This is a genomic window from Dyadobacter sp. 3J3, assembly GCF_009801115.1.
Taxonomy (GTDB): domain Bacteria; phylum Bacteroidota; class Bacteroidia; order Cytophagales; family Spirosomataceae; genus Dyadobacter.
In genome coordinates this window covers 57,672-115,342 of the sequence record NZ_VTOL01000002.1, presented here as the reverse complement: position 1 = coordinate 115,342, position 57,671 = coordinate 57,672, and the positions used below count along the sequence as shown (strand labels likewise).

41 protein-coding genes (2 of these 41 cut by a window edge) are annotated in these 57,671 nt (G+C 40.6%); 13 read left to right on the top strand and 28 right to left on the bottom strand.

Going from position 1 to position 57,671, the window contains the following annotated elements; all coding sequences use genetic code 11:
- From FZF08_RS04340 to FZF08_RS04320, 5 genes are all read left to right on the top strand, one after another.
- Positions 1-490, top strand: the final stretch of a protein-coding gene (locus FZF08_RS04340; protein WP_159467423.1) for a gluconate:H+ symporter. Its footprint begins 815 nt before the window's first position; 490 of the gene's 1,305 nt are visible here — the last part of the coding sequence; its start codon lies beyond the left edge, outside the window; it ends in the stop codon at positions 488-490.
- Positions 491-560: 70 nt separating this feature from the next.
- Positions 561-1,031 carry a RidA family protein gene (locus tag FZF08_RS04335; RefSeq protein ID WP_159467422.1) on the top strand — a complete coding sequence of 157 codons (471 nt, stop codon included), beginning with the start codon at positions 561-563 and terminating at the stop codon, positions 1,029-1,031.
- A 109-nt stretch (positions 1,032-1,140) separates the two neighbouring features.
- On the top strand, positions 1,141-2,250 hold the full coding sequence (locus FZF08_RS04330) for a D-TA family PLP-dependent enzyme (RefSeq protein WP_159467421.1): 1,110 nt from the start codon (positions 1,141-1,143) through the stop codon (positions 2,248-2,250).
- Positions 2,251-2,324: 74 nt separating this feature from the next.
- On the top strand, positions 2,325-3,395 hold the full coding sequence (locus tag FZF08_RS04325; RefSeq protein WP_159467420.1) for a dipeptidase: 1,071 nt from the start codon (positions 2,325-2,327) through the stop codon (positions 3,393-3,395).
- 325 nt (positions 3,396-3,720) lie between these two features.
- Entirely contained in the window at positions 3,721-3,963 is a 243-nt protein-coding gene (locus FZF08_RS04320) for a hypothetical protein (RefSeq protein WP_159467419.1), read from the top strand.
- Between the two features lie 76 nt (positions 3,964-4,039).
- Here FZF08_RS04320 and FZF08_RS04315 read toward each other — a convergent pair whose 3' ends face one another.
- The gene (locus FZF08_RS04315) at positions 4,040-6,277 is read right to left on the bottom strand and encodes a bifunctional alpha,alpha-trehalose-phosphate synthase (UDP-forming)/trehalose-phosphatase (protein ID WP_159467418.1); all 2,238 of its coding nucleotides are present in this window, start codon (positions 6,275-6,277) and stop codon (positions 4,040-4,042) included.
- A gap of 1,305 nt (positions 6,278-7,582) precedes the next feature.
- Between FZF08_RS04315 and FZF08_RS04310 the strand changes: the two genes are divergently transcribed.
- Positions 7,583-8,026, top strand: coding sequence for a GNAT family N-acetyltransferase (locus FZF08_RS04310; protein ID WP_159467417.1), 444 nt, complete (start codon positions 7,583-7,585; stop codon positions 8,024-8,026).
- A 33-nt stretch (positions 8,027-8,059) separates the two neighbouring features.
- Here FZF08_RS04310 and FZF08_RS04305 read toward each other — a convergent pair whose 3' ends face one another.
- The 13 genes from FZF08_RS04305 to FZF08_RS04245 form a co-directional block, all read right to left on the bottom strand.
- Positions 8,060-8,215, bottom strand: coding sequence for a hypothetical protein (locus tag FZF08_RS04305; RefSeq protein WP_159467416.1), 156 nt, complete (start codon positions 8,213-8,215; stop codon positions 8,060-8,062).
- Between the two features lie 93 nt (positions 8,216-8,308).
- Positions 8,309-8,926, bottom strand: coding sequence for an RNA polymerase sigma factor (locus tag FZF08_RS04300; RefSeq protein ID WP_159467415.1), 618 nt, complete (start codon positions 8,924-8,926; stop codon positions 8,309-8,311).
- 369 nt (positions 8,927-9,295) lie between these two features.
- The gene (locus FZF08_RS04295; RefSeq protein WP_159467414.1) at positions 9,296-10,474 is read right to left on the bottom strand and encodes a serine hydrolase; all 1,179 of its coding nucleotides are present in this window, start codon (positions 10,472-10,474) and stop codon (positions 9,296-9,298) included.
- 27 nt (positions 10,475-10,501) lie between these two features.
- Positions 10,502-11,593 (bottom strand): S9 family peptidase, encoded by a 1,092-nt coding sequence (locus FZF08_RS04290; protein WP_159467413.1) that lies wholly within the window; start codon positions 11,591-11,593, stop codon positions 10,502-10,504.
- Positions 11,594-11,598: 5 nt separating this feature from the next.
- Positions 11,599-14,337 (bottom strand): M14 metallopeptidase family protein, encoded by a 2,739-nt coding sequence (locus tag FZF08_RS04285; RefSeq protein WP_159467412.1) that lies wholly within the window; start codon positions 14,335-14,337, stop codon positions 11,599-11,601.
- A 139-nt stretch (positions 14,338-14,476) separates the two neighbouring features.
- Positions 14,477-15,793 carry a TldD/PmbA family protein gene (locus FZF08_RS04280; RefSeq protein ID WP_159467411.1) on the bottom strand — a complete coding sequence of 439 codons (1,317 nt, stop codon included), beginning with the start codon at positions 15,791-15,793 and terminating at the stop codon, positions 14,477-14,479.
- Between the two features lie 100 nt (positions 15,794-15,893).
- Positions 15,894-17,531 carry a TldD/PmbA family protein gene (locus tag FZF08_RS04275; RefSeq protein WP_159467410.1) on the bottom strand — a complete coding sequence of 546 codons (1,638 nt, stop codon included), beginning with the start codon at positions 17,529-17,531 and terminating at the stop codon, positions 15,894-15,896.
- A 285-nt stretch (positions 17,532-17,816) separates the two neighbouring features.
- Complete coding sequence (locus FZF08_RS04270; protein WP_159467409.1) at positions 17,817-20,003, bottom strand: penicillin acylase family protein; 2,187 nt, start codon at positions 20,001-20,003, stop codon at positions 17,817-17,819.
- Between the two features lie 162 nt (positions 20,004-20,165).
- Positions 20,166-21,461 (bottom strand): M20/M25/M40 family metallo-hydrolase, encoded by a 1,296-nt coding sequence (locus FZF08_RS04265; RefSeq protein WP_159467408.1) that lies wholly within the window; start codon positions 21,459-21,461, stop codon positions 20,166-20,168.
- Between the two features lie 40 nt (positions 21,462-21,501).
- Positions 21,502-22,797, bottom strand: a complete 1,296-nt coding sequence (locus FZF08_RS04260; protein WP_159467407.1) for a M20/M25/M40 family metallo-hydrolase — start codon at positions 22,795-22,797, stop codon at positions 21,502-21,504.
- Positions 22,798-22,819: 22 nt separating this feature from the next.
- Positions 22,820-24,268, bottom strand: a complete 1,449-nt coding sequence (locus tag FZF08_RS04255) for an amidohydrolase (protein WP_159467406.1) — start codon at positions 24,266-24,268, stop codon at positions 22,820-22,822.
- A 17-nt stretch (positions 24,269-24,285) separates the two neighbouring features.
- Positions 24,286-25,731, bottom strand: a complete 1,446-nt coding sequence (locus FZF08_RS04250; RefSeq protein WP_159467405.1) for a SusD/RagB family nutrient-binding outer membrane lipoprotein — start codon at positions 25,729-25,731, stop codon at positions 24,286-24,288.
- An 18-nt stretch (positions 25,732-25,749) separates the two neighbouring features.
- Positions 25,750-29,031, bottom strand: a complete 3,282-nt coding sequence (locus FZF08_RS04245) for a SusC/RagA family TonB-linked outer membrane protein (protein WP_159467404.1) — start codon at positions 29,029-29,031, stop codon at positions 25,750-25,752.
- 610 nt (positions 29,032-29,641) lie between these two features.
- On the opposite strand from FZF08_RS04245, the gene FZF08_RS04240 reads away from it, so the two are divergent.
- The 6 genes from FZF08_RS04240 to FZF08_RS04215 all read left to right on the top strand — a co-directional run bounded on the left by FZF08_RS04240 (position 29,642) and on the right by FZF08_RS04215 (position 36,272).
- Positions 29,642-30,904, top strand: coding sequence for a sialidase family protein (locus tag FZF08_RS04240; protein ID WP_159467403.1), 1,263 nt, complete (start codon positions 29,642-29,644; stop codon positions 30,902-30,904).
- Between the two features lie 76 nt (positions 30,905-30,980).
- Positions 30,981-31,625 carry an START domain-containing protein gene (locus FZF08_RS04235; protein WP_159467402.1) on the top strand — a complete coding sequence of 215 codons (645 nt, stop codon included), beginning with the start codon at positions 30,981-30,983 and terminating at the stop codon, positions 31,623-31,625.
- Positions 31,626-31,764: 139 nt separating this feature from the next.
- Positions 31,765-33,354 (top strand): DUF4394 domain-containing protein, encoded by a 1,590-nt coding sequence (locus FZF08_RS04230; RefSeq protein ID WP_159467401.1) that lies wholly within the window; start codon positions 31,765-31,767, stop codon positions 33,352-33,354.
- A 260-nt stretch (positions 33,355-33,614) separates the two neighbouring features.
- Entirely contained in the window at positions 33,615-34,637 is a 1,023-nt protein-coding gene (locus FZF08_RS04225; RefSeq protein WP_200837026.1) for a LacI family DNA-binding transcriptional regulator, read from the top strand.
- A 198-nt stretch (positions 34,638-34,835) separates the two neighbouring features.
- Positions 34,836-36,023: a sorbosone dehydrogenase family protein gene (locus tag FZF08_RS04220; RefSeq protein WP_159467400.1), complete on the top strand. Its 1,188-nt coding sequence runs from the start codon at positions 34,836-34,838 to the stop codon at positions 36,021-36,023.
- Between the two features lie 99 nt (positions 36,024-36,122).
- Positions 36,123-36,272 carry a hypothetical protein gene (locus tag FZF08_RS04215; protein WP_159467399.1) on the top strand — a complete coding sequence of 50 codons (150 nt, stop codon included), beginning with the start codon at positions 36,123-36,125 and terminating at the stop codon, positions 36,270-36,272.
- A 145-nt stretch (positions 36,273-36,417) separates the two neighbouring features.
- Here FZF08_RS04215 and FZF08_RS04210 read toward each other — a convergent pair whose 3' ends face one another.
- The 5 genes from FZF08_RS04210 to FZF08_RS04195 form a co-directional block, all read right to left on the bottom strand.
- Positions 36,418-36,555, bottom strand: a complete 138-nt coding sequence (locus tag FZF08_RS04210; protein ID WP_159467398.1) for a hypothetical protein — start codon at positions 36,553-36,555, stop codon at positions 36,418-36,420.
- A gap of 57 nt (positions 36,556-36,612) precedes the next feature.
- Positions 36,613-38,121, bottom strand: coding sequence for a sulfatase (locus tag FZF08_RS04205; RefSeq protein WP_159467397.1), 1,509 nt, complete (start codon positions 38,119-38,121; stop codon positions 36,613-36,615).
- A gap of 171 nt (positions 38,122-38,292) precedes the next feature.
- The gene (locus FZF08_RS32265; RefSeq protein WP_409012642.1) at positions 38,293-38,817 is read right to left on the bottom strand and encodes a sulfatase/phosphatase domain-containing protein; all 525 of its coding nucleotides are present in this window, start codon (positions 38,815-38,817) and stop codon (positions 38,293-38,295) included.
- A 126-nt stretch (positions 38,818-38,943) separates the two neighbouring features.
- Positions 38,944-39,951, bottom strand: coding sequence for a sulfatase-like hydrolase/transferase (locus tag FZF08_RS32260; RefSeq protein WP_409012641.1), 1,008 nt, complete (start codon positions 39,949-39,951; stop codon positions 38,944-38,946).
- Between the two features lie 133 nt (positions 39,952-40,084).
- Complete coding sequence (locus tag FZF08_RS04195; protein WP_159467396.1) at positions 40,085-41,017, bottom strand: hypothetical protein; 933 nt, start codon at positions 41,015-41,017, stop codon at positions 40,085-40,087.
- A 421-nt stretch (positions 41,018-41,438) separates the two neighbouring features.
- Here FZF08_RS04195 and FZF08_RS04190 point away from each other — a divergent pair, with 421 nt between their 5' ends.
- Positions 41,439-41,663, top strand: coding sequence for a hypothetical protein (locus FZF08_RS04190; protein WP_159467395.1), 225 nt, complete (start codon positions 41,439-41,441; stop codon positions 41,661-41,663).
- A gap of 1,489 nt (positions 41,664-43,152) precedes the next feature.
- Here FZF08_RS04190 and FZF08_RS04185 read toward each other — a convergent pair.
- The 9 genes from FZF08_RS04185 to FZF08_RS04145 form a co-directional block, all read right to left on the bottom strand.
- Complete coding sequence (locus FZF08_RS04185; protein WP_200837025.1) at positions 43,153-44,859, bottom strand: sulfatase-like hydrolase/transferase; 1,707 nt, start codon at positions 44,857-44,859, stop codon at positions 43,153-43,155.
- A 291-nt stretch (positions 44,860-45,150) separates the two neighbouring features.
- On the bottom strand, positions 45,151-45,873 hold the full coding sequence (locus FZF08_RS04180) for a thioredoxin domain-containing protein (protein WP_159467393.1): 723 nt from the start codon (positions 45,871-45,873) through the stop codon (positions 45,151-45,153).
- A 382-nt stretch (positions 45,874-46,255) separates the two neighbouring features.
- Positions 46,256-48,073 carry a sulfatase gene (locus tag FZF08_RS04175; protein ID WP_159467392.1) on the bottom strand — a complete coding sequence of 606 codons (1,818 nt, stop codon included), beginning with the start codon at positions 48,071-48,073 and terminating at the stop codon, positions 46,256-46,258.
- 253 nt (positions 48,074-48,326) lie between these two features.
- Positions 48,327-49,949, bottom strand: a complete 1,623-nt coding sequence (locus FZF08_RS04170; RefSeq protein ID WP_159467391.1) for an arylsulfatase — start codon at positions 49,947-49,949, stop codon at positions 48,327-48,329.
- Between the two features lie 136 nt (positions 49,950-50,085).
- Complete coding sequence (locus tag FZF08_RS04165) at positions 50,086-51,690, bottom strand: arylsulfatase (protein WP_159467390.1); 1,605 nt, start codon at positions 51,688-51,690, stop codon at positions 50,086-50,088.
- 76 nt (positions 51,691-51,766) lie between these two features.
- Positions 51,767-53,332: a RagB/SusD family nutrient uptake outer membrane protein gene (locus FZF08_RS04160; protein ID WP_159467389.1), complete on the bottom strand. Its 1,566-nt coding sequence runs from the start codon at positions 53,330-53,332 to the stop codon at positions 51,767-51,769.
- Positions 53,333-53,357: 25 nt separating this feature from the next.
- Positions 53,358-56,417 (bottom strand): TonB-dependent receptor, encoded by a 3,060-nt coding sequence (locus FZF08_RS04155; RefSeq protein WP_229216410.1) that lies wholly within the window; start codon positions 56,415-56,417, stop codon positions 53,358-53,360.
- An 810-nt stretch (positions 56,418-57,227) separates the two neighbouring features.
- Positions 57,228-57,383, bottom strand: a complete 156-nt coding sequence (locus tag FZF08_RS04150) for a hypothetical protein (protein WP_159467388.1) — start codon at positions 57,381-57,383, stop codon at positions 57,228-57,230.
- A 45-nt stretch (positions 57,384-57,428) separates the two neighbouring features.
- A protein-coding gene (locus tag FZF08_RS04145) for an arylsulfatase (RefSeq protein ID WP_159467387.1) crosses the window boundary here: on the bottom strand, positions 57,429-57,671 show its final stretch. The gene runs 1,029 nt beyond the window's last position; 243 of the gene's 1,272 nt are visible here — the last part of the coding sequence; its start codon lies off the right edge, out of view — the gene reads right to left on this strand; its stop codon occupies positions 57,429-57,431.

Genomic DNA, 57,671 nt, shown 5'->3' with positions numbered 1-57,671 from the left:
ACTTGGTATACAGCGTGGACTAAATATGAAGGGTATAAGTAAATCCATGGAGGAAGCGTTTAAAGGCGTTTCTGTAATTTTGTTAATTATTGCGGGCGCTGGTGTTTTTAAAGAAATCATGACAGCCAGTGGTGTAAGTACTTACATTGCCGAAGGCTTGGTGGGTATTGATATTTCTCCGATTATCCTGAGCTGGGGAATTGCGGCGATAATCCGCGTTTGTGTTGGATCTGCAACAGTTGCAGGATTAACCACAGTCGGGATACTTTCACCTTTGCTGATTCATTCACCTGTACCTCCGGAACTGATCGTTTTATCCATCGGATCCGGAAGTTTGATGTTCTCGCATTTAAACGACGGGGGTTTCTGGTTATTCAAGGAATACTTTAATCTAAGTATAAAAGATACGCTGTTAACCTGGTCTGTAATGGAAACAATTGTGTCAATAATGGGTTTGTTGGGGGTTTTAGTATTAAATTTGTTTGTGTAAGAGTAAACACAGGACACTTTTGCATCTTTTCAAAAACAATATTTTTTTATCATCCTTATCTTACAATTGCATGACTCCTGAATCCAATTTTGAAGCACTCGGACTTAATTTACCGCCAGCTCCAAAGCCGCTTGGCGTTTATAAACCATATCTTATCGTAGACAATCGCTGGGTGTATGTTTCCGGACACGGAACTGTACAGGAAGATGGAAGCCTGATCATTGGCAGAATCGGCCAGGATCTTGATGTGGAAGAAGGAAAACTGGCAGCTCGCCAGGTAGGACTTGCTATTTTGTCAACTTTGAAAACAAATCTTGGAAGCCTTAACCGTATCAAACGGGTAATCAAGGTTTTGGGTATGGTGAACGGTACAACGGATTTTGAACGTCATCCTTACGTGATCAACGGATGCAGCGAATTGTTTGCAAAGGTTTGGGGCGAAGAAAATGGAATCGGTGTAAGAAGTGCTGTGGGAATGGGCACCTTGCCGGATAATATTCCTGTCGAAATTGAAGCCATGTTTGAACTGGAAGAAAATTAGAATACATGCGATTGCTGATTAAAACATGGCATCGACTTATTCTGAATTTTTACTACGGCCTTTTCGTATCAGCAATCGCCTCTTTTCTTAAACAAAATATCTATCCAAAATGTGGTATCTACTCAACAAACCGGAAGAAGTAATTTCTCCGTCTCTTCTTTTTTATAAAGACAGAATTGAAAATAATATCCGCAGCATGGTTCACATTGCCGGAGATGTCAACAGACTTGTGCCACATGTCAAAACACACAAAACATCCGAAATCGTAAAATTGCAGTTGGACGCCGGTATAACAAAATTTAAGTGTGCAACTATCGCAGAAGCGGAAATGCTGGCAGATTCCGGTGCTAAATGGATCTTACTGGCCTACCAAATGGTTGGACCGAATATTTCCAGATTATTTGCGTTGAGAAAAAAATACCCGGACATAACCTTTTCTTCTTTAATTGATAATGAAAAAACTGCGCAGGTATTAAATGATTTTTCTGAAACGCAGGATTTCATTTCCACAATTTTTATTGATGTCAACAATGGGATGAATCGTTCCGGCCATACCACCGACGGCACCATTCTTTCCCTATATCGTTTTTTAAATACACTGCCCAATATTGAAGTTTCCGGAGTTCATGTGTACGATGGACATATCCGTAACGCCGAGTTTTCGGAACGTAAAGCAAAAAGTGATGAAGCTTTTAAATTGGTATACCCATTATTCGATCTGATTAAGGAAGCGACTGAAAAAGAGCCCATGATCATTGCCGGCGGTTCTCCCTCCTTTACTGTGCACACGTTACGTCCGGATGTTTTTTTAAGTCCGGGTACCAATGTTTTATGGGATTGGGGGTACGGCGACCAATTTGATGATCAGCCATTTTTGCACGCTGCTTTAATTTTGACAAGAGTAGTTTCAAAACCGTCTGTTGGAATTATCACCATTGATTTGGGCCACAAAGCCGTTGCAGCCGAAAATCCGATTGATAAACGCTTCCGACTTTTAAATCTTCATGGATATACCGTTACCGGACAAAGTGAAGAACACGGGGTTTTGGAAATTGGTGAAGAAGCCTGGGAAACAATCCAGATCGGCGATGTTTATTACGCTCTTCCCTATCACATTTGTCCGTCCGTTGCGCTGCACGATTATGCCTCTGTTATCGAAAACGGTGATATCATTGACGAATGGAAAATCGTCGCCAGAAATCGCCGAATAACCATTTAACAAGTTACCATCCTAAACCATGAATGAGCCACAATTCTCTCATTCAAAATTCACTCATTCAATATTAAATAGAGATGTTCTTATTTGATGCTCACCTGGATCTTTCCATGAATGCCGTGGAATGGAACCGGGACTTAACCCAGGATTTAAACGTAATTCGCGATCGCGAAAAAAACCTCAACGATAAACCAGACCGAGGTTTAGGTGTTGTCAGTTTCCCGGAAATGCGTAAAGGAAATATAGGCATGTGCGTTGCCACCCAGATCGCACGTTTTGTAAAACCTGATAGCATAATCCCGGGATGGAATTCTCAGGCTCAGGCATGGGCCATGACGCAGGCGCAAGTTGCCTGGTATAAAGCCATGGAAGATGCCGGGGAAATGGTTCAGATAACTGACTTAACCAGTTTAAGAAAACATCTGGCTCTTTGGGACAACGCGGTATCAACAGAGAATTTACCGATAGGATATATTTTAAGTCTTGAAGGTGCTGATTCTTTTATTACTTTAAAAAATTTGGAAATCGCATACGGGTATGGTCTTCGAGCCGTTGGCCCCGCTCATTACGGTCCTGGCGTTTACGCTTACGGAACAGATTCAGATCAGCCTTTGTCACAAAAAGGGAAAGATTTGCTTACTGAAATGGACCACCTGAATATGATACTGGATGCTACCCATTTGTGTGACAGCGCTTTTTGGGATGCAATGGAAATGTATCAGGGACCGGTCTGGGCAAGTCATAATCTTGTTCGTGAAATTGTTCCGCATAACCGTCAGTTTTCGGATGATATGATCAAGGAATTGCTGAACCGCAAAGCCGTGATCGGCATGGCCTTTGATGCCTGGATGATGATTCCGGGTTGGGAACGCGGAAAATCCACACCGCAAAGTACTGGTTTGAAAATCGAACATGTTGCACAGCATATTGATCATATTTGTCAGATTGCAGGGAATGCATTGCATGTAGGAATTGGCTCTGACCTCGACGGTGCGTATGGAAAAGAACAATCGCCGGGAGATCTGGATTCTATTGCTGATCTGCAAACGATAACGGGAATACTTAAAAACAGAGGATATTCTGATCATGATATTGAACAGATTATGTGGAAAAACTGGGTTGATTTCTTAGAAAGATCCTGGATGTAAGTAGATAGGTGACACAGAGAAAAAAGAGGTATGAAGAGTTACACAGAGTCTATTTTAAAGCGACACATTTCTCCATTTGCGAGATGTGTCGCTTTAAATTTTAAGATTTTCCACTATGGCTTAAATAGTTATTAGGTTTCCACATGGTAACGATTTAATAATAAACCATCCTTGATTATTACCATTAAACAAATTACATTTGTTTGGAAATAATTAATCATGTTTTATTTGGATTGATTATAAATAATAACAATCTTTGTTACTGTTAGGCGATAGCAAATTGCTATAATCATTAACATGTTTGGATTTCTAATATGGGTAGACAATGAGCACAATATATAAAATTTCTTTTCGTGCCAAATTAAAGGATGGGTTGTCCTTTCAGAGATTGCATGACTGCCTGAAAAAATTAAATGTAAAACACTGGGCTTACGATTTCCAAAATCTGCTGCTAAGTCTGCAATCTGAACTTCCTGACTTTCGAAGCATTCAGGCGGCGTTGCGTTCTGCGGGTTTCAGATGTGATTTTGTAAAAATGGAAAACGTAGATAACCTGATAGCAGCTTAAAATAAAATAAGCTTTAAAAACAACAAGCCACACAAAAGGTGGCTTGTTGGTACTTATTATTAAATTAGTCAGGTTGTTATTCTTCGGATGAAGATACCATAAATTTCAGAAAGTGAAACACTTCCTGCTGATTTTTGATATGATTTCTTGCAGCCGACAAATCGTCCCCGATTTTTATAGTATAAGCCGTTTCGGGCAATGCTTCGAACATGTCCTCATCCGTAGTATCATCTCCAATGGCCAGAATAAAGTCATAATCTCCATTTTCAACAAATGCTCTTGCAGCAGTTCCCTTATTAAAGGCCGTCTTTTTAACTTCAATCACTTTATTTCCCTCAATAATCTGAAGATTAAGTTCCGGCTGTATAAAATTTTTGAGCTGCCAGGTTAATTCCTGTGCGCGTCGCAGCGCATACTCTTTATCTTCAGCCGTGCGGTAGTGCCAGGCAAGGGAAGTTTCTTTTTCCTCTACAAACACGCCCGGGCACCGTTTGGCATACATATCCAAAATCGGCCTGATACTTTCTTTCCAGTTTTCCTCATAGCTTTCGTTCAAAACCCATTCTGCACTATCTTTTGTCTTAATTAAAGCACCATGTTCCGCAATAATGTGAACAGGTAAATCCTGGAAAAGGTCATTCAGAAAATATCTGTCCCTGCCACTAATAATGATTACAGTATCCCGTTTCGCCAGGTCCATTATTATTTTCTTCGTATCCACAGATACAATGGCCTTTGCAGGATCCGGAACGATCGGAGCAAGCGTGCCATCATAATCAAAAAACAAAATCCTGTTTGACGAAGCGTCATAAGCCTTCCTGATCGCGTCAATTCCTATATTGGTAAGAAACACCTGTCTCAGGCGTTCATGTTCTTGTTCAAGCATAATCATTTGTGTAAAAAAATCATTTGTCCATGCAAAAATGTCATAATCCCGGATACGGGCCTGCATAGCGTCCATTCGTTTAGTTTGTTCAACTTCCGGCATATCAAAAGCTGTCAGAATTGCATCTGCAATATCCTGGTTATCAAGCGGATTAATAATGAGCGCCTCGCCAAGTTCTGCCGCAGCTCCGGCCATTTCACTGAGAATCAGAACACCTTTTCTATCTTTCCGGCTTGCAACATATTCTTTACACACCAGATTCATACCATCTCTTACGGGCGTGATAAGTGCCACATCACTGGCCGTATACATACCCACAAGCTCATCATAAGCCATGGATCTGTATTGATAAATAATAGGTTGCCAGTTAATATTTCCATAATTGGCATTGATTCGGCCGACAGTTTGATCGATATCGGATTTCATTTGCTGATACTGGTCAATTTTATCCCTTGATGGTACCACAACCATAACGTAAGAAACTTTCTCATGCCAGTTCTGATTCTGTTCCAGAAATCTCTGAAAACCGTGTAACCGATGTAAAATACCTTTTGAGTAATCCAGCCGGTCTACCGAAAAGATAATTTTTTCTTTCAGCGATTCTCTGGCGAGCAACCTTTCTCTTTGCACTTCCGGCTCATCGTAAGCTGCGTTGAATTTTTTATAATCAATGCTGATCGGAAAAGAGTCAACCTTGACAATCCGGTTACTCAGATTTATATAATGAAGCTTATTTCCATATCCTGAAACCATACGTGCGGCTTTGAGGAAATACTCCACATAATCGTTCGTATGAAATCCCACTACATCGGCACCAAGAATCCCTTCAATAATGGCTTTTCGCCATTTTACAGGAAGCATTCTGAAAAGTTCGAAAGATGGAAATGGGATATGGAAGAAAAAACCAATCTTGTTTTCAGGAAAGCGCTCACGGATCATTTCAGGCAGAAGCATAAGCTGATAATCCTGAACCCAGACAACGTCATCGGGCTGTATTATTTCTGCCAGTTTATCAAAAAATAAACGATTGGCTATCTGATAGCTGTCGAAATATTCATCTTCAAATTTGGCAAGAGAAGGAAAGTAATGACATAGCGGCCAAATTAGATTGTTACAAAATCCCTCATAATAATTCTCATTTACATCGGCAGGAATAAATACAGGATGCGCCTGAAAACTATCATTCGCAAGCGATTGGCCTTCAAGCTCTTCGGGTGAGTTTTCTGAAAACCCTACCCACTGTATTTTTTCTGCTGAATTAAAAGGTGATCCCTCCTGCTCATGTACAAGCGAAAGAACCGCCGACACTAATCCACCAGAATTCTGAAAAAGTTGAACCTGATCGTTTTCGTTAATAATTTTAAAGGGTAGTCGATAGGCAACAATAATTAATCGTCCTGTTTTTTCTTTTTTTCTCAAATCATTCATACGGTCGTTGCATTTAATTCACAAATGCACCTCATTAATATAAGTTATGCAGTCTTACATCAATGTGAAAGGCAAATTCTATTACAATAACAGCATAAAGAACAGATGCACTTGTTAAATTTTACTGAATAAGATCAGTCTGATACTATGTTTTAACGCAATTACTGTTCCAGTAAACCTAGTTTGAAAGAAGCTTTATATTTATTCTTGAAAAATTATAGAAATAATCTATTTCATTTGTAGGAACAATTCTATAATTTTGTACCTGCATCACTTCGGTGGTGTATAGTGTGTGTTGTAGTGCACAAATGATCTTGGCATATGCCGGGATTTTTTTGTTTAGTGACCAATGGTAAATTATTTTCAAATCTTCTTCAAATCTTTTGTGTAAATCCGAAATATAACATTTCCGTGATAACAACTAATTCAAAATCTCCAAAATGTCAGTTATACGGACACTAAAAAGTCACTTAGTCATACATTTTATTTTTTACTGGTTTGTTAGACTATCACCCATTCAGCAGAATATAAAAATAAGAATTACTTACAGGATTTAAAAGCTATACATTTCGTTAAAGAGCTATAAATTAGCAAGTTGAAAATATGTCATATATTTCCACTTTTATCCTAGCATGATTTTTATACAGTTTCTGGCAATCAAAGTGGCTTTGCCGCTTTGAGGTGAGAAATATTTAGTAAAAGATCCTAGCACTTGCAAGGATCTTTTCTTGCTTTAAGAAATCGCTAAATTGAACTTTTTCTACAACAAAAATTTAAGTTGTAATATTATTAAGAACTTAATTTTGAATACCTTCTACAAGAATTTTGTTTTATAAAATATTAATTATAATTTTAAACCAGTTACCTAATAATGTAGAGTGCTGGGTTAAATAATTAGCAAAAGGGCCTTGGTTATACCGAGGCCTTTTTATTTTGTCCGATTCTTAAAATAAGGTTGGTTTATTAGATCAGAATATCTCATAAAAAAAACCACTCCAAATAGTAACATAACCACGTCTGAGGAGTTAAAATCTGATTAAATCGATACGGTGTAGATATTTAAATTTTCATCTGCGCGTTATTTATTAGATTTTGAAGATCAGTAAATATTTTGGGCAAAACTTTCTATTCAGATATTTTAGTATAAAAATAAATTGTAAAATTTTAGATTTTTTTTATAAATCCCGGTTGCGAGTAGTTAAAAACCTGCCTTTTTCGGCAGGTTTTTTTATGTTATTTATGATAAAAAAGGTTTTTTAGTTTTTTAGAAATATTTTGCACACGAATTAATTGACATTTGACTCCATGCTTATCCAACAGTGTACCAATCACCACCTTTCGCGACTTGCTGAAATCTTCAATGATTATCGTATTCATTTTGAACAGGAATCCGATTTGATTGGATGTACTGCTTTTTTGGAAGAGCGGCTATTAAAAAACCAGGCAGTAATATTTGTTGCTATTGATGAAGAAAGTAATGAGTTCATGGGTTTCACCTTGCTTTATCCGATGTTTTCATCGCTCAAAGCGAAATCTACCTGGACCTTGAATGATATGTTCATTTCTGAAAAATTCAGAAAATTTGGTGTTGCAAGCGGGTTACTGGAAAAGGTCAAGGAATTTGGAGAAGAAACGGATGCGCAATGGATTACGCTGAAAACGGGGGCCGAAAATGTAAAAGCGCAGGCACTTTATGAAAAATTCGGGTTTAAAAAAGATGAAGGACATTTTTATTATTACCTCCAATAAAAGGTCAGAATACTATTCGATTTCATCTGTTTCCTAGTCTGATGTTATTTGAGCGTCTACGATGCGGCTCAAAGTTTCATCCAGTTTTCCCTCTTTTAGTAATTGTAAAAATACTTCCAGTTCTGCCATTGTGGCATTATTGCTTAAATATCGGCTTACAAGTCTGTCCAGGAAAATTTGTTCTTCCATATTTATCTTTCTTGTAAGACAATAACCGGCATCTTGAGGGTACCCAGGCAATGAATTAAATCCAAAAAATCAAAATAAAGAATAATAATAATTTCAGGCAAACGTCAGCAAAAGATCCACCTCGGCAAAGTCATTAAAAGTGGACAGAAAAAAACCAAACGCAATGCCTAAATCTCTTTCCACAGCCAGGCGCATAATCTTCATTGACCTCACCATATGTTTCTTAATCAGACTTTTGGAAACACCCATATTTTCCGCAGCTTCATCATAAGACAATCCTTGCTGGCGACATAGCTGAAAAACTTTTTTACTCTGAGGTGTTAAGGTTGAAAGAATATTCTGAAGAAAACTCTGGTACTCATCCGACTGGACTTTATCTTCGATTCCATTGTGTGCGTCACTGTAATTTTGTATGAAACCTGATAATCTTTTTTCCTCCGAAGCAACTTTTTTAAGCACATTAAGGCTGTGATTTTTTCCTGCAACAAGAAGGTAATTTCTAAAAGAATGGACTTCTGTAAGATTTTGACGGTCTTCCCAGATTTTGATAAATACTTCCTGACAAGTATCATTTGTAAGATCAGAAGATTTCAGAATTTTATAAACCAGCCGGTAAAGATCAGGTTTAAAGCGGGCATAAATTTCGGAAAACGCTTTTTCGTCGCCCTCGGAAATTTGTTTAAGTATCGAAGATTCGTTTTGGAAATACATTAAGTTTAAAGGCTAAGGATTGCTAAAACAAATTTTTCGTTTTTGCTGCGAAACAATATTTTATAACTAAAAATAATAAAAATGCCAATTATTATTTTACAACAAAACAATTTTACCATTTTTGAATACTAATTACAAATATTATATAAAAGGTGCAGTATTATATTGTTTTGTTTATGGAAGCTATTTTTAACCTCTTTTAAACGCAATGTTTCGAGTCAAAACGGTTACAAAAAATCAAGCTAAATAATAGGAACAGTTATCGATTTTGCACAAAAACAAAAGTCAACCCGGTTGAGGTTGACTTCTTTATTATGAAAAATGAAATGTGAAGTAGAAAAAATGTAATTGGCAAACTGTTGAACCCATTTATTTCTTCTTATCAATTTTCACTTCTTCTTTCAAATACATCTGAGCTAACAACAATGCATACTCATCAATCTTAATACTGCCAATGTTGGCCTGGATCGCAACGACCAAACCTTCTGCGGGGTAATTCATAATAAAACACCGTGTTCCTTTAACAGTTCCACTATGTCCATACCAGTTTCTGCCAGTCTGATCTTTCCCAACAAACCAGATTAGTCCTTGCCAGGACGGAATAATACCCGAAGCTTTTGAAGGATGTATCGCCTTTTCATTTTTCTCAAAATAAGGCGTGTACATTTTAGCAAGCGTAGCGGGTTTTAACAAGATACCATCGTTAAGTGCAATTCCAAGTTTCACCATATCTTCGGAAGAAGCGATGATTCCTCCACCTGCATACTTGTAACTTGTATCCTCATAATCCGGGTTGACAATCAACCCGCTTTTATCACGGACATACCCTTTTCCCCGGTTAGGAATTACCCGTGAAGGAATGTCAAACCAGGTGGCAAGCATACCCGCCGGTTGCCAGATATTTCGTTTCATATATTCTTCGAAACTTATTCCAGATATTTTTTCAACGATTCCATGCATCAGGTTACTGGCATAAGAAGAATACGAAAAATACGCGCCAGGATTGAATAACAGTGAATCGTCGCGAAAGATGGCAGTCGCTTCCTGAAAATCATCATAATGACGCATATGTTTGAAACCAAAATTGTCATTGTCCTTGGCTGCATAATGCCTGATGCCGGAGGTATGGGTCAGGATATGTTTGATGGTGATCGGTTTCTGTTTTTTCGGGAAATAAGGGAGGTATTTCTGAATTTCATCATCCAGACTTAATAGTCCTTTTTCTTCTAATTGCATGATCGCGATGACCGCCACCGCCTTGGATACAGATCCGATATTATGAACGGTTTGTCCATTTTGAAAAACTTTATTGTCAAGATCCGCATAACCCACACCACCGGAAAATACCATTTTACCATTTATCGCAACCGAAGCCGAAACACCGGGCGCACCGCTTTCATCCGCAACGCGCTGCAAATAATTCAGGACATATTTATCGTTTAAGTTCTCATGTGAAAACCTTCCCGGCTGAGCATTGGTGCGCACAGGTGCTGTAAAAACGACGGCAGCAACGGCAGCACCAAAAATTATTCTTTTAAAATCAATCATAAACAACGGTAGTGAATTTGAAATAACTTAACCCTTTTTTGGAGGAAAATAACTTGACTGAATCAGTTCTTTCACATCCTTAAATTTCTTATTTGGTTTAAGATAGCCAGCAAGAAAATTGTAGACTTTAAACCGGATTTCCTTGGCACCATAGTTATCTATGCGATCAAAAGTATGTCCGCCGGGAATATCTTTATAAATCTCATACTCGAATTTTTTGCCTTCTGCTTTCAATGATTTTATCAAATGCTCTACTTCCAGTGAATTAACATCCTCATCATTTGTATTGGTATGAACCAAAAGCGGAGTTTTCAATTTTTCCGCATTCCAGGCCGGAGAACGTTTCCGATATTCCGCAACATTTTCATCAGCCGATTTCCCGATGTGATAATCAGCAGAATAGGCGTCACGATAACTTTGAGATTTGTAACCCATACGCGCTACCAAATCACTCACGGGAACCCCTGCGTAGGCAACGGCATAATCTTCCGGATGATCAAAAATATTCAAAAGCGTGATCATTCCGCCATGGCTCCACCCCAAAATTCCTACGCGGTTTTTTTCAAGAAAGTCATAGTTTTGGATCATATAATCACGGCTGCTTTTAACGTCCTCAACTTCCAGCCCGCCATAATCGATCTGACGGTAAAAACCGGCTCCATAACCGGTACTTCCACGATAATCGGCTGCCACAACAACATATTCTTGCGCGATAAGCTCGCGGATAATATGAGCATACGTTGAAGTAAAATTGCTATGCACGCCTCCGTGCGGAAGTACAAGCAAAGGGTATTTTTTATTTACATCAATTTTTGCTGGGATGAAAACATAAGCTGAAAAACGAACCGGATTTTTTGCACCCTGCCCAGTTAGATTTTTGATAACAGCTGGCGGCGGACCGGTAATAATTACTTTGTCAACAAAGGCAACATCGGAAAGTTTGTTTTGCCAATCCAGATCATCAATACCTTTGGTAACCTGGTCAAAATCATGCTGCATGGCTTCAATCTGCTTTGCCATCTTGCTAACCTGATCTTCCAAAGAAGCCTTTGATTTTTCCTGGGTAAAACCTGCATGACCTATGAAAAAGCCAAGCAGGATTAGAATATATTTTTTCATAATGCTTAATTGGGAGAAGAGTAAAGTTGGTTAAACAAGACCTTGAAAGTACCGTAAGACTGTGCACGAAAAGTAATTTCAGGGCCGAAAGCGATCAGTTTTCCTTTGCCAACATTCGCTTCAAATGCCGCCACGCCATCCTGTAAATACGCTTGTCCCCATGCCCATCCACTGCGTAAAGGTTTGTTGGAATCGAACCACATAAGAGGCTTGATCATACCTTTGGCAACTGCTTCGGATGATAGATTGAAAACCGGACTTGCGTCAAAATAAATATCACTTTTTGAGCCCATACCCCAGGTCGTTTTCTGTGTTGAATCAACAGCAACTTCCAAAACACTTCCCGGAATAAAATATTTATCGTTTGGCAAAGGCCGTTCAATACCTGCGGCAGTCATTTCCATAAGCGCGTTCCGCACAGGAAGTCCGATGTGATAAGCCAGACTTGTACTGGTACCAATTGTAAATACGGAACCACCTTCTTCCATGAATGTTTTCAATGCGGGAACGGATTTCGTTACGGTAAGACTACCCATCTGGCTATGAAATTCAGCCGGAACTTCCTCTTCTTTTGCTTCCTTGCGTACATATTCCTCAGCGCCTGGTCTTGCGTTTCCAACACCTGGAACTGCTCTTGTTACAAATAAAATCAGATCGTATTTTTTACGAAGATTCCCGGCATCAATGTCTTTGGCATAAACAAGCTGAATTGGAAAATGATATTGCTCCATAATCCAGCGAACCCAGCCAGATGGCATTGAACCACCGTAATTATCCCACAAAGCAATACGAGCTGGAACCACTTTTGTCAGATTAACTGGTCGTTTGCCAACAGTTTTAACAGAGGTTCCTAACTGAGCAGAAGATTTCTCCAACGCAGATTTTGCCTTGGCAGAAGCCGGAACAAAAAATGTTCCCTGATCTTTTCCGTTCGATATCCTGAAAACTTCCAGACCAGCCGCCAGCAAATCATTGACATAAATAAAGGAATTGTTAACCGCCGGGCTTAACTCATAACCAGCCACTGAACCGGAGGGAATAACCGTTTTCACCATCTGCAATTCTCCGTAAGGCAACGTTACAAACGGACCGGAAAAATCTGATAAAACTCTATCAAAACTTACACCCATTTGGTATGCCAATGTCCAGCCAGCTCCATCATAAGGACGGATCGGAGGACCGCCTGCATACTGGAAATCATTTGGATGATCCTGTGGCTCAAACATATCCAGGATATGCGGACGGAATGCCTGATTGGATTTTACGATGTAGGAACCTGCCGGATATTTTTTGCCTGCCACTACAAAATCACCCGACGCTTTTTGAACCTGGATTCCTGCTTTAATTAAAGCATTCAGGAAATTGACAGCCGTTGGAAAATCCTTTTGGCTGGCTGGAATAATATAACCCCGCGCATCACGAAGCGTAGAATCTTTCAGGATCAGATCGTAATAATTAATCTTGGGAGCCGGAGCGGCTGTACTTGCCGTCAATGCAGGTTTACCGGCTTTCATCGCCTCATTGATCGCATCAATTCTTTTTGGATAAGGCGTCCAGTAATCCATGTTTCCATGATCAATTGAATTTTTTCCCATATGATAAATATTGAAAAGCAAATCGTCATAATTACGTGCTGCATAATCAAGGACCGAGAAATTCAGGGAAAGTGAATAATCAATGGATTGTTTGAAATGCCAGGTTTGCGGCGTCACAGGGTTTGGTGTAGAACCATTCGGAATCAAACGATTAGGAACCAGCGGAATATCTTCAGGCGTTGGGCCACCGATGATTTCTGTCAATAAACCTACCATATTATGAAACTGCGTCGTAGTGCGCAAACCGCCATTGTACCAGGTTGAAAAAGTAGAACCGGTAAGGCGGGTGTAACCCGGTTTATTCTCGACATTCAGACGATTATACATGGCAGCTCCAAGGGCGTCAATTCCTGTAATCATCAAAGGATCAAATACATAATTAAAAGGATCGCGGTAAGGAGGTCCGGCCAAAACGGAGCCGGCCGGTCCGCGCTGGTGGTGATTGTACATCACCTGCGGCAGCCATTCAACAAAAAGCTGACGACCCATATTCTGGGATTCCTTCATCTGCATCATGTAAAAATCACGGTTATTGTCGTGACCGATATACTTTTGATACAATCTTGGAAGAAATTCCAGAGTCCGTTTTTTAGGATCTTTTTCACGCATATACCAGTTGCTTACCAATTCCTGGCCGTCCGGGTTTGCATGCGTCATCAGAATAATCACGTTATCCAGAATACGTTTTGTTTCCGCGTCTTTCCGGTTTGCCAGCTGATAAGCAGTTTCAATTAACTGGTGAATACCCACAACTTCCGTGGCATGCAAACCACCGTCAATCCAGACAACTGCCTTTCCCTCGGCGGCCAAAGTTTTTGCCTGTTCCGGTGTAAGACCATCGGCGCGGGCAAGTTTCTGAGAAATATCCTTATACTTGGCAAGGTTTTTCAAGTTCTCAGGCGACGAGATGATCAACATATACTGATTTCGTCCTTCTTCTGTCAAACCGATATTGGTAAGTTCAACACGATCGGAAGCGTCCGCCAGTTTTTTGAAGTAAGCTTCTGTTTGAGTGAAATTGGCAAGCTGGTAATCGTCCCCAATCTCAAAACCAAAATTGTCTTTTGGTGCAGGAACAGATTGGGCGAAAGAAGCGGAATAACCTGCTAAAATAATGAATAGGAATAGTAGAAAGTGTTTTTTTAACATAGCGGATTAATAAAAATTAGTTCTGGTCAGGTATTTAGTTAGTTTTTACATCGGCTTTCGGCGGTCGGCAGTCAGATCAAAAAATTATACGTTTCTGACCGTAAACTGAAAGCCGACTGCCGAAAACCGACAGCCGCAATTATACTGCGTCCGAAAGACTTGAAAATGTAAAATCACGGATTTTCAAAGGCGGAACCATATTTCCCCTCGTCCTGACAGCCTTACCCATCGCTTCAAGATTGTTCAGCATGATGATCGGACTTTCATTGAACCGGAAGTTTTTAACCGGATGTTTGATCTGTCCATTTTCAATATAAAAAGTACCATCGCGTGTAAGTCCTGTGTAGAGCAAAGTTTGTGGATCCAGCCAACGTGTGTACCAGAAACGAGTCACAAGAATTCCTTTTTCGGTATCTTTAATTAAATCTTCCACCGAAGCAGTGCCGCCTTCCATAATAAATCCATCGGGTTGCAAAATCGGCGCAACGCCTTTGCTTTGTGCCCAATATCGGGAATAAGACATGTTTTTAACGACGCCTTTATCAAACCAAACGACCTTTTCCAATGGTAGTCCTTCCGAAGAAAAAGGTTTGGCAGGAATATCCTTATCCGATGGATCTGAATATATCGTCACCCTTTCGTCAAGTAACTTCTCTCCTATTCTTGTTCCTCCGCCTTTTTTGCTCAGGAAACTTCTTCCTTCATCTGCCGTCCGGGCATCCATCGCACGAATCATAAATGAGATCAATTCACCCGCTGCCGTCGGTTCAAGAATTACCGTATATTTTCCAGGTTCAAAAGCCTTGGCACCTCTTGAAGAAATTGCTTTTTGCATAGCAACTTTAGTGGCAACTTTTGTATCCATTAAAGCACTGTCATTGAAATCACCAGAACCATATCCGGAACCTAAACCATCAGCAGTACGTACCGTAATGGAAAAGTCCACCGACGTACTTTTATTATATGCGAACAAACCTTTACTATTTCCAAGCGCCTCAAAACCAGCCGAATCTTCCAGATAACCAGCACCGGTCAGCTTATTTTCCCGAACCGGAATAATGCTGTCTTTGGCAAATTTGGCACGCTGCGCGGGATCTATTTTAGAAGTGGAATCCAGAAAACCTTTACTTTCAAGGTATTTTTGAGGGCCAGGCATCGGCAAATATTCAACATTCTCCGGCGCGAGTTTCGCTACTTCTTCCGATCTCCTAACCGCCTTTTCCAGTGAGGCATCATCGAATTCATTAACCGTCGAGGTGCCTTGTTTTTTACCAAATACCGAAGTAATGGACAAAGACAGATTATAAGTTTCCGCACTTGTTGATACCGAATTACGCGCAAAGCGAATATTCCCGGTACGTTTCCCTGTTAATTCAACACTCATTTCATCGGATTTGGAATACCCCAAAACCTTATCTATTATTTTTTTTGCTTCCTCTTTTGTTAAAATCTCCATGTCGGATAATCCATTAATGTTTTACAAAAAGCTCTTCTAAATCATCAATCAAAACACGCACTTGGCATCCTGACTAATCATCAAATCAAGAAAATCAAGATCATATTTTCCTCCCTGTATTGATCACATTCACGCCATTAAACCGCGAAGTCGAACATCCATGTGAAACGGCGCTCGACTGGCCAGGCTGCCCTTTTCCATCAAACAAAGTCCCGAACAATCTGTAATCATCCTTGTCACAAATCTTCGCACATGAATTCCAAAATTCCTGAGAGTTAGACTGATACGCTGCATTATCCAGCATCCCAATGATTTCACCATTTTTAATTTCGTAAAACAATTGTCCGCTAAACTGGAAGTTATACCGCTGCTGATCAATGGAAGATGAACCTCTTCCTAAAATATAAATGCCTTTTTCAGTATCTTTAATCATATCCGCCACGCCGTATTTTTCCTTTCCGGGCTGCAAGGAAACATTTGGCATACGCTGGAACTGAATTGAATCCCAACTATCGGCAAAACTGCAACCCTGCGATTCTTTCTCTCCAAGTAAATGAACCTGATCACGGGTTGCCTGATAGTTTACCAAAATACCGTCTTTGATCAGATTCCAGTTTTTACACGGAACACCTTCGTCATCATAACCAACAGCTGCCATACTATTCGGCTGGGTTTTATCCGCAACGAAATTGACGATCTTGCTACCGTATTCGAAGGTTTTAGATTCCCATTTTTCCATGGTAGCGAAACTGGTTCCGGCAAGGTTAGCTTCATAACCTAAAACTCTGTCAAGTTCCAATGGGTGTCCTACGGATTCATGAATTGTTAAACCAAGATTTGAAGGATCAAGAATCATATCATATTTCCCGGCAACAACTGTTTTTGCCGTCAGTTTTTCCTGTGCCTGATGTGCCGCCAGAATCGCATCCTCTACCATATCGTAAGAAAAACGGTAAACAGTAGGTTTGCCAAGAATTGACGTTTTTTCCGATGCAAGTCCGTCCAGATATTCGTAACCCATACCAATTGGTGCACTTAATGCATCACGGGTTTTAAATTTTCCAGCTTTTTTATCAACAGCAGTTACCGTGAAAGTCGGCCACATACGGTGCACATCCTGGTCGATATACGATCCGTCAGTTGAAGCAAAATATTTTTGTTCGTTGATAAAAAATAAATTCGAATTCACGAAAGTCGCTCCGTTTTTGATTGCTTCGCCGTTTACTTTCATCAGCAAATCAATCTTTTCTTTTACAGGAATTGCAAAAGCGTTCTTCGTGATCGGCGTTTTCCAGGTCTGAATTCCAACGCCTTTTTGTGTAGCGAGAATCACAGGTTCTTCCTGCATTTCGGAATTAGCTTTTGCAATGGCCACGGCCGTTGCCGCACATTTTGCAATGCTATCGACCGACAAATCGTTCGTAGCACAGAAACCCCAGGTTCCGTTAGCGATCACACGGATTCCCAAACCGTAAGATTCTGAATTGACGATATTTTCAACCCGCATTTCTTTGGTGAAAAAATATTGTCTTAAATACCTTCCAATTCTTACATCGGCATAGGTCGCGCCCTTACTTTTTGCAGCATTTAGTGCCGTATCTGCAAGTCGCTTTTTTGCCGTAGCATCCATCCCTGGCATCAGTAAATCTTCGGCCGAAATGATTTTGCCTTGTACCATTCCAGAGGAAAACAACGCGGCTCCCATTCCGGATAATTGGACAAACTTTCTTCTGTTCATAAGAAATCGTTTTACTAATGAGTTACTTGACTGTTACGAGTTTATTTGATTTTTGTGTATTGTTCTGCTTTTCGAATAGAGTGGTTTTGGTATTTATTCCAAGTTTTTGTTACCGGTCGGACGGCTGAAAAAGCCTTCCGACCGGTGGCTCATTCCTTCCGACAGCCTTTTCCGCAGTCGGACGAATAATGAAAGTCTGATTTATTAACCTACTTCAATATTCGTAAAAACTCATGTTTTATAAACCAGAAAATCCGTCTGCTTGTGACAGACGGATTTCTTTAATTATTCTCCGGGATGATACGTTTTCTCGGCATTTTTCAGGACATCTTTTTTGTAGAAAAATATATCCTTGTATTGATGATTGATATAACCATCGACCTGATCGGTAAAATGTGGTGATTTTGGATCTGAACTTGAACCGCCAGTTAAAATCGTTTTGGCTTTCAGCTCTTTTCCAAATTCTACAACGGCAACGAAGGTATTTCCGGTGATACCATAACGATTTTTAGATTGCGGACTTTTCTTACTGACAAATGCGTTCAGCGAACCGAGATAACCAGGGGTTGCAGGCAGAGACCAGCTCTTTTTACTATCACTTCCAAGCTCTCCTTCCGGATTTCTCTGATAGCGGTTAACCGTTCCCCAGGCCACTTTCCATGTGCCAAAATCCTTCGTCAGTTCTGCAACCACAGCCTTCAAAGCATCAGTCATCTGGCGTGCTGTAAGATTATCGGTCGATACTGCCGCACCATTTGTTACTGAATATCTTTCTTCATTCGTATAAGGTTTTTCCAATTTGGCTACGTCCATTTCGATCACTTTTTCAATCCACATCACAGCGAGTGTAGTTGCGATAGAACTTGTATCCGTTCTGAAATCCCATTTTTTTAATGCTTCAATTGGTCCGGCCAATTCTGGCATTGGTTTTTCTGAACTGGTATAAGAATAAATCAGGTTTGGAATGAAACGGGCTGCATTTGGCAAATATGTATCATGCGCTGCTGCAATGATATCATCCATTGTCGCGTCCTGAATTTTATCCAAAACACGAATGGCATCCATTGCCCGGGGCGTGTGTCCATCAGGGAACATATATTCAGGCTTTTTTGCCATCGTTGAATCATAACGACCTGTTGCATACAAAACGGTTGAATTACAATTTTGCAACCATCCATTTGCCGGGTTTTTGTAGTTAGGAATTTCATCCAGTGAATACGTTCCTTTCCATTCCGTCGCATCAGTGCTGCCATCCACCGGACGTTTCCAGTTTAGAGAAGGATCTTTTTTAGGGACAAAGTTTCCATGCCAGTAAGCGATATTTCCGTCTCTATCTGCATACATTACGTTGCTTCCGGTCATCACACGTTTGTCCATAGAAAGTTTGAACTGATCGAAATTTTTCGCTTTCATTTTTTCCCAATGCATGGCAAGCAAATCAATACTTCCGTCAACGGTTTTAAGAGACACCCATTTTTTGTTCAAAATAGAAACCACCGGACCGTGATGCGTACGGTATACCGTGAATTTTTTCGATAGTATTTCATTGCCCATTTTATAAGGAACTGTGATTTCCGTACTATCAACCGCCTTCATTTCGCCGTTGTATTTATAATAGTATTTCCCATCTTTCTGCTCCACCATTTCAGCATAAAGATCTTTCCCGTCAGATAAAGAAACCGGGTGCATCCAGCCAAGATATTCATTGAAACCCTGAAAAAGACTGAACTGGCCAATGAAGGGTGCTCCATAAGAATTGAGGCCTTCTTCACTTGTAACCTGAATTTCAATTCGACCATAAAATTCAGAATGCGGATTGATCAAAATCATCGCATTTTTACTTTTTGTGCGGGAAGGAGCTATCGCCCAACCATTTGATCCGGCCGGTTCACGGAAATTGTCTGCTTCAAAAGTTGGAACGTATGATGTAAATCTCTGCGCTTTTTTGGAATATAATGCAGCAAAACCTGCTTCATCAATATTACTTCCACCAAGTGCAGGAACATTATTCATCAATGACATCCACGGTTCCATGCGCTTGATCAACTTCGTTTTTTGCTCAGGATGTTTGATCAGATAAAGATTAACTCCACCCGCAAATCCGTCACATAGCTTTTGAAGCCATTTTGGCGATTCTTTATAAAGTGCTTTGGCACGGGTGGAATCCGTATACATTCTTGCCCAAAGATCTTTATAAATCGCTCCTTCGCCCTCAACTTCTGCCTGGCGCCCCAAACGGCTGATAAGCGAGGATTCCAGTTTATCGAAAAACTCCTCACATTGGACATAGGCCATTCCAAAAACAGCTTGTTCGTCTGTTTTTGTATACACGTGAGGAACGCCGTATTTGTCTTTGACAATCGTAATTTGTTGTCCTTCTTTTTTCAAAACCTTGATTTCTTTTGGAGAGAAGGTTTGGGCTGAGACGTTGATGGATAAGGCCAGAAAGGCAAAAATTGCTATTTTTTTCATTTTAAAAAGTGGGTTAGTTTCCGGGTAATGGAAATTATTGCGGTGCGCTGCACCTTTTTGGCACGTTAGGTATTTCGTTTTTCTACAAGTATTATGGTGCTCTGCACCAGAGCCATGTTTGGGAATTCCGTTTTTTATACAAATATTATGGTGCTCTGCACCTTACTTAGTCAACCTTAGCATTAAAATCGCAGTACGTTTTACAATTGCTTCAATCGAATTAAGATTAACATATTCGCCTGGCGCATGAGCGCCGCCGCCCTGAACACCTAGCCCGTCCAAACCATCAACATACTGAGCTACGAATGAAATATCGCCTGCCCCTCTTTTTCCAGGATCAAAAGCTTTCACTTCTCCTTGTCCCAAATCCAGACTCACTTTATTCAAAACACTAAGCACGCCCATATTTCCTTCTGTTGGAGGCATTGCAGGATAACCGTCTTTGAAAGTGATTTCTGCATTTGTAAGTGGCAGGCTTTTACCCACAATGGCTTTCATTTTCGTGCGGGCATTTTGCAATTGTTCATTGGTAAGAAAACGAAGATCACCGTTTACGACCGTTGTATTAGCAATCAAATTGGTCTTCCCCGAAGCTTTTCCTTCGATTGAAGTTGCTGTCATATCCGTTGCAGTTCCGCCCATAATCAATCCCGGACTGTATGTTAGATTTGGCTCTTGCAATTCTGTATAGAAAGAATTCAAAATTCGGGCTGTTTCGTAAATCGCGCCTGCACCTGCGTTCGCAGAAAATATTCCTGATGAATGTGATTGCTTTCCTGAAACTTTCAACGACCAGCCGCTGGCACCACGACGCGCAACAGTTGCGTAATTGAAACCTGTGCCGTTTTCAAAACCCAAAGCAATATCACTTCTTTTTGCAATGTCAATAATGTCTTTACGACTAATCTCAATCGGTGCTCCCGCACTTTCCTCATCACCGTGGATGATCACTACAATTTGTCTGTCTTTTAGCAAATTGGCTTCTTTCATGGCCATTAAGGCATAAATCATTACCATATTTCCACCCTTCATATCGCATGAACCCGGACCTACGGCGATTGTATCTTTTTGCTCCCATTTCTGGAAAGGACTGTCTGCCTCAAAAACGGTATCCATGTGGCCGATCAGCAGCAATTTCTTACCTTTTGTGCCTTTTATTTCAGCAATCAAGTGTCCACCACGATTCATCGATTCAGGCATATCTACCCAAGTCGTTGCAAAACCGATATCTTCAAGCAATTTTTTATATAGAGCACCGACCTTTTTAACCCCGGCAGGATTCTGCGAGCCGCTGTTAATGTTGACGGTTTCTTCCAAAAATTTAACAGATTCCTTGTGATTCTTTTCAACATTTTTTGTGATCAGAACCTCTTCTTTGGATAATTTCTGAGCAAAAGATACGGATTGAAGCGAGCCTAGTAATCCAAGGAAACTGGCTGTGTAAATTTTATAATTCATAATGGAGTGATTTTGGCAAATAAATAATTTAGGAATTTAATCAATTCGTTGAAAGGCGGTGCATAAAAACAGCCATACGTTTAATAATTCCCTCTACATAATTCAGATTTATATATTCATCGGGTGCGTGAGCGTTTCCGCCAACTGTTCCAAGTCCGTCAATTACGTCAATATATTGGGCGATTTGTGTCATATCTCCTCCGCCTCGTAAAGCAGGGTCGAAGGCTGTAACTTTCCCCTGACCCAAATCCTGACTAGCCTGACTAAGAATTCCAAGTAATTTTTCGTTTCCCGGCGTCGGAGGCATAGCTCCCGAACCACCAGTGAAAGTGATTTCAGCTTCGGTATGTGGGAAACCTTCTTTCACAATAGCCTGCATTTTCGCACGGGCATTTTCCATTTGTTCAATCGAAATATAACGAAGATCACCTTTGACTATACTCGTGGTGGCTACAATATTGGATTTACCAAAAGCAGTTCCTCTAAGTCCGGTAGAATCAATATTCGATTCGGCTCCGGCAACCATGATACCCGGACTGAATGTCAAAAATTTTTCCTGTAATTCGTCTTTGAAGCGGCTCAGTATTCTTGCGGTTTCATAAATAGCGCCCGGACCCGCTTTTTCCGAAAATATTTGTCCCGAGTGAGATTGTTTTGCGGTAACTTTCAAAGTCCAGCCACTGCCTCCGCGCCTTGCAATGGAAGCCGAATTGAATTCTTTGCCCGATTCAAAACAAAGTGCATAATCGCTTCTCCTGGCAGCGTCGACAAGATCTTTTCTGCTTATTTCAATTGGAGAACCGGCGCTTTCTTCGTCTCCGTGTATTACAATTACAATTTGTCTGTCTTTTAACTGACCCGTTTCGTGCATTGCTTTGAGTGCATAAAGCATGATCATAATGCCACCTTTGGTATCATTGGCACCAGGACCAGTCGCAATCGAATCTTTTACAGACCATTTTTGAAACGGGCTATTCAAATCAAAAACCGTATCCATATGAGAATTTAGTAAAATTTTCTTGCCTTTGGTTCCCTTGATCTCAGCAACCAAATGCCCGCCCCTTTTCATGGAGGCGGGCATATTGACCCAGGTCGTGGTGAAACCCATAGTATCAAGCATTTTCCGGTAGATCGCCCCGACCGTTTTCACACCTTCGGTATTGTTTGTACCACTATTAATATTCACGGTTTTTTCAAGAAATTTTACTGCATCCTCATGATTTTTCTCCACGTTTTTTACAATTGCAATTTCCTGTTTGGTCAATTTTTGCGCAGAGCTTATTTCCGGCACACCCAGGACTGATGCGATGAGAAGAAAAACTATTTTTGAATTCATGGGATAAAATAAAAGTTTAAAACTATTTATTACGATAATCCAGAGCAGGTTTTCTGTCACCTACCATGGCTTCGTATTTAAACCCGGTTCCTCTTTTTTCGTCCAGTTCTTCTTTTGCTGTTTTTAGTACCGAAGGATTTTTGAAGATATCATATGCTGAAAGTGCCATTGATTTGGCAGCAACCATCATTCCCTTTGTGCCGATCGATGTTCCGCCACAGGCAACGGCCTGCCAGCTATGACCGGGAGTTCCGGGAACAAATGTGGCGATGCGAACACCAGCTGTGGGAACTGCCCAGCTTACATCACCAACATCCGTAGAACCTCCACCGCCTTCGCGTATTTTTTCAACTTTGTAAGGCTGAATTAAAACGGCAGCATCCATGGATGGAAGTTTACCGGTGAAAGAAGTGCGAATTTTTTCGGCGTAAGTCTTTTCTTCTTCGCTGTATTTCACTCCGCCAACCTCGTTCAGATTCTCATACATAATCTTCGCAAGCGTTTCATTCGGCAGCAAATTAAAAGCTCCGCCCGTTACTTCATAGTCCACGGTTGTTTCGGTACCCATGGCCGCACCTTTCGCAGCTTTCACCACGCGCGCAAAAAGATCCTTAACCGTTTGCATTTCAGGATGTCTCACATAATAATAAACTTCCGCGAAATCCGGAACAACATTGGGAGCTTCCCCGCCTTTTGTAATGACATAATGAATTCTGGCATCGGAAGGCATATGTTCACGCATCATGTTGACCATATCATCCATCGCTTCCACACCATCCAGTGCTGAACGTCCGCGATCCGGAGCAGCGGCAGCGTGTGCAGAAATTCCATGAAAGCGAAATTTGGCAGACATGTTGGCAAGTGAAGAAGTCGCGTTAGCAAGATTCCTGTCGCTTGGATGCCAGTGTAAAACCGCATCAATATCATCAAACAAACCCGCTCTTACCATATACACCTTTCCAGATCCGCCTTCTTCTGCCGGTGTTCCAAAAACGGTAACGGATCCTTTTGTCCCACTGCTTTTTAGCCAATCTTTTACAGCAATTCCGGCAGCTACGGATCCTACACCAAAAAGATTATGACCGCAACCGTGTCCGGATGCACCGGCCAGGGCTTCTTTTTTTACGGGATCGTCTGTTTGAGATAAACCCGGTAGCGCATCGAATTCAGCGAGAATTCCAACTTTCGGACCTTCGGCACCGTAGGTTGCCACAAAGGCAGTCGGCATGCCGGCTACACCTGCGGTAACTTTGAAACCCGCTTCTTTTAGTTTTTGCTGTAATAATGCAGAGCTTTTTGTTTCCTGATAACCAGGTTCCGCATAGCCCCAGATCTTCCTGGCCGTTTCGGCGTAAGCAGGAGTCAGTTTATCCAGAGAAGAGGCGATCGCCTCTTTCTCTGAATTTTTCTGAGCCATAACGTCCACAGATAAGTAACTGAGCAAACCCATCAGAATGATTCGTTTTTTCATCGTTTATTCTGAATGAGTTATTTATAAATTGGTGTTAGTTCAAACAAACCAGGCGCTACTGCCGGACTGCTTGTATTTGAATTTAATTCGTTTTGAGAATAAATAAAACGACCCGGAAGTTGTGTTCCGTTACTCGGCGTAATTTTAATACCCACAGCTTCTGAACGTGTACGACGCTCATCATCCCATCCGATATGCTGACCATAGAAAGTAACATAACGCTCTTCAAGAATTTCACGAAGCAATGCCTGATCTGCCGTAATTCCGTCTTTATTCTCCATACCGCCTGTGGCAAAATCCGCCGCGACGTAAGCATCATATTTGTACGTTCCAGCGACTTTGTAAGTTGCGTGAAGATATCCTCCGCCATTAAGAAAAGCACGATAGGTATTCAGATAACCTAAGGCTACGTCAAAACCTTTACCTGAACGCAAAGCAGATTCAGCCATAGTCAACACGTTTTCCTGATAAGTGATTAAAGGAAAACTTGCGTCTCTTGCAAAAAAACCGCGAGCTGTTGTTGTAGTTGAGGTGTTTGGTTCAATAATACCAGGAGCATTTACACCCGCTTCAAGATAATAAAATTTGAATCTCGCCGTTTCGATCGTTTTCGCATTTCCACGATATTTTGCATTGGTTGAATTAAGCAAAAATGTGAGGTAAGAATCTTCCCCAGTAATACTACCCGCACGAATATTTGTCAAAAAGCTATAATTGGCATTTTCGTTTACACTAGCCGTTGTTCCGTGCAAGGCATAAAGAGAGTTTGCATAGGCACTCACACCTAACGCAGATGCGGTTAAAGCGGCATCATACTGTTTTGTATCTAATAAAAGACGTGCTTTTAAAGTGTAGGCAACTTGTTTCCACTTGGCTGCGTCACCGGAAAGATAAATATCCTCAACCGTTACAGTTCCAATTCCCGATTCCAGATCAGCGACCGCTTCGTCCAGGCGAGCCAGTAATTTTGGATATAGGTCTGCCTGCGTTTCAAATTTTGGATTTGGGTATAACGCCGTATTACCCGCCTCCGTGTAAGGAACATCTCCCCAAAGCTCAGTTGCAGTTGCCATTCCATTGACTTGCACAATCTTGGCGATACCTGCCATTTTACGATTTCCCAACGCTTCCGCCTTTTCAATAGCTATCAGCGCATTTTTATTTACACCTGAAAAAAAAAGATTCCAGTCGTCATCAAAGTTACTTGCTGTAATCTGGTACAGATACCAGGTTCCCAACTGCTGGAAAGTTCCTTTTCCATAACCTGTCCAAACGATCGCAAGACGACTGGCAAGACCTTCCTGAGCGGCCATATTGGCAATTTCAGTTCCTGTAAAAACAAATTTGGCTGGTGCATCTGTGGCGTTGTTCGGATCCTTGTTCAAATCATCCACGATCCCTTCGCAGGAAATAAAACCCAGGCCAACCAACAGTGCAAAAACAGATTTATATATCCTTTTCATATGTTATCCCTTTTGATATTAATAATTGACTTTCAAGCTGAATACCAGCGACTTCGTATTTGGGTTGTTGAAGTAATCCACGCCACGCGCATTTCCGACACCGGATACGTTTGTTTCTGGGTCCACACCCACAATCTTAGTCCATAAAACCGGGTTTCTGGCAGTAACAGTAAAGTCAATAGCCTGAAGTTTTGTTTTCTTACGGAAACCAGCTGATTTCAAACTATATCCAAGAGACATTTCACGGATACGCGTCCAGCTGCCATCCTTTACAAATTGCTCTGCCAACTGGCCTGAGTGACCACCGATTGACGTGTAGAAAGACTGATCAAGCAATACCGGACCTCCACCGTAGTCAGCAATATTTCCACGAACAGTTGTACCGGCCGGCGTCAATTTCCCAACGTAGTTGTACGTATCCTGAGCTAATGTTACTTCATTTCCAACATCTGCATAAGTACCGAAGTTAACAAGTACTCCTTTTGTTCCTTCGTAGAAGCTGGCGCCTTGTGAAGTTTCAAATAATACATTTAAAGAAACATTTTTGTAGGACACATTTGTACCAAAACCGCCTCTCCATTTCGGATTAGGATTTCCGATGATACCAAGGGTTGTGCTCAATTGAGGGAAACCATTTGCTGTCAAATCCATTGCACCACTCTCCGTTCGTTTGTAAGTACCGCCGTAGAATGATGACAATGCGTGGCCCACGTTAGCCACTGTACTCAATGCACCACTTGTGAACGTAACGATTTGTGTTCCGCCCAAATCCGTAACCTTGTTATTGTTCTTACTCCAATTCGCAAAAACATTTACATTCCAGTCCTTTTTCTGGAAAACATTCATGTTGAGATCTACTTCAAGGCCTTTGTTCTGCATGGTTCCGGCATTGGTATACCGCTGGGTAAAACCTGTTGAACCAGCCGCAGAAACCTGTAAAAGGAGATCCTTGATTTCATTTTGATAGTAAGTGAATCCGGCAGTAAGCTTGTTTTTAAAGAAACGAAGATCAGTACCTAATTCAAATTCAGTTTTACGTTCAGGTCTCAAAACCGGATCTCCCTGAGTATAGCTTTGAACAAAAGCCCCACCATAACCTGATCCTGTCAAATCGGTCGCCCAGCTGCTGAATGCTGCTGGTACATACGTTGTAATATTTTTATATGCGTCTGGCTGAATACCCACAACTCCAAAAGAACCCCGGATCTTGCCGAAAGAAAGAATATTATTGTTTGCAAAAACAGGCAATTGTGTAAACTGCCAGGCTATATCAGACGACGGATAATAAAATGTTGATTTAGAAGAACTTCCGAAAGTTGAACCTGCCTCACCAGCTGCGGATACATTTAAATAGACCTGATCATAAAATCCTAAATTAAGAGTCGAATACAAACGAGCCATGCGGCGATGTGTTTCGCTATTATACGGATAATTATTTGCGTTAGTCGAATTTGTAAAATTCCCCGGAGCATCTTCAAGAATGAAGTTGTTCATTAAACCGCCCAAACTATTGTACTTACGATCATTTACATTGAAACCCAAAATAAAAGTTCCCGTGATATTTTTCGTGATATTGTGCGTGGCACGCCCGATGACATCCATGTTCAGCTCAGTTTCCTTAATCATCTGCTGCTCATATTGTCCAGCGCCGGAGTTCGTCACAGAATTTACCGGATTATTGGTAACACGTCTGTCTGTATACGTATCAAGTCCACCCCTGGCCGTAATATTGAACCAGTTAGTCGGGCTGATCACCGCCTCCGTACTCATGATAAAACGATCAACTTCTGAAAGGTTTGTTAATTCGTTAATCGTCCAAAGCGGGTCATTATAACTTGGATTGGCTGATGCACCAAGATAGTTTCGGTACGAACGCTGACGGTTCAGAATAGGTGAAGCAGTTGGTGAAGCGTAGTATGAGCCTTTCCAATAACGGCTATCGAAATCGGGAGAAGAGCGAAGCATACCCAGATATAAACCAGCAGTATTATCGCCTTTCTGGATACGATTTGAAGTAGTCCGAACATACGTTGCATTCGTTGAAACACGTACAATATCATTGAACTGGCGCGTACTGTTAAAACGAATAGAACTTCTCTTGTAATCGCTTTGTCCGGCAAAAATCCCCTTTTGTGAAAGATTACCAAGGCTCATGTAGAAATTACCCTTGTCATTTCCTCCGCTGATCGCAACGTTATTATCAAAATAAGTACCGGTACGGAAAACGGCATCTTCGCGTGCCTGGTTGTACGTCTCGGTTGAATTCTTTTTTAAAATTGGATAAAAGGTTGGTCCGTTATATGCTTCGAATCTTCCCTTGGTCTTATCGACATCATCCTCGCCACCAGAGCGCGTAGAGATTTTATCACCCCAGGAATATTGCGTAGTCGGAGTATACACACCACCAGTTCCTTGACCGAAGGCCGATTGCAATGGGTGCAAAACGTTCACTTTATCAAAAGAGGCGGTAGACGTATAACTGATGTTCATTTTTTTGTCGTCAGCACCCCTTTTGGTTGTAATCACGATTACACCATTTGCAGCACGAGACCCCCAAAGACCTGCGGCGGATGCACCTTTAAGCACCTGCATACTTGCGATATCTTCCGGATTAATATCATTCAGACGTGACTGCTGCGCCACACCGCCCCGGCTATCACCGCTTGTACTGTTGCTCATTGGAATACCATCAATGATAACCAATGGCTGATTGGAACCTGTAATTGTATTCTGGCCACGGATCTGGATATTGGAGCCCGCCCCAGGATCACCGCTTGAACGGGAAATCTGAACACCGGCTGCTTTACCTGCCAATCCATTAATTACTCCGGTTTCACCAGAGCGACGAATATCATCTGCCTTGATAGAAGAAGAAGTAGAACCCATGCGGTCCTTATTTTCTCTAAAACCAAGCGCGGTCACAACCACTTCGCTCAATTGTTTGGAATCTGTTAGCAACGACACATTAATCGTTGAAAGACTTCCAACCGGAACTTCTTTTGAAATAAATCCAAGAAAAGAAAACACAAGAATGTTGCTTTGTCCGGGAACTTCTATTGTGTAATTCCCTTCAGCATCCGTGGAAGTACCTACCATACTTCCCTTAATCACAACATTGACCCCCGGAATTCCGGAGCCGTCCTCTTCGGAAGTTACTTTACCTTTTACCGTTATTCCCACGGTGTTATGGCGCTCTCCATTGATCAGTCCGTTACCGCCAGACCGGGCCGGATGACTCAGGCTTCCGGCAAGTAAAACAATCCAAAGCGCGATAGCTTTGTTTGGTAAGGATTTATTCATAATTGTCCATTATTGTTTGGGTTAAACATAATTCTATATAGGTAACATTTATTCGATAAAGACACTTTTTACAAAGGAATCAATTCAATTATTTATTTTTTCATTTTTAAATATTACAACATACCATTCCGCATTTTTTAATTTATTCAATATTAAATTTCGATATATACACTATATGACAATAGTAAAATTTAGAAGGGCACCCTGTTTTATAATATTCTTAAAAAGTTTAAATTCTTTCTAATTATCAGAATAAAACATTTTCAATAGTGTCGTAAAACGGCAACTATTTTGGAGACAAAATAGTTGTTTTTGAATAAAAGGGAAGAAAATAGACTACTAGGAGGCCAGATTAAAAAGAGGTTTGAAAGTTTCTTTTTTTTCACACTTTCAGCTCTTTACTTTATTTGTTAATATTGTACAAAGTTGATGTAGGATCTATATCAATTAAAGGTTACGATATTTTATAAAGGGCCCTGGAATTCCGGGGCTTTTTATTTTGGGAATTGGCCGATATATTAATCCCAATTCAAATGCGTTGAATATCCATTCCTCTGGCAATAAACCACTGAATAAACGTTATTAATACTCCTGTAACATTTAAGTTTCTATGAAAAGAATTTCGTTTTTACTTTGTCTATTTTTGTTTGTCGCAAGCGCGTACCGTTTTCCTGATTTGATGCCGGAAGGTGAAAAAGGACCCTTCCAGATTTCATTGCCCGGTGCTGATGCTTCTGGCGCCTATTTGACAACGGATAACAATAACAACCCGGTTTTGAGCTGGGTACAACAGGTAAGCCCTGATAATTACCGTATGTTTTATGCCAGTTCCTTTGACGGCGGGCACACATTTGAAAAAGCTAGGTGGATAACAACCTCAAAAGGAATTTATCCGCATGATGAAAATATGTCTAAAATCATTTATAAAAAAAACGGTGATATGATGGCAATTTTTGCAGTCAGCAATCCCGGCAAAGAGAATAAATATGCGGGACTACTTTATTATACGCAATCGTTTGACAACGGTTTGGTCTGGACTGAACCCAAACAATTATCCCCTGCAAAATCATATAGTAATGATGAGCGCTATTTTGACATGACATTGCTTCCCGATGGAGAAGTCGGTGTTGTGTGGCTCGATTCGAGAAAACCTGATGTCACAACCGTGACAGTACACAAACATGAAGGCATGGATATGTCAGAAGGTTCGGCTATTTACTTTTCCAAAACAGATCATAGAAAAGGATTTATAGAAGAAACCAGAATCGCGGAATCAGCCTGCCAGTGCTGCCGTACCAAGTTGTTTTTGGACGAATCGGGAAAATTGCATCTTACTTATCGGGCCATTTTAAATGACAGTATCCGGGATATGGTGCATTCCGTTTCCCTGGATAATGGTAAATTATTTTCAGCACCAGGCCGCATCAGTGCGGACAACTGGGTCATTCGCGGCTGTCCGTATACCGGTCCGACTATGACAGGAAACTCTGCCGGGATGCACTTCGCCTGGTATACAATGGGTACGGGAAAGGGGATCTTCTATTGCAATTCCACAGGTGATAAAAACTTTTCCACCAAAGAAAGTATCAGCTCATCTGCATCAGCAAAACATCCTCAGATCATCGCAAACAAAAAAGGAAAACTGACGATTGTTTGGGACGAGCTCAATGACGAAGGAAATTTTAGAATTGGTATTCAAACAAGGGACGTAAATGGGAAGTTGTTAAAAACAGGCTTCCTAACGCCAAAAACGATAAATGCAAAGCATCCTGTTGCCTTGCCGTCGGGACCAAACGGAATTCTTGTTGCTTTCACAAAAAAAACGGGAGACCAAAACCAGGTATTTTATGACTGGAAAAGTTTGGGCGAGTAATTATTTTGTTACAAAAGCTGTTACGGATAAAGCAAAACAGTAAACCTAATTTACTGTTGGAATAGTTGAATTTCAGATGTTAAGGAACTATATATTTTTATCAATTCTAATATCTTTTTTCTCGCCAAGTTATGCCCAGGAATCCTGGAAACTCAGTACAGAAAAAGATGGAGTTAAGGTTTTTACCAAATCAATATTAACTTCAAAAATCAAAGCACTAAAAATTGAATGTGTACTTAATGCTTCTGCATCGCAGCTAGTTGCTGTTATTATGGATATTGAAAAGGGTTCAGAATGGGTCTATGGAACCAAATCCTGTGTTTTGGTGAAACAGGTTTCACCTTCGGAACTTTACTATTATTCCGAAGTTATACTTCCGTGGCCAGCACAAAACCGGGATTTCATCGCCCATATCAGCGTGAGCCAAAATCCTTCCAGTAAAATTATTACAGTTGATGCGCCCTGCGTAAATGGTTATGTTCCCGAAAAGGCAAATATCGTAAGAATTCAAAAATCGATGGGTAAATGGATTATTATTCCGCTTTCAAAAAACCAGATAAAAATTGAATATACACTGGCTGTCGATCCGGCAGGCTCTATTCCAGCGTGGCTCGTCAATCTGGTTGCTTCACAAGGGCCCTTGGAAACATTTAAAAAACTAAAAACACAACTTCAAAAAGAAGAATACAAAAATATAAATATCTCGTATATAATTGATTAGAAGTATATTATAAGTTAAACTAAGTCAGTATTAAAAATATATTAAAATTAAATTAAAAATTTAATCTCCATTTTAATCCATGAGGATTTTTTGAGCGTATGTGAGTAATAAAATATTACTCACCTTATTCAACCGATTCATGGGAATTTTTAAGCAACATTTAAAAACGGCCACATTTGCTCTTGGCCTGACTGTATCGCTGGCAATGTATTCATGCGAAGATCATCGACTAGCCCCAACTGAACAAGCCCTTCCCGACCGTATTTTCTACGGACTTTCAGACAACAATCAACTGCACGAACTTAATGTAAAAAACACTACAACACCACTTAGATCATTTTCGATAACAGGTTTGGAAAGCGGTGATGTTCTGGCAGGAATCGATTTCCGGCCTGCTACTGGTCAGCTTTATGCAATCAGTAAGCAAAGCAATCTTTACCAGATTAATATCAAATCCGGAGATCAACAGGGAAAAGCGACAAGAATCGGAACTATTCCGATTGCCACAACACTTTCAGGCACAAATACAGGTTTTGACTTCAACCCAACCGTTGACAGAATCCGCGTTGTAACCAATACAGCGCAGAATTTGCGTTTACATCCTGAAACCGGTGCCGTCGTTGCAGGAGATCTGCCTTTAAATGGCCCGGCAAATCCCCAGATTGGCGCTGTGGCATACACAAATAGCCGTGCCGGCGTTACTGCTGCCCCGGGTGTTGGTACCACACTGTATGACATTGACCCAGTTGCTGATATGTTGTATATTCAAAATCCACCAAATCCCGGCGCTTTGGTTGCTGTGGGTGGGCTGGGCCTTGATATTCAGGATATTGGCGGATTTGACATTTCTCCCGACCTTAACGCAGCCGATGTTTATCCGATTGCTTCAGTTAAAGTTGCTGGTGAATGGGAACTTGATTACGTAAATCTGACTTCCGGAAAATTGCAAAAACTTGGAAAATTGCCGACAGGTGTAAACATAATCGGTATAGCAATTCCTTCCCTTCCGGTTGCATATGCACTGGACGGATCTAATAATATTAAGATATTCAATCCAACAAACGGTTACGACTACGGAACGAAAGCGGTTAGCGGCCTTCCATCCGGAGTAATGTTGCAAGGATTTGATATCCGACCGGCAAATGGTCGTTTGTACTCTCTGGGAAACAACAGCAAAATCTACGGAATTGATCTTGGATCAGGAGCAGCCACGGAATTAGCCAGTCTGAAACTTGCTGACAATACTCCTGTAACCATCAGCGGTACGATATTTGGCGTTGATTTTAATCCTGTTGCCGATAGATTGAGAGTTGTAAGTAATACCGGGCAAAACTTACGCATCAATATATCCGATGGTGTGACCCTTATTGACGGTTCGCTAAAAATTGGTGTTGACGGGCCAACTCCATTCGTTACAGCCGCTTCATACACAAACAGCTATCCTGGTGTAACTGCAACTACTTTATTTGACATTGACAGCCAGTCTAACCTGCTATACAAACAAATGCCACCTAATGATGGTGTTTTAGTTGAGCCAAAATCCCTTGGCCTTGACGTTGATTCCAGCATTGGATTTGATATTGGAAATGTTTCTGGTACGGGATATGCCATATTTACAGTTTCCGGAAACACAAGTTTCTATTCTGTTGATCTTGCATCGGGCACTGTTCAGCAAAAATTCCCTTTCAGCACGCCAATCAAAGGACTTGCATTAGGTTTCGGTTTGTAAGAATTCAAAAATAAAAAAAACGGATGCTCTGAATTATTCAGAGCATCCGTTTTTTTTATTTTGATAATTTTCAATACTTACCAGCACGGAAACTTCATTAAAACCAGCTTTTCCAGCCAAATCCCATACCATCGGGATAGAAATCTGCAACCGTCTATTCTAATTTTTCAATATATATCTTTGAAAACCATAATGGCCTCCTCACGGCATTTACTTTTCCCGACTACCATTTCTTACTACATTTACCAAAAAGCATCAAATTGAAAAAAAACAGTGTCACTTTAAGCGATATAGCCAGGGAACTGCATATGACGGCCGCCACGGTTTCGCGTGCTTTGAGTGATCATCCGGAAATTAGTGCCAAAACAAAAGCAATTGTAAAGGAAGCGGCACAAAGGCTTGACTATAAGGCCAATCGTATTGCCTCTTCTTTGCGCTCCGGAAAAACAAATGTAATCGGCGTACTGATACCGACCGCGGAAAATGCTTTTTTCGGCTCCGTCATTCATGGAATAACCAACCTCGCCAGTAAACATGGCTATTCGGTGCTTATACACGAATGTGATGAATTGTATGAATTGGAAGTTAAAGGAATCCAGACTTTTATAGGAGCGCGTGTTGATGGCATTATAGCTTCACTTTCCAGAAATACACTGGATTATGAACATTTTCTTGATGTTAAACGCAGAAATATCCCACTCGTTTTTTTTGACCGTGTGCCGGACCTCGAAATTCCTTCCGTTGTAATCGACGGATTTAACGGTTCGTTCTGGGCTACACAGCATTTAATAGATCAGGGTTACAACCGGATCGCCCACATTTCCGGTCCTCTTTATATCAATACCTTCAATGACCGTTTTAAAGGTTATGAAGCAGCTTTGAAAGCCAATAATATTTCCATTGATGAAAATCTGGTGTTTAATGGAAATATCTCCATTGACTCTGGCATGGAGGGTACCCGTTATTTGCTGTCACTACCGGAACCTCCGGATGCGATTTTTGCAGCAGAAGATCTCACAGCGCTGGGCATATTAAAACAATTAAAACTAAGCAAAATTCAGGTTCCGGAGCAGTTTGGCATTTTTGGATTTTGCAATGATATGTTTAGTGAACATACCACGCCTTCCTTATCGACCATGGACCAGCAAACAGTATGCATGGGCCAGGAAGCTTTCAAACTTTTATACCAAATTATAGAAAACGGCAACGAGGAAAAAACCAGGAAAATTGTCGTCAAACCACTTCCGGTTATCAGAGAGTCATCTCTAAAAAAAGCATTATAATAATACATTGTCGGTTTCAATAAGGCGCTTTCCAATAAATTTGATTAAATATCAATTAAGTTTTCAATTTAGTATCATTTTCCGTAAACGATTACGTTAATTTGTAGACGGAAGATTCGACAGTCTTAAAATACTCAATTTTTTGACAAAAAAATAAATCTTCCTAACGAAAAGAAATAATACCAAAAATTAAAAACGATGCTTAAAAAACTCACGATTCCTATACTCTCCACTTTAATTATGTCGGCGACTGCATTTTCGCAAGTGCCTGATTCTCCGGTAAAAGTAAAGCTAGAGCTGATAACAGACCAGCTTTCCCATCCAACGGCATTTGCAGTCACGAAAAAAAATCCGGACATGCTTTTTGTAACCGAGCAGGAAGGCAGGATTCGGATTATTCAAAAAGGTAAACTGGTGGATGCTCCTTTTCTGGACATCAGGAAGGAAGTTCTAAAAAAAGAGGGCTACGACGAGCGTGGATTGCTTGGACTTGCATTTCATCCTGATTATGCCAGCAATGGTAAGTTCTATGTGTATTGCAGTGTGCCAGTTGCCAATCCAGTTAAAAACCAACTGGATCATCAGAGTGAAATCCGGGAGTATATGGTTTCTTCCAATCCTTTGGCAGCGGATGTCGCTAAAATGAGCAAGGTTTTGGTTATTGATGAACCTCAGTCCAATCATAATGGTGGTGACCTTAAATTTGGAGCTGACGGGTTTTTATATATTTCAGTCGGTGACGGCGGCGGTGCGAATGACCAGCACGGAGAGATTGGCAATGCCCAAAATCTAAGCAACATGCTGGGTAAAATTCTTCGTATTAATGTAAACAAATTGCCTTACACCATCCCGGCGGATAATCCGTTTGTTGGTGATGCCAAAGCAAAACCTGAAATTTATGCTTATGGATTACGCAACCCCTGGCGTTTCAGCTTTGACAGTAAAACCCATCAGCTTTTTGCAGGTGAAGTTGGACAAAATAAATACGAAGAAGTTGATATCATTACCAAAGGCGGCAACTACGGCTGGAGACCGATTGAGGGATTGCATCCCTTTAATGAAAAAGATCCACAGCCTAAAAACCCGATTGCGCCTATCACGGAATATCCTCACCCGGAAGGACTGAGTATCACTGGCGGATTTGTTTACCGCGGAAAGGCAATTCCTGCTTTATCCGGCAAATATGTTTTCGGGGATATGATGGGCCCAATCTGGTCGCTATCGCCTGGGAAAGATGATAAATGGACTAGAAATAAATTATCTATTGGCAGAGACGCCGGTTATTGGCACGTTTACAGTTTCGGGGAAGATCTTTCTGGGGAACTTTACGTGCTGACGGTGATCCTTGAAAATACGAAAGGGGCTCTTTATAAAATTGTGCCTTAATTCATTAGTATACCTTCCTCTAAAACCTCGGCTATAACTCCGTAACGAGTAAATAGCTGGGGTTATTTTCTTTTGTAACCAGTACAAATAGGCAATACCGTGAAAAATACACGTCGCAGTTTTATCAGAAAAAGTGCTTCACTGGCGTCTTTATCGCTATTTGGTAATTCTTCTACTGAACAACTAATTCCGCAGCCTATAAAAGAATATGCAGAGTATGGCGGACAATATTTTTGGCTTTTCTACTAAAAAGTAAATTACCATTCACTCTTCTTTTTTGAATTATTCATGTGCTCTTTTAGATCCATAATTGTATGAGTAACCTCAACATTGCTTGTTCTTGATTACTTTTCCATTCCCTTTTGTTCTGCTTATTATTACCTCATAATCCCGTTCAATTATGTGGAAAATCTTCTGTTAAATCTGCAACAGAACCATTTTCATTCTTTGGAATTACCAAATCCTCTTTTTTTGCCAACATAATTAAAGTTAAATTCAACAAAGTCACAAATAGAAAAATTGTCTTTTTCATTGTTTAGTCATTTTGCTAAATAATTACTGATTGTAAATTCGAAAATCTGACATACCACTACCTCGCTGCCTTTTTCAACACTACGTACCGTTTTCTAAATTGATCCAGCTTACTGTTGGCTGATTTTTGCCCTACCAGATTAGTTGTTTCTCGTGTATCTCTTTTAGTATTATAAAACTCTTCATAGTTGTGCTCAATGTATTTCATGTACTTGAATTTCTTGGAAACAACACCTTCTACTTTTGGCAAACCCGGACTGCCTATAAATGTATGTTCGTAGAAAAAGTCTTCACGCTCGGTAGCTCCACTTTTCAGAGAGGCCATTAAATCTTTTCCCTGAATTGTTGCAGGAACTCCTACGCCTGCAAATGATAAAATCGTGGAAGCGATGTCAATATTCAGCGCAATATTATCAGTTTTCTTGCCGACCATTTTTCTTGGAAGAGGCGCTCCGGAAATGATCAGCGGAACACGTATCGATTCTTCATAACCAAACCATTTTCCTTCCAGTCCGTGTTCTCCCAGCGAAAACCCGTTATCACCCATAAAAATTATAATGGTATTTCGGTCGATTTGTAATTGTTTCAACTGCGCCACCATATCTCCAACGGCTTCGTCCACTCCGGTAATCAGGCGGTAATAATTCTTTACCGTTTCCTGCCGTTTTTCCTCTGTTGAGAAAAAAGTTTTCCAACGCTGTCTGGCAATATTTTTATCAGACCTGAAAAATTCAGGGAAACTATTCCAGAATTGTGGATCCGCTGTAATCGGCTTCGGAATATTTGTATTTTCATATAGACCGGCAAAACGCTCCTGAAAAGGAAAGGTTGGAGGCTCACTTTCTGACTCGTGCGGAGCCTTGAAACTCACCGAAAGACAAAAGGGTTCTTGCTGTCCGGCAAACTGATATAGAAATTGTTTGATGTCCTTTCCAACACTATCGGTATTATGAATTGTCTTTCCACTTTTATTCACAACCAGATATGGAGGCTGTTCAGCTCTTCCACATGCCCAGTAATCAAACAGGGAATCGGGTTGACGGTTACTGTCAATTCCAAACTTTCCGATAAAGCCAATTTTATATCCCGCTTTTTTCAACAGGGCCGGATACGTTTTGTCCAGCGCCTTTTTTGAAAAACAGGTCTTAAAATCATTAATCTTATGCCGTGACATATATTGTCCGCTCAGAAGGCTGGCCCGGCTCACGCAACAAATGGATGTTGTGACATAGGCCTTCTTAAATAAAATCCCCCTGCCTGCAAGGGCATCCAGATTTGGCGTTTTAATAATTTTATTCCCCATCACGCCGAGAGCATCCCATCGATGATCGTCTGTCAGAACAAAAATAATATTAGGCCGACCGGGTTTGGGCTTAGTATTTTCTCTATTCTGTTTATTTTGAGCCCTGCTCGTAAGTGCATCCCATAGCTGCCTGTTGCCCAATTGAAAAATTAAATTAGGACTGGGAAGTTTTCTTATTTCTATTCGCTGACCGAAACCAGCCATAGAGGATAAAACAAGTAAACCAATAAGCCCCCCCTTGCAAATAAACTTCCTGATTTTCATAATAAGCAGACCATACTCACAAATTTCAAACTAATAATTCGAAAAACAATGATTTTCCTGTCACTTATACCCTACTACTTCCGGATTAAATGCTTACCGGTGTGATTCGACCTGTCATAAGTGCTCAAACGAATAACTTCAACCTTTATACGTTTAAGAACTCTTTCGTATTTATTCCACATTTCCACGTCTCGCAGCGCCTTTTTCAAGACCAAACGCCGGAGTACCATTTGGATTACCAGGTTTTATTTTTTCATAGTCCACAACTCCCGTTTTATCCGCCCACTTGAAATAATCGGCCGATAATTCATTGACGATTTCTGTATTCACGGCAGACAGGTCATTGTTTTCTCCACGATCTTTTTCCAAATCATAAAGCTCCCATTTATACGCCGGATACGTCGAAACAATTTTCCAGTTTCCTTTTCTGACCGCACGGTTTCCGGCACGTTCCCAGAAAATAGGCTCCCCCCTGTCTACGGTTTCTGATTTGCCTGTCAACACCGGAAGCAAGCTTTTTCCGGGAAGTGGGTTAGTTGTTATACCGTTCAATTTGACAGGATAAGTTGTATTGGCTAACTCATAGAAAGTTGGGGCAAGATCGATCAAATGACCCGTTCCTTTTACAATGTTTCCACCTTTGATCTGCTTTGGAAACCAGGCAATAAAAGGTGCGCTGATTCCTCCCTCATGCATATTGTTTTTGTAATTTGTATGAGGAGTATTGGAAACGTAAGCCCAGCTTTGTTCCTGATAATCATACGAACCGGCGGTTCCGATCGGTCCCGAATTGCGAGGTGGTTTTCTACGATTCGTAGCCGATTAACCTCCCTGCGCACCATTGTCTGAAATAAAGACGATTAATGTATTTTCATCTTTTTTCAATTCCTTCAACTTTTCCCGTAAACGACCAACACTCTGGTCAACCCGGTCGACCATGGCTGCATAAACTTCCATTTTCTTTTCCCAAAACTGCTTTTCGCTGTAAGTCAGATTATCCCAAAGCGGAACTTCCGGATCATGTTTGGCAATAGCCTGATTCGGATATGAAATGCCAAGTGCTTTCTGTTTTTTGATACGTTCAACCCTAAGAGAATCCCAACCGATACTATAACGGCCTTTATATTTGGCAATATCTTCCGGTAATGCCTGCAAGGGCCAGTGCGGCGCGTTAAATGCTACATAAAGAAAGAATGGTTTTTCTGTTTTATTTTGCTCATCCAAAAATTCAAGAGCATTGTTTGTGATTTCATTGGTAAGATATAATCCTGATTTCAGATTAAGTTTTTTGTTATCCTTAACCAGCTCAACCGGAGGCGCCTGACCGTATTCTCCTATATCGAAATAATTGCTGGCACCTTTAATAAATCCATAAAAATGATCAAAACCTCGCTGGTTTGGCCAGCCAAGACTATCACTTCCCACGTGCCATTTCCCACTCATTAAAGTACTATAACCGGAATTTTTAAGCACCTCAGCAAAAGTCAGTGACTCCTTGTTTAAATACCCCTGATAAGCCGGCAAACCCAGATTGACATCAAAATAGCCAATACCGGCTTTGTGCGGATACTGGCCTGTTATAAGAGAGGCACGCGTAGGCGCGCAGATGGAATTGTTATAAAATTCACGAAAACGAATTCCTTCTTTTGCAAGGCTATCCAGATTAGGCGTCTGAATTTCGGAGCCATAAGAGCCAATATCAGAATAGCCCATATCATCAACCATGATTAGGATGATGTTCGGCCTTGTATCTGCTTTCTTATTTTTTTGTGCAAACGATGTGATCGTACCGCCTGTTAAAAGCAGACCAATAATAAAATTAAATTTCATTTGGCAGGGTTAGTTTTAAATATAAAATTCGGAAACTTTGAATATCCCCGAAGTGATAATCTTGTTCTAATAGACTTTAAGGTGCCAGGAACGCAATGCCCGGCACCAAAAACGTAAATTAATTCACCTAAGCTTATTTCACTGCTGAAAATCTTTCCAATTTTTCTTTTTCAACCTGTAAACGTTTTGGTTCAGGTTTAAGGTATCCGTACTGGTGCAAATCCACTTCTGCATGCGACGCTACCCAAAGAAGAAATTTCTTTGCTTCAGGATTGCTGTTATTTTTTGCAATTGAAAAATGCACATATTCAACCGGGACATTTTTCACTTTTTCAGTTTCCAGTTTTGCCAAAACCTGATCCAGGTTATCGGTTTGTTTTTCTTCTTTTGAAACTCGTCCATTTCCATCCAGATCAACCGGTATAATGGTCAGGCCTTGCGTTGGCTTACGGGTTGTTAAATCATACGCCAAACCAGGAACAGTATACGTGATTCCGGTATCATCTTTCAACAATGCCTTAATCAAATGCTCATCTGCACCGGCAATACTTTTTCCTTTGATCTGCTGCTGCTCATATCCAAAATATTTGGCGAATGTCAAAGGCGCACCTGCTTTTTGTAAACGGGTATAAACAGTAAATGGAACGGTAATCGAGTTGTCCTTTTCCGCATATATATCATGGAAGAAAATTTGTTTGTATGTTTTTTCGATCAAACCTTTATCTCCATATTCTTTTGCAAAAGCCGAGGTTGCATTTGCAACAGGCAAAAGTGCATAACGGCCGATTGAGATATATTCCCTCGTTTCTTTCACTGCTTTGTCCTGATCGTAAGCTTCAATAAGCAAGTCATATTTTTCGGGATCTGTAATGGTTCTGGCATCAATAGTGATCTGTGCTTTCGGATTTTCAACCGTATATTCTTTGATCCATTTGTCAACCAAAGGATAAGCAAAACGCACACCCGTGATCACCACTATATTTTGAGAAATTTCCTGGGCGAATAAATTTGAACTGGCAGATACGGCCAGACCCGCAACAAATAGAAATGATTTGATCGTTTTCATGATGTTAAAAGAAAGATGAATTAGTTTGATATTATCCTTAACCACCCTGACAAAGGGCGGATAACAATAAAAATGAAAAGAGCTCTGTAACCGTTTTTAAACCAGGCTACAACAGCAGATATCAAGAGAATTTAAAATATTTACCACCGGACGTGCAGCCTGAAGCCACGAAGAATTTGAATCTATCGGTCTCATAGTTAAACTATTTTTGACTTATCCTTTTTACTGGTGGTAATAAAAAGAATAATACCCTACTATATTGATAGACAAAGTAAGTTTAATAAAAATAGATTACCAAAATATTTTTGAAATTTTGGATTAATATGTGAAATCCAATATTTTATATTTGAATAATTATTAGAAACAAGGCAAATTCGTGTTAATGTTGTGTAGGATTTGATTTAGCATTTAAACGCTTTGTATGCAATTCTCATATTTAGGGTATAATATTGAATTTGTTAGTATCTATAAAATTGGACATTACAGAATTTGTTCCTATTGGAGCATCGTGTTTATGGCTTCAATATTCACCACAACGCGACAAAACTCCGGATGGAGTTTCCTAATTTATCAACCATCTTTCAAGATATTAGCAGGAGGCTCCGAAGGAGCCATCGCGCATCCGGTTTCCTGGATCTTTCTATAAACAGGAGGCTCCAAAGGAGCCGGATTTTGGTGAATGGGAATTTCTGGTCCAATAATATTGGCAAAAAATTGAAGAATGATTGGCCGTTTTTTTCGAAAATTATTAATCAGCTAAACTGGTGAAAATAATATAGTACACAAGATTCCGCCGTTTTTAAATAATTAAAGTCTCGTGTATGTAATTAAAATTCGCATCCGACATAATGTTAGATGCCAGAACTGCTCCGTAGGAGCATCCTGTTTATAGCTGACAAATTCACTACAACGCGACAAAACTCCAGATGGAGTTTCCTGAAATATTAAACTATCTTTCAAGACACTAGCAGGAGGCTCCGAAGGCGCATCGGGTTTCCTGGATCTTTCTATGAACAGGAGGCTCCAAAGGAGCCGGATTTTGGTGAATGGGAATTTCTGGTCCAATAATATTGGCAAAAAATTGAAGAATGATTGGCCGTTTTTTTCGAAAATTATTAATCAGCTAAACTGGTGAAAATAATATGGTACACAAGATTCCGCCGTTTTTAAATAATTAAAGTCTCGTGTACGTAATTAAAATTCGCATCCGACATAATGTTAGATGCCAGAACTGCTCCATAGGAGCATCCTGTTTATAGCTGACAAATTCACTACAACGCGACAAAACTCAGGATGGAGTTTCCTGATTTATCAACCATCTTTCAAGATATTAGCAGGAGGCTCCAAAGGAGCCGGATTTTGGTGAAATAGAATTTCTGGCCCAATAATATTGGCAAAAAATTGAAGAATGATTGGCCGTTTTTTTCGAAAATTATTAATCAGCTAAACTGGTGAAAATAATATGGTAAACCAGATTCCGCCGTTTTTAAATAATTGAAGTCTCGTGTATGTAATTAAAATTCGCATCCGACATAATGTTAGATGCCAGAACTGCTCCGTCGGAGCATCCTGTTTATAGCTGAAAAATTCACTACAACGCGACAAAACTCAGGATGGAGTTTCCTGAAATATTAAACTATCTTTCAAGACACTAGCAGGAGGCTCCGAAGGAGCCAAATTTTGGTGAAAGAGAATTTCTGGCCCAATAATATTGGCAAAAAATTGAAAGAATGATTGGCCGTTTTTTTCGAAAATTATTAATCAGCTAAACTGGTGAAAATAATATGGTAAACCAGATTCCGCCGTTTTTAAATAATTGAAGTCTCGTGTATGTAATTAAAATTCGCATCCGACATAATGTTAGATGCCAGAACTGCTCCGTCGGAGCATCCTGTTTATAGCTGAAAAATTCACTACAACGCGACAAAACTCAGGATGGAGTTTCCTAATTTATCAACCATCTTTCAAGATATTAGCAGGAGGCTCCGAAGGAGCCAAATTTTGGTGAAAGAGAATTTCTGGCCCAATAATATTGGCAAAAAATTGAAAGAATGATTGGTAGTTTTTTTCGAAAATTATTAACCAGACAATTGTGAGAGAATAATATGATAAACCAGATTTCGCCGTTTGTAGGGCTATTTTAACAATATCAGTTCAATAGCACGGATGTCTGCAAAGCGATTTCCTTTTAATTGGCTTGCTTTGATTTTTATCTGGCCTTTTCCTTTTTCAAGATCCCAGTTTCCAACAAATTTGGTTATAAATTCCTTTTCATAAGACTCTCCATTCCTTTTCACCCGGTCAGGACTAGGCATAAGCACCGGATCGTAAGACTCTGTAATTTTTCCAGAAATGGCTTTGGAATTAAATATTACATCAAAAGCACTGCCCACGTTAGCTGCTGGAATCGTATATCGGATATTCAATTTATACTTGCCGGAGGTATGCACGTCCACATCCCAGGTTACGTAAGACTCCTCATCATTCCAGTTTGCGATCCACGAAGAATTAGGAGCTGATGCGCTGTATGACAAAGTTCCTGTTTTGGAAGGATGTAGTTTTGCATCTTGTGAAGGCAAAGTCGTTTTGGGGAATTCAGCATATCCAACCGGTATCCAACGCACGGTATCGATACCTGACATTGCATCTTTATACCATTCATTTAATTTTCCGGAAAGATCTTTATAGACATCTGGAAATTGTGCTGCTATGTCTTTACTTTGGGTGGAATCCATTGACAAATCATATAAAGCACCTTCCGAAGCCAAATATGGCCATTTTCTAACACTGTTAAATTTATTAATAGAAGAAAAAAGATATCTTTCAGCCAACGAATTCGTTTCTCCTTTCAACAAAGCTTTTAAACTTACGCCGTCCAACGGTTTTGTACCAGAAGTTGAAATCCCTGCAAAATCAGTCAGCGTAGGCAGAATGTCGATGTAGGCGGCCTGATCCCGAATAATTTTCCCCGAAGGGATAACACCCGGCCAGCGGATAAAAAACGGCACCCTAACACCACCTTCCTCAGCCACACCTTTTCGCCCTTTCATGTCACCATTCCAGCGCCATGAATTAGGGCCATTATCGGTCATGTAGATCACGATCGTATTTTCTGCGAGTTTGAGCTCGTCCAGTTTTTTCAAAATCCGCCCGACGTTATCATCAATATTTTCACACATCGCCAAGGCAGATATGGTAACTTCCGGGTCTTCCTGGCTCGTATTACGACTGAATTGTTTTAAACCTCTTGCTTTTACCCGGTCATAATATTTGTCGGGAACTTGAAACGGCGAATGTGGCGCGTTGTAAGGTATATAACACACAAACGGTTTGTCTTTATTTTTTTCAATAAAACCGATGGCTTTATCCGTCAAATCGTCTGTAATAAAACCTTTGCTTCTCACTGCTTCACCATTATGATCCAACATCGTGTTAAAGTAATTCGCATAATGGCCACTCAAAAAACCATAAAACTCATCAAAACCCCTGCCATTTGGATGATATGGATACTGACTTCCATTATGCCATTTTCCAAAACATCCGGTTGCATAACCTGATTTCTTAAAAAGATCAGCCAGTGTAACTTCATCAAGATTTAGAAATTCTTTGGAATTGGATACACCGTAAACCCCAGCTCTATAATGATAACGGCCTGTTAAAAGCCCGGCCCTCGTAGGAGCACAAAGCGGTGCAACATAAAATCTTGAAAATCGCGCGCCGTCTCTGCCAAGCTGATCAATGTTAGGCGTTTGCACATTTGAATTTCCATTAATACTCAAATCTCCCCAACCCTGATCATCGGTGAGAATGAAGACGATATTAGGTCTTTTTTGTGCTTGCACAGGAGATGCAGTAATCACAAAAATTGAAATAAAAAAGAAAAACAGCAGACCAAGACGCATCTTATTGTTCAAAAAAAATTGTGAAAACCAAATTAATTACCATGCTAATAAACAAAGAATTAAGCTACTTTCATTAATTTTATTTTAACGTCAAACAGAATATAAATATGTTACACAGAGACTCACAAAGAGGAAAAAGAGAAGCACAGAGAAGTTAAAATTGCGCTAAGCACGAGCGCATTAAATTCTCTGTGTAACTCCTTTTTTAACACTTTTAACTCTGCGTTTAATTTAAAGCGTTTGACCAGCTAGTGCTTTTTCTTTTTCTTTTTTGGAAGCGCCGCCTGTTTTCTTCCATATTATTTCATTGTTTTTGTATAAAACCAATGTTGGAAGAGATACTACGCCAAGTTCTTTAACCAGACTCTTATTTTCGTAAGCTTCGATTTGAATTACTTTAACGGTACTCGAATGGTCATTTTTAATGGAATCAATCGTTGGAGCAAGTTTCTTGCAAGAGCCACAATACCGGGATCCAAAATCTACCAATACCAATTTGTCGCTTTTAAGTGAAGCCGTATATTCATCACGGTTCAAGCCTTTTCCGACAGTTGAAATTACGGGTTTTCCCAAGCCAATCCATTTGCTCAATCCACCGGGAATTTCTGTCACATCTTTAAAACCAACAGCTCTCAAATCTTTTGCCAATACGCCGCTTCTTCCGTTTCCAATGGAATAAATGAATACTGGTTTGTCTTTATTCAACTTCGCACTTTCCTTTTCAAAATCTGATTTGTTCGCAATGTTGAAGCTTATGGCACCTTCCAAATGGTTTTGTGTGTATTCTTCGGGTAATCGCGCATCCAGTATTTGTGCATCTTTTCCGGCTGCTTTTAATTTAGCTTCAAACTGTTCGAAAGTCAGCAGATCTTTTCCAGGTTGTCCTTGCGCGAAAGCAACGGTTTGTAAAAACAAGGCGGTTAATACCAGCGCGGATAATCGTAAAGTTTTCATCGTAGAAATTTATTTGTTTAGCATTATTTGATAAGAATTAATCAGCTTTTTCTCGCCCGACTCAAATATTTTCTGTAAAGTGAAGTGCAAAAACGGAATCAGTAAATCCGGATTTTCCTGGGCAGGAATCCAGTTCATGAAATATTTAAACCGATAATACCACCACGACTTTTGAAGAAAAATTTGAATTAAGAGACTGCAAACCATTCTGGTATGCTCCATTTTGCTATATCTGTGCTGGTGGTAGCTGAATTAGATATAGTCTATAAATTTGATAGACAAAGTTATATTAAAACAATAGAAATGCAAATGATAATTGAGATTATTTATATGAACGTGGATTTTTAGTGACAATGCATTTTGAAATGGGAAACATAACAATCTATTTTTCACCAAATCTCTTCACAAAATCCGTCGCCGCCCTGGAATCGTAATCAAACATTCCCTGCGTTTCCTTAACCAGCGTTTTGGCACTTTCCAGTGCTGGTGCTGCATCAGGACCAATGTTGCTTAATGCGTTCAAGGCTTGTACACGGGCCGGAACGTTCTTTACTGACAAAGCTTCGGTCAATGTTTTTATGGATAATTCTTTCTCATCTATATAATACAAAGCCTCAGCGGCGGCTATGCGAACAGCAGCTTCGTTATCTTTCGTCGCTTTTATTAACGCCTCTTTTCCGGTTTTTGCTTTTAAAACTATAAGACCCGTGGCTGCCCAGTAACGCACAGTCGGATCAGGGTCGGATGATCTTTTGATCAGATCAATGGTGTAAGCAGGTTTCCGGGAAGATGCCCAACCGGCGGTTTCCAGAATGTGTTTAAGATTATATTTTCCACTTTTTGCATAATCCCTTAAAGGCGTGGTCGCAGCTATTTCGGACAAAATAGCTTCGGGAATAAAACCGACATCTTCTGTTTTCAATAGCCAGTCCTCGTTAGCCTTTCTTAGCCGCAGCAGATCTTTTGCATATTTCGGATCGTCTACCAGATTTTTGATATTATGCGGATCTGCCTCGATATCAAACAATTCCTCAGCCGGTTTTTCCTGCCAAAATTTCGATTGAACTGCGTTAAGTCTTCCCGCTTTGTACTCGTCCTCCCAGGATTTCACAGAAGGTGCGCGCCATAAATATTCGAGATACTGTCCGTAAATCTTGTGCGGCAAGTAATTGCGGATATACCTGAATTTTTTGTCACGCACCGCCCGTGAAAGATCGATCCGCTCATCCATACGGCCACGAAAACCATAGGCATACTGATGCTCCGCTTTTTGTTGCGTTCCTAAAAATGCTTCCCCCTGCATATAATCCGGGATTTTTATGTCAACAAGACTTAAAATCGTCGGAGCAAAATCCAGGAAAGTAACCAGACGATCCGTTTTGGTTCCCGGAGCAACGGATGCCAGTTTTTCATATTTTTTTGGCAAATGAATGATCAGCGGCACATGTAAACCCGATTCATACATAAACCTTTTACTTCTTGCTAAAACGCCACCGTTATCTCCATAATAAAAAACGATCGTATTTTCCGCGAGTCCGGCTTCTTCCAGTTCCTTTATAAGTTTACCAAACTGACCGTCCATCGTTTCAATTTTGTCATAATACTGCGCCCAGTCGTGTTTCATTTCCGGCGTATTCGGATGATATGGCGGAAGCGGTACTTTTTCAGGATCATGTTTCAACTTCAGAAGTGGTTCAAATAATGAACTTTCGTGGGTGGTCATCAAATTGAAAACGGCAAAAAATGGTTGACCGTCTTTACGGTTTTTATAAGTCGCTTTGTCGCTGGATTCGTCCCAGGCTTCCAATTGATCGGTGGTATTATAATCCTTTTTGGAATTATTTGTCGTGTAATAACCCGCTTCTTTCAAGTATCTCGGAAAGAATTTCACATAGGACGGAACCGGATAAACACTGCGCATATGCTCCGTTCCAAGCGATGGCGGGTACATTCCGGTAATAAGCGTGTTGCGTGAGGGCGCACAAACCGGTGCTGTTGAAAAAGAATTTTTGTATAAAATGCTTGCTTTTGCAAAAGCATCAAGATTGGGTGTTGTTGCAAATTGATCCCCGTAGGCGCCGATCATCGGAATATTATCCTCGCTGACAATCCAGAGGATATTCGGGCGATCCTGACCGGTTTGTGCCTGGGTTGAAAAAACACAAAACACAAGGCTGATCGATAAAATTATTTTTTTCATATCGAGGCTTTTTTAACAGTAAGCGTCTTTTGGTAAAGATATTGTAAATTCTGCTATGGCTAAAGCCGGAATGTGTGCAGATATTAAACCCAGGGCTGAAACCCTGGGTTAGTTTTTCGGATCCGGCACAATTATCATGGATTGTGCCGGAAAGCGTTGGGTTTATATTTTGGATCAGGCACAGTAATGGTTGGTTGTGCTGAAATGGGCTATGATAAAATAAATATGATTACCACATTTCTATTCAGGTGAATTACTTCAAAGATGCAGCTTCTTTTTTTGCTTTATCATAATCATAAAACCACTTAAAATTCCGGTCATAGGGCTCAGCACCAACGCGTTTAAACCAGACGTCATACTTCGCAGACAAATCTTTTACCACATCAGGATACTTTGCGGCAAGATCCACTAATTCTGTTCGGTCTTTGTCTATGTCGTACAATTGCCATTCTTCCTGACGTTCTGCGACCAGCTTCCATTTTCCGTCACGGATTGCGCGGTTGCCCTCATGTTCCCAGAAAATAGGGTTTTTCCGGTTGATTGATTTGCCAGATAACAGAGGTCTTAGACTGGTACCTTCCAAAGGCTGAATTGTGTTTCCATGATACTTCGCGGGGTATTTTGCGCCGCCAAGATCCACCAAAGTCGCCATGATATCCGTGATATGCGCCGGTTGTTTTTCAAACTTTCCGTTACGACTTGCAGGAATTCCGGCAGGCCATGAAATAATTCCCGGTGAAGAAATTCCACCTTCATGGGTATGATGTTTATATGCCCAAAAAGGCGTACAAGCCGCTTCCGCCCAGCCTTGTCCGATAAATACAGCAGACTCAGCAAAGCCTGGTTTTTCACCTTCAAATTTACCTTCGATTCCAGGCTCAGCGTTTCCTCCATTGTCTGATACGAACATAATGACGGTATCATCAAAAACGCCTCTTTTTTTCAAACCGGCAACAAGGTCGCCTACACTTTTATCCAGACGATAAATTACGGCGGCGTAGATTGCCATCATGTGGTCGTATTTTTCTTTGTCCGCTGCACTCAAAGTTTCCCATTTCGGAATATTTGGATTCGCTGGGGGTAATTTCCATAATGGATCGACCAGGCCTAGTTTGATTTGTTTTTCATATCTTTCCTGACGCAGCTTTTCATAGCCTTTTAGATACTTCCCTTTAAATTTATCAATATCTTCCTGCGGCGCCTGCAAGGGAAAATGAGGAGCATTATGAGCAAGGTATAGCAAAAAAGGCTTTTTGGCAGCGATCCCTTCATCTATAAAACGAAGACCAAAATCGGTCCACAAATCTGTCGTATACCATTCCTTTGGCAGTTTCTCTGAATTATTGGCAAGCTCTTCACCATCAAGAAAAAGCTTCGCACCCTTTCCCGCACCGTAATAAAATCCACCTGCGGGAGCATTTAATGATCTGTCGAAACCACGTTTCCAGGGCACAGTTCCCTGGGGCTGGCCAACATGCCATTTTCCTGTCATGGCCGTAAAATATCCGGCATCTTTCATGACCTCCGCAATCGTCACACTGTTGTTATTAATCTGTGCGCGATAAGCCGGATGGTCAACACCTTTGTCTTCCATCATGTGACCAATCCCAGCCTGGTGACTGTAAATTCCGGTAAGTAGCGCGGCGCGGGTTGGACAGCATCGGGCCCCGTTGTAAAAACTGGTTAAACGAAGTCCGTTTTGCGCCAGTTTATCGAGATTCGGTGTAGGAATTTCACCACCATAACAGCCCAGATCCGAGTATCCCATATCGTCCGCAAGAATGACAATAATATTCGGCTTTTTCTGGGCAAAGCTGATGTTTTGAAATGAAAGAAAAAGAATCAGTGCAAAAACTGATGTTACGTTTTTTTGCATGTTTTTAGGTTTATGGTTTAAAAAAATTGTTAGGAATTATTTAGCAATTGCTATCTATTTCAGGTTCGTTTCCTGACCCGGATTGTATGCACGCACCACTTTATTAAGTTTTCCGGTAAGCATTTATTTCAATAAATTATTTAATAGTATTCCAATCTACAACGCCCACTTTATCAGCCCATTGAAGAAATTCCTTTTCCAGTTCTTTCACTTTTGCCGGTTGTCGGGAAGCAACATTTTTGGTTTCGGAGCGGTCTGTTTTTAAGTTATAAAGCTCCCAGGGCTGGTTTATTTCGGCCACCAGTTTCCAGTCACCTTTTCTTATAGCACGACTTCCTTCATGCTCCCAGAAAAGTGCCTGATGCTGTGGTGCAGATTGATTTTTAAAAACTCTCAACAGACTTTTTCCCTCCAAAGGCGTAAGGCTTTTGGCGTTAAAATCTTTTGGATATTCCACCCCGGCTATTTCCAGACATGTTGGCATAATGTCAATCACGTGACCTATGTGATCACTTACCGTTCCTGCGTTAATCATAACTGGATACCAGGCAATAAAAGGTGTTGCAATTCCGCCTTCGTGGGTATTCTTTTTGAACAATTTGAAGGGCGTGTTACTAACATTTCCCCAGGGCGGATAGTAGCTGTCGATAGAATTAACTGTACCCTGCGCACCGTTTTTTTGTGTTACATAATCCCAGTCTTTCACCGTATCGCCACTTCCGCCGTTGTCCGAAACAAAAAGAATAATGGTGTTTTTATCTTTTTTGAGTTCTTTTAGTTTGGCAAGAATATTACCGATCTCATGATCCATCCGGTCAATCATGGCGGCATAAATTGCCATACGCATATCCCAGAATTCTTTTTCCGTCTGCGTCAGTTTATCCCAATCGGGAACCTGATCATATTTTTCTGAAAGCTGCCAGTCATTTTTGATAATACCAAGTTGCTTTTGTGTTTGAAAACGTTCGGCTCTTAGCTTTTCCCAGCCTTTAAGATATTTTCCTTTATACTTTGCGATATCCTCTGGTAATGCCTGAATCGGCCAGTGCGGTGCATTGTAAGTGAGATATAGGAAAAATGGATTCGGATCTGATTTTATTCCATCAAGGGATTTTATCGCAAAATCGGTAATCGCCTGGGTCAGATATCTGGAAGTATCCTGTCTGACAACCGGTTTTCCGTTTAAAAGAAAAGTTACTTTTCTTCCATCATTATAAATCGGCTCGGAATTGAAATAACTGCTACCGTTATTCTGCATGGTAAACGATTTGTCAAAACCACGGTTATGCGCCAAAGCGGAAGGGACCAGGCCAACATGCCATTTTCCTGACACAATTGTATGATAACCAGCCGTTTTTAAAAGTTGCGCAATCGTCACACTATGGTCGCTCAAAAAACCCTGATAGGCTGGTGATCCTTTATCCTGAACCATATCGCCAACGCCTGCCTGATGCGGATAAAGTCCGGTAAGCAAAGCCGCCCGGGAAGGACAGCACCTTCCACTGTTGTAAAACTGTGTGATTTTCAAACCTTCCTTTGCTAGCTTATCCAGATTCGGAGTATTAATCTCAGAACCAAAACTTCCCAGATCAGAAAATCCCATATCATCGGCCAGAATGACGATAATATTGGGCTTTTCATTTTTTTGCTGTGCATGTAGATTAGTTGCGACAGCAAGTGTGAAAAAACTGTATTTAAAAATTCTTTTTAAGACCTTAAATCTGATGGGTAGTTGTAACATCTGACTATCATTATTTTAAGAAAATAAATGCCCAGATACTGTCAAGAAAAAAGGCATTTTAATTCATTATCAATTTTTACTGCCAAAGCGGATTTTGCTTCAAAAGCGGATTGTTGTCAAGTTCAGTTTGTGGAATTGGATATAGATAATGTTTCGGGGCCACATTATTTTTCCCAACTTTTTGCAAACTTTTAATCAAAATTCCATTTCCGCTGGCATCTTTTTCACGGATCAAATCAAACCATCTTTGGTATTCATAAGTGAGTTCCAGACGGCGTTCAAAGTAAACCGAATCACGAAACTGATCTTTGGATAAACCCTGTGTAAGATTTGCCAGACCTGCTCTTGTTCTGACGCGGTTAATCGACTTATACGCTTTCGCTGTCGGACCGTTTACTTCGTTTTCAGCTTCTGCATGAATTAAAAGAAGTTCAGCGTAACGAATAATGGGAACGTTTGCTTCCGAGTTTGTAGTTACAGCCTGGTTGTTTGGATCCCACCATTTGTTCCAGAAAGGGGTTGAATCATTTGGAACTGCTGTATTTACGATTGGCAAAGCATATTTTCTTCCATTTGTCGGACTGGTAAAGCTTCTTGTAAAAGTGACATTTCTTCTTTTATCCGTTGCTTTGAAAAGTTTGTAAATACTGAAAAACTTGTCATTTCCTTCCGTGTAATACCGCACCATATGTGCATAGTTTCCGGTAAGTCCAGGAATGGCTGAATAAATCGCACGAGATGTTTCATTATTACCCTGACTGTATGAATTCCCTTTCATCTGGGCAGAGAAAATATGCTCAACACCATTTTTGTAAGCTGGCAAAAACACACGTGAATAATCAGTAATCAAGTCGTATCCATAAGTTCCAGTTCCGCCATCCGCTGCCGAAAGTGCTTCTTCCGCTTTGGAAATTGCTTTCTGGTAATTTTCAGTAAGCTTTAAAGGAAGTGAAGCTTTGATCAGATACACTTTGGCTAAAAGAGATTTCGCAGCACCTGCCGTTGCTCTTCCTACATCCGGAGAACTGTAAGAAACCGGTAAAACTGCCGCAGCTTCAGTCAGATCTTTTTCAATTTGAGCATATATATCGGTTGATGGACTTTTCGCAATCGCGTAATCGGCGGCGGAAACGTAGTTTTGGTATTCCGTTACTAACGGCACATCGCCATATAAACGTACCAGATTGAAATAAAACAGCGCTCTCAAAAACTTCGCTTCTGCTAAAATCCGGTCCTTGTTTGAAGCAATAGAAAAAGTGATATCCGGAATTTTATTCAAAACCACATTCGCCTTACGAATAGCCGCATAATGCTGCTGCCAAAGTTCGTATACCCGCAGATTACTGGATGAGTGTGACTGCACCGCCAACGAGCGCACATCCGGATTGGTTGCACCCGGCCCCGGATCTTCATCATCGCTGGCCATGTTCATTCCAGTATTGAAAAGGGTGTTATAAGGCGTCTGGATTTTCCCTGAATTCAGGAAAAAATAGACCGCATTAATCGCCGTAAGGGCATCTGTTTCTGTTTTGTAATACTGCTCTTCCGAAATAATCGATTCTGGTTTTTCGGTCAGAAAGTCGTTGCAGGAAGCGATAAATAATGAGCTCGCTGCAAGCAAAATATATTGATATTTTTTCATTGTAATGCTCAGTTTTAATTTGAAATCAGAATGTCAGAGACAAGCCAACCTGGTAAGATTTATTGTTCGGATACACGCTATCGTCCACACCTTTGTTGATCAGACTTTGTCCATTAGAACTTACCTCCGGATCAAAACCTGTGTACTTGGTCCAGGTAATCGCATTTTGTGCAGAAACATAAACCCGTAGTGCCTGAATTTTGATTTTGGAAAGAACCGCTTTTGGTAAAGAATATCCGAAAGAAATGTTTTTCAAACGGTAATACGTTGCATCCTCAATGAAGCGATCTGAGATCGTGATCGCAGGATCCTGATAAGCTTCTTTCACATCGGTATTCGTGTTCGTTGGTGTGTAACGGTTCAAAAGTTCTCTTGAAGCGTTGGTATAACCCGTTCCCAATTCAAGGTTTGCACGGTTCACATTGTACAATTTACCTCCCACCGAAGTTTGGAAGAAAACAGCCAGGTCAAATCCTTTGTAGCTGAACGTATTCGTCAAACCAGCCGTAAATTTGATCTGGTTATCAATCACTGCCCTGTCGCCAACTTGTGTGATCAGCCCGTCGCCATCCAGATCTTTATATTGCTGTCCACCTGCTCCTTTGTTGGATTGTGGCGTCAAAGGTGTTTGTCCTTCCTTGATTACACCGTCCGTTTTGTAAACGATAAATGATCCCAGCGGATGACCCACTTTTGCAATCGAAGGTGCTGAACTTGATGGAATATATTGATTAACCCCATCTCCAAGATCAAGAATTTTATTCGTGTTTCTCACGAAAATAAACGTCGTATTCCATTTGAAAGCACCTGCAAGATTTTGAGAATTTACAGCCAATTCGATACCCTGATTGGAAACCGCACCAACATTCTGGTAAATTGTTGATCCCTGATTACTATAAAAATCAGATAATCCGGAAGTTCCGGGTACTGTTCTTGTTAAAAGCAGATCCGTTGTTTTTTTGTAATAATAATCTGCTGTGATATTCAAGCGATCTTTTAACAAACCGATATCCAGACCTGCATCCACCTGAAATGTCTTTTCCCAGCCAAGATTTTTGTTGAATACCGTACTTGGCGCATAACCTGATACGGTTCCGCCGGAGAAATTGTATGGATAATAAGTCAGCTGCGCTAGAGACTGATATGGAGGAATGCTTTGGTTACCCGTAGAACCTGCACTTAATCTCAATTTAAGCAAACTTACATTTCTCACATTTTTGAAGAATTTTTCGTTGGCAATGTTCCAGCCCAAAGCTGCGGAAGGGAAATATCCCCATTTATTACCTGCTCCAAATTTGGAAGAACCATCCGCACGTACCGTAATTGTAACCAGGTAGCGGTCGTCATAAACATAATTGATACGGCCTAAATAAGATGCAAGTGAGAATTCAGATGCAGAAGATGCAGGCGTCCGGTTTGTGATACCTGTTCCTAAATTGTTGTAAGAAAACGCATCCGAAGAAAATCCAGCTGCCTCTGCTACCGAACCTTTTGATTGCGATTGCTGTGCAGTAAAACCAACTATGGCGTTGATCCTGTTTTTTTCATTAAGTTCTTTATCATAACTTAAAGTATTTTCATTCAACCAGTTGGTTGTAAAAACCGAACCTACCAAGGCGTCACCGTTTAACGCGGTCCCTTCATAAGTCGAGATCGGCAAATATCTGTTTTGCTTGTTGTCAACTACATCGGCTCCAAATAAAACCTTTGCTTTCAAACCTTCGATGATCGTATATTCTGCGGAAAGATTTCCCAGAAAACGGTTTGTAGTCGTCTGGTTTAGTTGATTATAAAGCGAGTTAATTGGATTGGCATAAACGGTTTCAAACGGACTGTATTTTACAAAAGTACCGTTGTCCTGATAAATCGGTAAAGCAGAAGGCGTTAATACCAGCGCAGAAACAACACCTGCGGGGGCAACATTTGCTTTTGTATGACTTCCCGTTAAGCTTGAAGTAATTCTTAGTTTATCACTGTAATCATGGTCGATGTTAAAACGGGCGGATATTCTTTCGAAATCTGTATTTTTAAGTACACCATCCTGTTTCAAATAATTGGCAGAAATACCAAGTCTTGTTTTATCTCCTCCTGATAAAATGGATAAACTGTGACTTTGCTGGGTTGCTTTTCTGAAAGCGGCTGCCTGCCAGTCTGTTCCTGCGCCAACTGTATCAAGTTTGTAACCTGTAACACTTGGCAAAACCGGAGTTTTTCCCGAGTTAATCGCCGCATCTTTACGAAGCTGCCACCATTCCCCAGCATTCAATACAAGAAGCGTTCTTATTACTTCCTGTTTCCCAAAATAGGTTTCATAAGTAATCGAAGATTTCTTTTTTGAACCGCCTTTTGTCGTAATAATCACAACACCATTGGCACCTCTTGAACCATAAATCGCAGTCGCAGAAGCATCTTTCAATACGTCAATGGATTCAATATCAGCCGTATTTAAAAACGAAAGAGGATTTATTTTTGATCCAACCGTAACACCGGCGTCACTTACACCATAATCATTATTGATAGGAAAACCATCGATTACATATAAAGGATCACTTCCTGCCGTGATAGAATTGCTACCACGGATCTGCACACTGACACCACCTCCCGGCTGACCGGAAGTCTGCGTAACCGTGGCACCTGCGATAGAACCTTGCAAAAGCCTTTCAACTGAAACAACCGGCTGGGATTTAATTTCCTTGGGAACCGAAGAAATGGAACCGGTGATATCTTTCCTTTTCTGCTCACCATATCCGACCACAACAACCTCATTCAACAAATTTGAGGTTTTTAAAATTACTTCCACTGGTTCCGTGGTAAGTTCGTAAAGTTCAATTTCCTGTGTTTGAAATCCGGTAACGTTTATCTGTAACGTAAATGGAAATTGTTTTGCTGCGGGAATACTGAATTTTCCGTCTATATCTGAAATTGCATTTTTCGATGTCCCTTTTTCAACAATGGTTGCGCCGGGGAGGCCTTGTCCGGTATCGTCTTTCACGACACCTGTTATCACATCCTGCGCTTTCAGGGCAGTTGTGCTAAAAAGTAATGCACCTAATAACCATATCAGGTAAAGGTTTTTCTTAATCATTGCTAAGGTAAATAATGATAAATTGACGTGTAGAAAATGGCCTGACATGTGCATAGCCCTGCAACAGGCAGCTGAATCAACAACTGACTTGCAAGTATATACGCAGATACGATTTCCCATTCAGGAAATCTGGTCTGGCTTTGGATGGTTAGGTGATTTTTGAAAGATATAATTCTACACAACCCTAAAATAAGATTGTAATAAAACTTTTTATTTCAAAAACGGATCATTTGTCAGCAGCCTGGCTGACTACATTTTGTCTGACAACAACAATGCATTGAAGGTGTAGTAATGATTGAGACCACCCGGGGTGCAGTATTGTACTGCGGACGTAGTAAAGAATTTGTTTTCATAAGTAAACAATTGTTTTGTCTTAATTTGACTGGTGGTAATCAAAGTAAAACTATAAGTCTAGTAATTATATAGACAAAGTAAATTTATATTTTTGGCTTTACCAAATGAATGGTTTAATATTCTTTGGAAGTTTGACAATATTTTCCATTTACCCGGAAATGTTATATAATTCATTCAGTTAGTAATAGAGTTATTAGCTATTAGCCGTTAGCTTTTAGCCAGAGATCAGGCAACCTGGAACACTTTGTATTCTAAATCGGCTGATCTCTATTTCGTATTTTTTGAAAATCAGGGGTTAAAACTTGGCTCGAATCCTTTTCCTTTGCCAATTACGTTCCAGTCTTCTACTTTTACACTTTTCGCCCAGGTATCGTAAAGTCCCTGCAACTCAGCAGCGATGCCTGCATTTCCCTTGATCAGATTATTGGTTTCTCCCCTATCCGCCTCAATGTCATATTATTCCCATTGGTCGCTTCGCACAGAAACAAGTTTCCATTTTCCTTTTCTGACCGCTTTATTACCCGCTCTTTCCCAGAAAATAGGTTTGGATCGACTCCATTCTTTACCATAAATTGCGGGTAAAATACTCTCCCCAGCCAACGGATGAATCATATTTTCTTTATAGGTCTGCGGATATTTGGCACCTGCAATTTCGTATTAAGTCGGCGCGATATCAATCAAATGAGCTGTTCCGTCAATCAAACCTCCCGCTGCAATTTTTGATGGGAAACGAGCAATAAACGGGCTGCTTATTCCGCCTTCATACTGAAATCCTTTGAAAGATTTCAGTGGCGTATTGGATGCATAAGCCCAGGTTCTGGTATAGGAATCATACGAACCGGCTGTTCCAACCGGCCCCCAGTTTCGCACCGTTCTGCCACTAAATCCATGTCCAACATC

Coding starts and splice junctions, on each gene's coding strand:
- FZF08_RS04335 (WP_159467422.1), top strand. CDS start 561: ATGACTCCTGAATCCAATTTTGAAGCACTCGGACTTAATTTACCGCCA.
- FZF08_RS04205 (WP_159467397.1), bottom strand. CDS start 38,121: ATGAAAATCAGGAAGTTTATTTGCAAGGGGGGGCTTATTGGTTTACTT.
- FZF08_RS04310 (WP_159467417.1), top strand. CDS start 7,583: ATGCTTATCCAACAGTGTACCAATCACCACCTTTCGCGACTTGCTGAA.
- FZF08_RS04305 (WP_159467416.1), bottom strand. CDS start 8,215: ATGGAAGAACAAATTTTCCTGGACAGACTTGTAAGCCGATATTTAAGC.
- FZF08_RS04170 (WP_159467391.1), bottom strand. CDS start 49,949: ATGCAAAAAAACGTAACATCAGTTTTTGCACTGATTCTTTTTCTTTCA.
- FZF08_RS04295 (WP_159467414.1), bottom strand. CDS start 10,474: ATGATTGATTTTAAAAGAATAATTTTTGGTGCTGCCGTTGCTGCCGTC.
- FZF08_RS04330 (WP_159467421.1), top strand. CDS start 1,141: ATGTGGTATCTACTCAACAAACCGGAAGAAGTAATTTCTCCGTCTCTT.
- FZF08_RS04180 (WP_159467393.1), bottom strand. CDS start 45,873: ATGAAAACTTTACGATTATCCGCGCTGGTATTAACCGCCTTGTTTTTA.
- FZF08_RS04290 (WP_159467413.1), bottom strand. CDS start 11,593: ATGAAAAAATATATTCTAATCCTGCTTGGCTTTTTCATAGGTCATGCA.
- FZF08_RS04325 (WP_159467420.1), top strand. CDS start 2,325: ATGTTCTTATTTGATGCTCACCTGGATCTTTCCATGAATGCCGTGGAA.
- FZF08_RS04265 (WP_159467408.1), bottom strand. CDS start 21,461: ATGAATTATAAAATTTACACAGCCAGTTTCCTTGGATTACTAGGCTCG.
- FZF08_RS04155 (WP_229216410.1), bottom strand. CDS start 56,417: ATGATTAAGAAAAACCTTTACCTGATATGGTTATTAGGTGCATTACTT.
- FZF08_RS04315 (WP_159467418.1), bottom strand. CDS start 6,277: ATGAATGATTTGAGAAAAAAAGAAAAAACAGGACGATTAATTATTGTT.
- FZF08_RS04195 (WP_159467396.1), bottom strand. CDS start 41,017: ATGAAAACGATCAAATCATTTCTATTTGTTGCGGGTCTGGCCGTATCT.
- FZF08_RS04280 (WP_159467411.1), bottom strand. CDS start 15,793: ATGGAGATTTTAACAAAAGAGGAAGCAAAAAAAATAATAGATAAGGTT.
- FZF08_RS04260 (WP_159467407.1), bottom strand. CDS start 22,797: ATGAATTCAAAAATAGTTTTTCTTCTCATCGCATCAGTCCTGGGTGTG.
- FZF08_RS04270 (WP_159467409.1), bottom strand. CDS start 20,003: ATGAAAAAAATAGCAATTTTTGCCTTTCTGGCCTTATCCATCAACGTC.
- FZF08_RS04175 (WP_159467392.1), bottom strand. CDS start 48,073: ATGAAAAAAATAATTTTATCGATCAGCCTTGTGTTTTGTGTTTTTTCA.
- FZF08_RS04220 (WP_159467400.1), top strand. CDS start 34,836: ATGCTTAAAAAACTCACGATTCCTATACTCTCCACTTTAATTATGTCG.
- FZF08_RS04230 (WP_159467401.1), top strand. CDS start 31,765: ATGGGAATTTTTAAGCAACATTTAAAAACGGCCACATTTGCTCTTGGC.
- FZF08_RS04245 (WP_159467404.1), bottom strand. CDS start 29,031: ATGAATAAATCCTTACCAAACAAAGCTATCGCGCTTTGGATTGTTTTA.
- FZF08_RS04165 (WP_159467390.1), bottom strand. CDS start 51,690: ATGTTACAACTACCCATCAGATTTAAGGTCTTAAAAAGAATTTTTAAA.
- FZF08_RS04250 (WP_159467405.1), bottom strand. CDS start 25,731: ATGAAAAGGATATATAAATCTGTTTTTGCACTGTTGGTTGGCCTGGGT.
- FZF08_RS04235 (WP_159467402.1), top strand. CDS start 30,981: ATGTTAAGGAACTATATATTTTTATCAATTCTAATATCTTTTTTCTCG.
- FZF08_RS04285 (WP_159467412.1), bottom strand. CDS start 14,337: ATGTTAAAAAAACACTTTCTACTATTCCTATTCATTATTTTAGCAGGT.
- FZF08_RS04320 (WP_159467419.1), top strand. CDS start 3,721: ATGAGCACAATATATAAAATTTCTTTTCGTGCCAAATTAAAGGATGGG.
- FZF08_RS04150 (WP_159467388.1), bottom strand. CDS start 57,383: ATGATTCATCCGTTGGCTGGGGAGAGTATTTTACCCGCAATTTATGGT.
- FZF08_RS04190 (WP_159467395.1), top strand. CDS start 41,439: ATGCAATTCTCATATTTAGGGTATAATATTGAATTTGTTAGTATCTAT.
- FZF08_RS04255 (WP_159467406.1), bottom strand. CDS start 24,268: ATGAAAAAACGAATCATTCTGATGGGTTTGCTCAGTTACTTATCTGTG.
- FZF08_RS04275 (WP_159467410.1), bottom strand. CDS start 17,531: ATGAACAGAAGAAAGTTTGTCCAATTATCCGGAATGGGAGCCGCGTTG.
- FZF08_RS04300 (WP_159467415.1), bottom strand. CDS start 8,926: ATGTATTTCCAAAACGAATCTTCGATACTTAAACAAATTTCCGAGGGC.
- FZF08_RS32260 (WP_409012641.1), bottom strand. CDS start 39,951: ATGAAATTTAATTTTATTATTGGTCTGCTTTTAACAGGCGGTACGATC.
- FZF08_RS04240 (WP_159467403.1), top strand. CDS start 29,642: ATGAAAAGAATTTCGTTTTTACTTTGTCTATTTTTGTTTGTCGCAAGC.
- FZF08_RS04160 (WP_159467389.1), bottom strand. CDS start 53,332: ATGAAAAAATATCAATATATTTTGCTTGCAGCGAGCTCATTATTTATC.
- FZF08_RS04210 (WP_159467398.1), bottom strand. CDS start 36,555: ATGAAAAAGACAATTTTTCTATTTGTGACTTTGTTGAATTTAACTTTA.
- FZF08_RS32265 (WP_409012642.1), bottom strand. CDS start 38,817: ATGCATGAGGGAGGAATCAGCGCACCTTTTATTGCCTGGTTTCCAAAG.